General features: G+C 55.4%; 46 protein-coding genes, 3 tRNA genes and 3 rRNA genes (2 of these 52 only partly in view). 38 read left to right on the plus strand and 14 right to left on the minus strand.

Features of this window, described 5'->3' with window-relative positions:
- From glnE to SB13_RS04595, 4 genes are all read left to right on the plus strand, one after another.
- Positions 1–2233, plus strand: the 3' portion of a protein-coding gene (glnE, locus tag SB13_RS04580) for a bifunctional [glutamate--ammonia ligase]-adenylyl-L-tyrosine phosphorylase/[glutamate--ammonia-ligase] adenylyltransferase (RefSeq protein WP_026739225.1). The gene continues 623 nt to the left of window position 1, outside the view; the window shows 2233 of its 2856 coding nt (coding positions 624–2856); the start codon falls outside the window, past its left edge; the stop codon is at positions 2231–2233.
- Positions 2234–2348: 115 nt separating this feature from the next.
- Positions 2349–3776, plus strand: a complete 1428-nt coding sequence (hldE, locus tag SB13_RS04585) for a bifunctional D-glycero-beta-D-manno-heptose-7-phosphate kinase/D-glycero-beta-D-manno-heptose 1-phosphate adenylyltransferase HldE (protein ID WP_026739226.1) — start codon at positions 2349–2351, stop codon at positions 3774–3776.
- A gap of 11 nt (positions 3777–3787) precedes the next feature.
- A complete protein-coding gene (ligA, locus tag SB13_RS04590; protein WP_036151421.1) occupies positions 3788–5836 on the plus strand; it encodes an NAD-dependent DNA ligase LigA in 2049 nt (682 codons plus the stop codon).
- A gap of 2 nt (positions 5837–5838) precedes the next feature.
- Positions 5839–6072, plus strand: coding sequence for a DUF3820 family protein (locus tag SB13_RS04595; protein WP_026739228.1), 234 nt, complete (start codon positions 5839–5841; stop codon positions 6070–6072).
- 23 nt (positions 6073–6095) lie between these two features.
- On the opposite strand, the gene SB13_RS04600 is transcribed toward SB13_RS04595, so the two are convergent.
- The 4 genes from SB13_RS04600 to barA all read right to left on the minus strand — a co-directional run bounded on the left by SB13_RS04600 (position 6096) and on the right by barA (position 11992).
- Positions 6096–6434, minus strand: a complete 339-nt coding sequence (locus tag SB13_RS04600; RefSeq protein ID WP_026739229.1) for a FlxA-like family protein — start codon at positions 6432–6434, stop codon at positions 6096–6098.
- A 303-nt stretch (positions 6435–6737) separates the two neighbouring features.
- Positions 6738–7109, minus strand: a complete 372-nt coding sequence (locus SB13_RS04605; protein WP_026739230.1) for a FlxA-like family protein — start codon at positions 7107–7109, stop codon at positions 6738–6740.
- A gap of 158 nt (positions 7110–7267) precedes the next feature.
- A complete protein-coding gene (locus SB13_RS04610) occupies positions 7268–8803 on the minus strand; it encodes a methyl-accepting chemotaxis protein (protein WP_026739231.1) in 1536 nt (511 codons plus the stop codon).
- Between the two features lie 438 nt (positions 8804–9241).
- On the minus strand, positions 9242–11992 hold the full coding sequence (gene barA / locus SB13_RS04615; RefSeq protein WP_026739232.1) for a two-component sensor histidine kinase BarA: 2751 nt from the start codon (positions 11990–11992) through the stop codon (positions 9242–9244).
- A gap of 61 nt (positions 11993–12053) precedes the next feature.
- On the opposite strand from barA, the gene rlmD reads away from it, so the two are divergent.
- The 5 genes from rlmD (at position 12054) to eno (ending at position 19731) form a co-directional block, all read left to right on the plus strand.
- A complete protein-coding gene (gene rlmD / locus SB13_RS04620) occupies positions 12054–13382 on the plus strand; it encodes a 23S rRNA (uracil(1939)-C(5))-methyltransferase RlmD (RefSeq protein WP_026739233.1) in 1329 nt (442 codons plus the stop codon).
- A 15-nt stretch (positions 13383–13397) separates the two neighbouring features.
- Positions 13398–15629: a GTP diphosphokinase gene (relA, locus tag SB13_RS04625; RefSeq protein ID WP_026739234.1), complete on the plus strand. Its 2232-nt coding sequence runs from the start codon at positions 13398–13400 to the stop codon at positions 15627–15629.
- Between the two features lie 63 nt (positions 15630–15692).
- Positions 15693–16487: a nucleoside triphosphate pyrophosphohydrolase gene (mazG, locus tag SB13_RS04630; protein ID WP_026739235.1), complete on the plus strand. Its 795-nt coding sequence runs from the start codon at positions 15693–15695 to the stop codon at positions 16485–16487.
- Positions 16488–16711: 224 nt separating this feature from the next.
- Positions 16712–18349 carry a glutamine hydrolyzing CTP synthase gene (pyrG, locus tag SB13_RS04635; protein WP_026739236.1) on the plus strand — a complete coding sequence of 546 codons (1638 nt, stop codon included), beginning with the start codon at positions 16712–16714 and terminating at the stop codon, positions 18347–18349.
- Positions 18350–18429: 80 nt separating this feature from the next.
- The gene (eno, locus tag SB13_RS04640) at positions 18430–19731 is read left to right on the plus strand and encodes a phosphopyruvate hydratase (RefSeq protein WP_026739237.1); all 1302 of its coding nucleotides are present in this window, start codon (positions 18430–18432) and stop codon (positions 19729–19731) included.
- A gap of 299 nt (positions 19732–20030) precedes the next feature.
- Here the strand turns inward: eno and SB13_RS04645 are convergent, their stop codons facing one another.
- The gene (locus SB13_RS04645; protein WP_026739238.1) at positions 20031–21017 is read right to left on the minus strand and encodes an MBL fold metallo-hydrolase; all 987 of its coding nucleotides are present in this window, start codon (positions 21015–21017) and stop codon (positions 20031–20033) included.
- Between the two features lie 181 nt (positions 21018–21198).
- On the opposite strand from SB13_RS04645, the gene queE reads away from it, so the two are divergent.
- The gene (queE, locus tag SB13_RS04650) at positions 21199–21870 is read left to right on the plus strand and encodes a 7-carboxy-7-deazaguanine synthase QueE (protein ID WP_026739239.1); all 672 of its coding nucleotides are present in this window, start codon (positions 21199–21201) and stop codon (positions 21868–21870) included.
- Between the two features lie 37 nt (positions 21871–21907).
- On the opposite strand, the gene queD is transcribed toward queE, so the two are convergent.
- Entirely contained in the window at positions 21908–22276 is a 369-nt protein-coding gene (gene queD / locus SB13_RS04655; RefSeq protein ID WP_026739240.1) for a 6-carboxytetrahydropterin synthase QueD, read from the minus strand.
- Between the two features lie 350 nt (positions 22277–22626).
- Here queD and cysJ point away from each other — a divergent pair, with 350 nt between their 5' ends.
- The 16 genes from cysJ (at position 22627) to rpoS (ending at position 39080) form a co-directional block, all read left to right on the plus strand.
- Positions 22627–24444 carry an NADPH-dependent assimilatory sulfite reductase flavoprotein subunit gene (gene cysJ, locus SB13_RS04660; protein WP_026739241.1) on the plus strand — a complete coding sequence of 606 codons (1818 nt, stop codon included), beginning with the start codon at positions 22627–22629 and terminating at the stop codon, positions 24442–24444.
- A complete protein-coding gene (cysI, locus tag SB13_RS04665; protein ID WP_026739242.1) occupies positions 24444–26159 on the plus strand; it encodes an assimilatory sulfite reductase (NADPH) hemoprotein subunit in 1716 nt (571 codons plus the stop codon). The genes cysJ and cysI overlap by 1 nt, the downstream gene beginning before the upstream one ends.
- Before the next feature lie 12 nt (positions 26160–26171).
- On the plus strand, positions 26172–26906 hold the full coding sequence (locus SB13_RS04670) for a phosphoadenylyl-sulfate reductase (RefSeq protein WP_026739243.1): 735 nt from the start codon (positions 26172–26174) through the stop codon (positions 26904–26906).
- Positions 26907–27140: 234 nt separating this feature from the next.
- Entirely contained in the window at positions 27141–28166 is a 1026-nt protein-coding gene (locus SB13_RS04675; protein ID WP_036150845.1) for a hypothetical protein, read from the plus strand.
- A gap of 160 nt (positions 28167–28326) precedes the next feature.
- Positions 28327–29748, plus strand: coding sequence for a siroheme synthase CysG (gene cysG, locus SB13_RS04680; RefSeq protein WP_026739245.1), 1422 nt, complete (start codon positions 28327–28329; stop codon positions 29746–29748).
- Between the two features lie 11 nt (positions 29749–29759).
- A complete protein-coding gene (gene cysD / locus SB13_RS04685; protein ID WP_026739246.1) occupies positions 29760–30668 on the plus strand; it encodes a sulfate adenylyltransferase subunit CysD in 909 nt (302 codons plus the stop codon).
- A gap of 11 nt (positions 30669–30679) precedes the next feature.
- Entirely contained in the window at positions 30680–32107 is a 1428-nt protein-coding gene (gene cysN, locus SB13_RS04690; RefSeq protein WP_026739247.1) for a sulfate adenylyltransferase subunit CysN, read from the plus strand.
- Positions 32073–32732, plus strand: a complete 660-nt coding sequence (cysC, locus tag SB13_RS04695) for an adenylyl-sulfate kinase (RefSeq protein WP_072000205.1) — start codon at positions 32073–32075, stop codon at positions 32730–32732. The genes cysN and cysC overlap by 35 nt, the downstream gene beginning before the upstream one ends.
- A gap of 50 nt (positions 32733–32782) precedes the next feature.
- Complete coding sequence (locus tag SB13_RS04700; RefSeq protein ID WP_026739249.1) at positions 32783–33124, plus strand: DUF3561 family protein; 342 nt, start codon at positions 32783–32785, stop codon at positions 33122–33124.
- A gap of 182 nt (positions 33125–33306) precedes the next feature.
- Entirely contained in the window at positions 33307–33645 is a 339-nt protein-coding gene (gene ftsB, locus SB13_RS04705) for a cell division protein FtsB (protein ID WP_026739250.1), read from the plus strand.
- Between the two features lie 2 nt (positions 33646–33647).
- Positions 33648–34367 (plus strand): 2-C-methyl-D-erythritol 4-phosphate cytidylyltransferase, encoded by a 720-nt coding sequence (gene ispD, locus SB13_RS04710; protein ID WP_026739251.1) that lies wholly within the window; start codon positions 33648–33650, stop codon positions 34365–34367.
- Positions 34368–34384: 17 nt separating this feature from the next.
- The gene (gene ispF / locus SB13_RS04715; RefSeq protein ID WP_026739252.1) at positions 34385–34882 is read left to right on the plus strand and encodes a 2-C-methyl-D-erythritol 2,4-cyclodiphosphate synthase; all 498 of its coding nucleotides are present in this window, start codon (positions 34385–34387) and stop codon (positions 34880–34882) included.
- A complete protein-coding gene (gene truD, locus SB13_RS04720) occupies positions 34882–35931 on the plus strand; it encodes a tRNA pseudouridine(13) synthase TruD (protein ID WP_026739253.1) in 1050 nt (349 codons plus the stop codon). The genes ispF and truD overlap by 1 nt, the downstream gene beginning before the upstream one ends.
- Positions 35932–36039: 108 nt before the next feature.
- A complete protein-coding gene (locus tag SB13_RS04725; protein ID WP_026739254.1) occupies positions 36040–36666 on the plus strand; it encodes a protein-L-isoaspartate(D-aspartate) O-methyltransferase in 627 nt (208 codons plus the stop codon).
- A 255-nt stretch (positions 36667–36921) separates the two neighbouring features.
- Complete coding sequence (nlpD, locus tag SB13_RS04730) at positions 36922–38034, plus strand: murein hydrolase activator NlpD (RefSeq protein WP_026739255.1); 1113 nt, start codon at positions 36922–36924, stop codon at positions 38032–38034.
- A gap of 53 nt (positions 38035–38087) precedes the next feature.
- On the plus strand, positions 38088–39080 hold the full coding sequence (gene rpoS, locus SB13_RS04735) for an RNA polymerase sigma factor RpoS (protein WP_026739256.1): 993 nt from the start codon (positions 38088–38090) through the stop codon (positions 39078–39080).
- A gap of 75 nt (positions 39081–39155) precedes the next feature.
- Here rpoS and proS read toward each other — a convergent pair whose 3' ends face one another.
- The 6 genes from proS to metN all read right to left on the minus strand — a co-directional run bounded on the left by proS (position 39156) and on the right by metN (position 44775).
- A complete protein-coding gene (gene proS, locus SB13_RS04740) occupies positions 39156–40874 on the minus strand; it encodes a proline--tRNA ligase (protein ID WP_026739257.1) in 1719 nt (572 codons plus the stop codon).
- A 115-nt stretch (positions 40875–40989) separates the two neighbouring features.
- On the minus strand, positions 40990–41697 hold the full coding sequence (gene tsaA, locus SB13_RS04745; protein WP_026739258.1) for a tRNA (N6-threonylcarbamoyladenosine(37)-N6)-methyltransferase TrmO: 708 nt from the start codon (positions 41695–41697) through the stop codon (positions 40990–40992).
- Positions 41694–42104: an Rcs stress response system protein RcsF gene (gene rcsF / locus SB13_RS04750; RefSeq protein ID WP_026739259.1), complete on the minus strand. Its 411-nt coding sequence runs from the start codon at positions 42102–42104 to the stop codon at positions 41694–41696. Before rcsF ends, tsaA begins: the two co-directional genes overlap by 4 nt.
- Positions 42105–42217: 113 nt before the next feature.
- Positions 42218–43033, minus strand: a complete 816-nt coding sequence (locus SB13_RS04755) for a MetQ/NlpA family lipoprotein (RefSeq protein ID WP_026739260.1) — start codon at positions 43031–43033, stop codon at positions 42218–42220.
- 64 nt (positions 43034–43097) lie between these two features.
- Positions 43098–43751: a methionine ABC transporter permease MetI gene (locus tag SB13_RS04760; RefSeq protein WP_026739261.1), complete on the minus strand. Its 654-nt coding sequence runs from the start codon at positions 43749–43751 to the stop codon at positions 43098–43100.
- On the minus strand, positions 43744–44775 hold the full coding sequence (metN, locus tag SB13_RS04765; RefSeq protein WP_026739262.1) for a methionine ABC transporter ATP-binding protein MetN: 1032 nt from the start codon (positions 44773–44775) through the stop codon (positions 43744–43746). The genes SB13_RS04760 and metN overlap by 8 nt, the downstream gene beginning before the upstream one ends.
- 182 nt (positions 44776–44957) lie before the next feature.
- Between metN and gmhB the strand changes: the two genes are divergently transcribed.
- The 7 genes from gmhB (at position 44958) to SB13_RS04800 (ending at position 51228) form a co-directional block, all read left to right on the plus strand.
- Positions 44958–45530, plus strand: a complete 573-nt coding sequence (gene gmhB, locus SB13_RS04770; protein WP_026739263.1) for a D-glycero-beta-D-manno-heptose 1,7-bisphosphate 7-phosphatase — start codon at positions 44958–44960, stop codon at positions 45528–45530.
- A 362-nt stretch (positions 45531–45892) separates the two neighbouring features.
- Positions 45893–47434 (plus strand): 16S ribosomal RNA (locus SB13_RS04775).
- 137 nt (positions 47435–47571) lie between these two features.
- Positions 47572–47647 (plus strand) — tRNA-Glu (locus SB13_RS04780).
- A gap of 224 nt (positions 47648–47871) precedes the next feature.
- Positions 47872–50780 (plus strand): 23S ribosomal RNA (locus SB13_RS04785).
- Positions 50781–50886: 106 nt separating this feature from the next.
- Positions 50887–51002 (plus strand): 5S ribosomal RNA (rrf, locus tag SB13_RS04790).
- The 16S, 23S and 5S rRNA genes sit together here with 3 tRNA genes alongside, the layout of an rRNA operon.
- Before the next feature lie 65 nt (positions 51003–51067).
- Positions 51068–51144 (plus strand) — tRNA-Asp (locus SB13_RS04795).
- Between the two features lie 8 nt (positions 51145–51152).
- Positions 51153–51228 (plus strand) — tRNA-Trp (locus SB13_RS04800).
- A 181-nt stretch (positions 51229–51409) separates the two neighbouring features.
- On the opposite strand, the gene hdfR is transcribed toward SB13_RS04800, so the two are convergent.
- A complete protein-coding gene (hdfR, locus tag SB13_RS04805) occupies positions 51410–52252 on the minus strand; it encodes an HTH-type transcriptional regulator HdfR (RefSeq protein WP_026739264.1) in 843 nt (280 codons plus the stop codon).
- Between the two features lie 119 nt (positions 52253–52371).
- Between hdfR and SB13_RS04810 the strand changes: the two genes are divergently transcribed.
- Complete coding sequence (locus SB13_RS04810) at positions 52372–52710, plus strand: MaoP family protein (protein ID WP_026739265.1); 339 nt, start codon at positions 52372–52374, stop codon at positions 52708–52710.
- 52 nt (positions 52711–52762) lie between these two features.
- On the opposite strand, the gene SB13_RS04815 is transcribed toward SB13_RS04810, so the two are convergent.
- The gene (locus SB13_RS04815; RefSeq protein WP_026739266.1) at positions 52763–54289 is read right to left on the minus strand and encodes a YifB family Mg chelatase-like AAA ATPase; all 1527 of its coding nucleotides are present in this window, start codon (positions 54287–54289) and stop codon (positions 52763–52765) included.
- A gap of 331 nt (positions 54290–54620) precedes the next feature.
- Between SB13_RS04815 and ilvL the strand changes: the two genes are divergently transcribed.
- The 4 genes from ilvL to ilvE form a co-directional block, all read left to right on the plus strand.
- The gene (ilvL, locus tag SB13_RS17190; protein ID WP_071999801.1) at positions 54621–54719 is read left to right on the plus strand and encodes an ilv operon leader peptide; all 99 of its coding nucleotides are present in this window, start codon (positions 54621–54623) and stop codon (positions 54717–54719) included.
- 142 nt (positions 54720–54861) lie between these two features.
- Positions 54862–56511, plus strand: a complete 1650-nt coding sequence (gene ilvG, locus SB13_RS04820; protein WP_026739267.1) for an acetolactate synthase 2 catalytic subunit — start codon at positions 54862–54864, stop codon at positions 56509–56511.
- On the plus strand, positions 56508–56750 hold the full coding sequence (gene ilvM, locus SB13_RS04825) for an acetolactate synthase 2 small subunit (RefSeq protein WP_026739268.1): 243 nt from the start codon (positions 56508–56510) through the stop codon (positions 56748–56750). The genes ilvG and ilvM overlap by 4 nt, the downstream gene beginning before the upstream one ends.
- Before the next feature lie 37 nt (positions 56751–56787).
- On the plus strand, positions 56788–57671 hold the 5' portion of the coding sequence (ilvE, locus tag SB13_RS04830; RefSeq protein ID WP_026739269.1) for a branched-chain-amino-acid transaminase. It continues 43 nt past the right edge of the window; 884 of the gene's 927 nt are visible here — the first part of the coding sequence; the start codon lies at positions 56788–56790; its stop codon lies beyond the right edge, outside the window.

The following is a 57671-nucleotide window of genomic DNA, read 5'->3' on the forward strand; positions in this document are numbered from 1 at the left end:
GCTGGGTCAGCGGCTCATCAAAGCGCTCGACCAAATGACCGAAGACGGTTTTGTGTACCGGGTGGATATGCGCCTGAGGCCGTTCGGAGACAGCGGTCCGCTGGTGCTGAGCTTCACCGCGCTGGAAGATTACTACCAAGAGCAGGGGCGCGACTGGGAACGTTACGCAATGGTGAAAGCGCGGCCACTCGGCGAAGCGGATGCGGCGTATCGTCAGGAGCTGAATCAGCTGCTGCGTCCGTTCGTGTTCCGGCGCTACATGGACTTCAGCGTGATCCAGTCCCTGCGCAACATGAAGAACATGATCGCGCGCGAAGTGCGTCGTCGCGACCTGCGCAATAACATCAAACTCGGTCCCGGCGGCATTCGGGAAGTGGAATTTATCACCCAGGTCTTCCAGCTGATTCGCGGAGGACGCGAGCCGCAGCTGCAATCGCGTTCGCTGTTGCCGACGTTGCAACAGTTGGGCGAACTGGGCGTGTTGCCTGCGGAACAAACGTCGCGGCTGCGGGAAGCCTATCTGTTCCTGCGTCGGCTGGAAAATCTGCTGCAGGCCATCGCCGACGAACAGACTCAGACCCTGCCGGAGGACACGCTCAATCAGTCCCGCTTGGCCTGGGGCATGGCCTACGACAGCTGGCCGTCGCTGTGCGAGGCGTTGACGCGTCACACGCAGGCGGTGCGCGACGTCTTCAACGAACTGATAGGCGACGATGCGCCCGACGGCAGCGATGATCCGGCCCACGAACACTTTCGCAGCCTGTGGCAGGACGGGTTGGATGAGGCCGAGCTGGCGTCGCTGACCCCGCATCTGCCGGAAGAGAACCGGACGAACCTGTTGCATCAGCTACAGGACTTCCGTTCCGAGCTGTCTCGCCGCACCATCGGTCCGCGTGGCCGGGACGTGCTGGACCAATTGATGCCCGCGCTGCTGGCGGAAGCCTGTCAGCAGGAGCAGGCCGATGTCATCGTCTCGCGCATCACGCCGCTGCTCATCGGCATTGTCACACGAACGACCTATCTGGAGCTGCTGCTCGAATCACGTCCGGCCTTGAAACACCTCATCCGCCTGTGCGCGGCCTCTCCCATGCTCGCCAGTCAGCTGGCGCGTTATCCGCTGCTGCTGGATGAGTTGCTCGACCCTGCTACGCTTTATCAACCGACGGCGCAACATGCCTATGCGGACGAACTGCGTCAGTATCTGATGCGGGTGCCAGAAGATGACGAAGAGCAACTGCTGGAGGCGCTGCGCCAGTTCAAGCTGACGCAGCAGCTGAGAATTGCCGCCGGAGATATCGCGGGCGCGCTGCCCGTCATGAAAGTCAGCGACCATTTGACCTATCTGGCCGAGGCGATTATCGCCGCTGTAGTGCAACAGGCCTGGCAGAGTATGGTGACGCGTTATGGACAGCCATCGCACCTGCAACAGCGGGAAGGGCGCGGGTTCGCCGTGATCGGCTACGGCAAGCTGGGCGGCTGGGAGCTGGGTTATGGCTCCGATCTCGATCTGGTCTTTTTGCACGACTGTCCGGCGAACGTGATGACCGACGGCGAGCGCAGCATCGACGGTTATCAGTTCTATCTGCGGTTGGCCCAGCGTGTCATGCATCTGTTCAGCACGCGCACCTCTTCCGGGATCCTTTACGAGGTGGACGCGCGGCTGCGGCCGTCCGGCGCGGCGGGCATGTTGGTCAGTACCGTCGGAGCGTTCGACGACTATCAGCGTCACGATGCCTGGACCTGGGAACATCAGGCGCTGGTTCGCGCCCGAATGGTGTACGGCGAAACCGACGTCCAGCAACAGTTCGAGGCGATACGCCGACATGTTCTTTGCCGGGAGCGCGACGGCGAAGCGTTGCGTGCCGAAGTGCGTGAGATGCGGGAGAAGATGCGGCGTCACCAGACCTATCGAGATACGAATGCTTTCAATCTGAAGACGGACGCCGGCGGCATCATCGACATTGAGTTTATCGTGCAGTATCTGGTCCTGCGCTATGCGCACTCACAGCCGGCATTAACGCGCTGGTCCGACAATGTGCGGATTCTGGAGATGATGGCTCAGCACGGCGTGATGGAGGAAGACGAGGCCAATGCGTTGACGCGGGCTTACATCACGCTGCGCGACGAACTGCATCGTCTGGCTTTGCAGGAGCGCTCCGGGCGCGTGAGCCGCGCGCACTTCAGCGTTGAGCGCGAGCAGGTGGAACGCAGCTGGAAAAACTGGCTGGGCTGAGAGATTGTGCGCAAAATCGCCGCCGCCTCCGCGGATTTCCCCCGTGGGGGCCGTCCCGTCGGGCGAGCTGTGGTAGTATAGCGCGCGTTAAAATGAACCCTTTTTGGAGCAGGGAATGAAAGTTACGCTACCTGATTTTCGTCAAGCCGGTGTCCTGGTGGTGGGCGATGTCATGCTCGACCGTTATTGGTATGGTCCGACCAGCCGTATTTCGCCGGAAGCGCCGGTACCGGTGGTCAAGGTCGACACCATCGAGGAGCGTCCGGGCGGCGCGGCGAACGTGGCGATGAATATCGCGGCGCTGGGCGCCGGTTCGCGCCTGGTCGGCCTGACCGGGATCGATGATGCGGCCCGGGCGCTGAATGCCAAACTGAGCGAAGTCAATGTGCAGTGTGATTTCGTCTCCGTCGCGACGCATCCCACGATTACTAAGCTGCGGGTGCTGTCCCGTAACCAGCAGCTGATCCGTCTGGACTTCGAGGAAGGGTTCGACAACGTTGACCCGGAGCCGATGATTGAACGCATTCAGCAGGCGCTGCCGAAAATTGGCGCGCTGGTGCTGTCGGACTACGCCAAAGGCGCGCTGGTCCACGTGCAAAGCATGATCCAGACAGCCAAGGCGGCCGGCGTGCCGGTGCTGATCGACCCGAAAGGCACGGACTTCGCCCGCTATCGCGGCGCCACGCTATTGACGCCGAACCTGTCGGAATTCGAAGCTGTTGCAGGCCGTTGCCGCGACGAAGACGATCTGGTCGCGCGCGGTATGAAGCTGATGGCGGAATTGGATTTGTCCGCGCTGCTGGTGACGCGTTCAGAGCAGGGTATGACGCTGCTGCAGCCGGGTCAGACGCCGCTGCATCTGCCGACGCAGGCGCAGGAAGTGTATGACGTGACCGGCGCTGGCGATACGGTCATCGGCGTACTGGCCGCCGCTCTGGCCGCCGGTAATCCGCTGGAAGAAGCCTGCTTCCTGGCCAATGCCGCCGCGGGCGTCGTGGTCGGCAAGCTGGGAACCTCCACCGTCACGCCGATCGAGCTGGAAAATGCGGTTCGCGGTCGTGCGGAAACCGGGTTCGGCGCGATGGACGAAGCGCAGCTGAAAGCGGCGGTCGCACAGGCGCGTCAGCGCGGCGAGCGTATCGTGATGACCAACGGCTGCTTCGATATTCTGCATGCCGGCCATGTTTCCTATCTGGCGAACGCCCGCAAGCTGGGCGACCGTCTGATTGTCGCCGTGAACAGCGATGCATCGACTCAACGTCTTAAAGGCCCCACTCGTCCGGTCAATCCGCTGATGCAGCGTATGATCGTGCTGGGCGCGCTGGAAGCCGTCGACTGGGTAGTGCCGTTTGAAGAGGACACTCCGCAGCGTCTGATTGCCGAAATCCTGCCGGATATTCTGGTGAAAGGCGGCGATTACAAGCCGGAAGAGATCGCGGGCAGCAAAGAAGTCTGGGACAACGGCGGCGAAGTCAAAGTGCTGAACTTTGAGGACGGCTGTTCGACCACCAATATCATCAATATCATCAAGGCCAGCCGCTGATCGATGTCGTTATGTCAGAGAAAGGGTTTACTCCATTGAATTCACAGTCTGTTGAAGCACGTCTTGAAACGCTGCGCACCCAGCTTCGTTATCACGAGCACAAGTATCATGTGGAGGATGCGCCAGAAATTCCCGATGCGGAATATGACCGTCTGATGCGTGAGCTGAAAGCGCTTGAGCAAGAACATCCGGCGCTGATCACGCCGGACTCGCCGACGCAGCGAGTGGGCGCGGAGCCGCTGGCGGCGTTCGAGTCGGTACGGCACGAAGTGCCGATGTTGTCGCTGGATAACGTTTTCGACGAAGAAAGTTTTCAGGCGTTCTGCAAGCGAATCAACGATCGCCTGAAACACGAGGACGATCTCTCGTTCTGCTGTGAACTGAAATTGGATGGACTGGCGGTCAGCCTGCTATATGAAGAGGGTGTGCTGGTGCGTGCCGCCACCCGCGGCGACGGGACGACGGGGGAGAACATCACCTCGAACATTCGCACCATCGGCGCGATCCCGCTGCGGCTGAGCGGCGACGACATTCCGCGTCGGGTGGAAGTGCGCGGCGAAGTCTTTATGACGCATGGCGGCTTCGAGGCGCTGAACGAGGAAGCGCGTCGCACGGGCGGCAAGGTGTTTGCCAACCCGCGCAACGCCGCCGCCGGTTCGCTGCGTCAGTTGGACCCGCGCATTACGGCTAAACGTCCGCTGACCTTTTTCTGCTACGGCGTCGGACTGGTGGAGGACGGCACGCTGCCGGACTCCCACTGGGAGCGACTGCAACGCTTTAAGTCCTGGGGACTTCCGGTCAGCGATCGCATTCGGCGATGCTGCGGCAGCGACGCGGTGCTGGACTTCTACCGCCAGGTGGAAGAAACGCGCAGCGGTCTGGGATTCGATATCGACGGCGTGGTGATCAAAGTCGACGATCTCGCGCTGCAAGAGCGTCTTGGCTTCGTGGCCCGCGCGCCTCGCTGGGCGGTCGCCTACAAGTTTCCGGCGCAGGAGCAGCTGACTTGGCTGCGCGACGTGGAGTTTCAGGTTGGCCGCACCGGGGCGATTACGCCGGTCGCGCGGCTGGAGCCGGTGGCTGTCGCCGGGGTGGTGGTCAGCAACGCCACGCTGCACAACGCCGATGAAATTGAACGTCTCGGCATTCGTATCGGCGACCGCGTGACGGTGCGCCGCGCCGGAGACGTCATCCCACAGATCGTCAGCGTTGTGTTGACGGAACGTCCGCAGGAAACGCAGCCTATCGTTTTCCCTGACCAGTGTCCGGTCTGCGGCTCCGACGTCGAGCGGGTGGAAGGCGAGGCGGTGACCCGCTGCACCGGCGGTTTGTTCTGCGGCGCCCAGCGTAAAGAAGCGCTGAAGCACTTTGTTTCCCGCCGGGCGATGGACGTCGATGGAATGGGCGACAAGATCATCGACCAACTGGTGGAAAAGGAGTACGTGCACACGCCCGCAGACCTGTTCCGCCTGACGGCGGGCATTCTCACCGGGCTGGATCGCATGGGGCCGAAGTCGGCGCAGAATTTGGTCAACTCGCTGGAGAAAGCGAAGTCGACCACCTTTGCCCGTTTCCTGTATGCGTTGGGCATCCGGGACGTCGGCGAGGCGACCGCGGCGAGTCTGGCCGCGCATTTCCTGACGCCGCAGGCTCTGTCTGACGCGGATCTGGACGCATTGCAGCAGGTACAGGACGTCGGGATTGTCGTGGCGACACGCGTGCGCAATTTCCTGGATGAAGAGCATAACCAGCAGGTGATCCGGGAGCTTGTCGACGAGATTGGCATCCACTGGCCCGAGCCTGTTGTGGTCGACGTCGACGCCTCATCCAGTCCGTTTGCAGGCAAAACGCTCGTGCTGACGGGGTCGTTGAGCGTTCTGTCCCGCGACGAAGCCAAAGATCGCCTGACGGCGCTCGGCGCGAAGGTCAGCGGCAGCGTATCGAAAAAGACCGATATGGTGATCGCGGGCGAAGCGGCGGGGTCGAAACTGACTAAGGCGCAGTCGTTGGGCATTCCGGTCATTGACGAGGCGGAAATGATACGCTTGCTGGAGCAATAGCGATGGAAAAAGCCGACCTGCTGGCGATAGCCAACACGACGATGCCGTTTGGTAAATACAAAGGCCGGGCGCTGATCGATCTGCCGGAAGAGTATCTGCTGTGGTTCGCACGTAAAGAGGTGTTTCCCGAAGGGCGTTTAGGCGAGCTGCTGCAACTGACGATGGTGATCAAAATGGAAGGTTTGCAGGGGTTGATCAAACCCCTGAAAGACGCCTCAAACGGCCGGTCTGACTGACCGGCTCGTTCCTTTTCTTACCCTTACACGTAGACGTTAATCTGGTTGTTGGCGGTAGGGCGATTAATGCCGTCCGCCAACGTCGAGAAACTGCTGGTCTGCGTGCTGCTATTGGTGGCATAGCTTTGCGTCTGAGAAGATTGCAGCTGGGAAATCTGGGCAGCGAGCGCCTGAATCTGCGCTTCAATCATCTGAATCTCCATCTGCGCGCTGGGATCTTCACCGCTGCTGGACGTGACCTGACTCAATTGTTGGGTCAGATGCTGTATCTGCTGTTGCAACCGGGCAATCCTTTGTGTGTTATCACGGTTGCTGGACGAATCGCTGAATGATGTCGACGATATTGCGCTGATTGCGGCCATGATGTCTTCCTCCATTGTCAGCCTTGGTAGGCTATGGAGTGATTATAAAACAAGTGAGTTAGGCGAATATTTAGCACTTTGTCTGAAAAAACACAGAAATTTGCGGCAAAGCGTGGGGAAAGCGTAAAGAGGCGGTTTACGCCATGACGGTGCGGGGTTCAGGCAGGCGAAGCGTGACGACGATGTTCAAGGGGCTTTTGTGGGATCGCCGGCTATAGAGTAGAAAACGCGGTCGGGCGTCAAGGCCCGACCGTGGGTCACTCTCCAGGATGACGCCAAAAGCGCCAAACTGGCAGAGGACCGTCAGATATAGATATCAATCTGATTGGTGTCGGTTGGCTGATTGACGCCTTCCTTTTTGCTGCTGGAACTCGACGCATTGCTGCTTTCAGCGACGCTCTGCTGTTGCTGACTTTGCTGGGCCTGCGCCATTTGCTCCTGAGCCTGCTGGGTTTGGAGCTGCTCAATCTGAGCTTCAATCATCTCAATCTGTGCCTGCAACATCTGCGTTTGAGTGGCTTTCGTCTCTTCATCCGCATTTGAAGTGGACACATCCTTCAACTGCTCGGTGGTTTTTTCCAGTTTCTGATTGAGCTGGTTGATTTTCTGCGTGTAGTTGGTCGAACCGCCAGATGAACTGCTGCTGACGGAAGACACTGAGCTGATACTTGTCATTTTCGCTCCTTAATCATTGTGTCATGCCATGATACTCATCCCTTACCCTGCGCCAATGTACGCGGAGGGTAAGATCTCATTGTCGGCGAATTGTTATAATCTTTTAATGCTAGTTCAGTATAAAACATTCACTGTTATGCTCGCCGGTTTCCTTTGCGTTAGCGTCCGTAGACGTTAACCGCTTCCGTCAGGCGGATAGCCTGCTGTTTCAATCCTGTCGCCACGCCGGACGATTGGGTGACCATCTCGCTGTTACTTTGCGTCATTTGCTCGATCTGGGCGATGGAGTCGTTGATCAACGCCAGCGCCGACGTCTGTTCCCGTGTGGCGAGACCGATCTCGTGGATGAGGCCGCTGACCTGTCCGACATGTTCCACGATGCTTGAAATATGCTGGTCGGCCTTTTCTACCAGATGGCTGCCGTTTTGAACGCTGGCGACGTTATCGTCAATCAAGGCCTTGATCTCTTTGGCGGCGGAAGCGGAATTTTGCGCCAGCTGCCGGACTTCGGCGGCGACGACCGCGAATCCTTTACCTTGTTCGCCCGCGCGGGCTGCTTCCACGGCGGCGTTAAGAGCCAGAATGTTGGTCTGGAACGCGATGCTGTCGATGACGGCAATGATGTCCACCACCTTTGCACTTGCCGCGTTAATCGCGCTCATCATCTCGACGGTCTGCCGCATGATGTCGCCGCCTTGCTGTGCCGCCTGAGTGGCGTCGTCGGTCAGTTGAATTGCGTTCGCCGCCGTTTCGGCGCTTTGGTGGACAGCTGAGGTGATCTCTTCGATCGCCGCCGCCGTTTGCTGCAGGTTGCCCGCCGTCTCTTCCGTGCGTTGGCTCAGGTCGACGTTGCCTGCCGCCAGCTGCTCGCTGACGCTTTTCATGCCCGCCACCTGAGTGCTGACGTCGTCGACCAGCGAGTTCAGATTGAGCGAGAATTGATTGACCACCCGCAGCAGCATGCCGATTTCATCCACGCGGTTGAACCGCAGAGCATCGACTTTTCTGCCCGAAACGACGCGCTGCGCCTGACGGAGTAGGGTTTGCAGAGGGCGGGCGATTTGCTGCTGTAAAAAGATGTCCAGCAACAGCATGGTCAGCAGCGAAGCGAAGGCTTGCGGGAGAATGCCGGCGCCGGACAGGGACAAAAGAAAAGGTATCATACCGCCAGCCAAGACGGCGCAGCGCAGACGCCAGCGTACCGGCATTTTTTGGAATAGGGAGAGAATGGATAACAGGCCCGTTCTGACCACCAATCCTTTATAGAATTTGCGACGACCAGCCTGCTGTTTGATGACCGCGTCATAGAGCGCCGCGGCGGCTTTGACTTCTTCTGCTTCCGGCGTGTTACGTACGGAAATATAACCAGAAAGTTTATCGTTATGATAAACCGGCGTGACGTTAGCGCGGACCCAATAATAATCACCGTTTCTGCGGCGATTTTTTACCATGCCAGTCCAGCTGTCTCCCTGTTGCAGGGTATACCACATGTCTGCAAAGGCTGCGGGGGGCATATCCGGATGACGGACAATATTATGGGGTTGGCCCATAAGTTCTTCGGCGTCAAATCCGCTGACCCGAATAAAGGCCGAATTGGCATAGGTAATATGGCTTTTGATGTCAGTCGTTGACATTAACGTGGTATCCGCGCTTAGCGAATATTCTTGTTGGCTGACAGGTGTATTAACCCTCATAACAAAACCCCGAGTGTGTGTCGTCGTAAAAGAAATAAATGAAAAATAAATAACCGATTGAATAAGAAAATTTATTAAAAGAGTGGCGCTTTATTATTATCGATGGTGGTTTGGGAATAGGACTTATTTATATAAGGCAATCGCCGTCTATTCGGGGGTGTTTCCACCAGGCTGGGGATTATCCGGTAAAGGGTGATATTGTCAATTTATTCGTGATTTCAGGATGTAGATAATACTCATTCTCGTGATAATGAGTATTTAAACGATAAAGTCATTTGATGAATTTAAATAATCACAAAATAAAAATTAGATTTTGTTTGAGTTGTTAAAAATATAACGAATTATGTATTTATCCCGCTCAACAAGGTGTTTACAAAGCAGATAAAATAAAATGACATTAATTCCCCCCTTGAAGAGGGAATTAATGAGAGCGTTTTGTTAATCGGCAAGATATTGTCTCGCCGCTTTCTCAACATGGGCCATTTCATCCAGCAGTTCTAGCCACTCCGGCTCTAAGGCTTCTGCCGTTACGCCGCGACGCAGCTGCTGTTCCAGATAGGCGCAATGTTGTTTGAGACGAGGCACGCCGCTATAACTACAGCTGCCGTGCAGTTTGTGGATGGTTTCCAACAGCGATGCCTGATGCTGCCCATTCAATTGCGCTTCAATCTGCGGGCGCACCTGGTCCAGGAAGTCCAACAGCATTTTGAGCAAATCACGAGCCAGTTCCGGCTTGTTGGCGGCCTGCTGTTGTGCCAGCGCCCAGTCCAGCGACGGCGTTTCCTCGGCGGCGTCGACCGGGGTGGCTTCCGGCTCCGGCACGTGCCTACGCAGCACGCTGTACAGCATCTTTTCATCAATGGGTTTAGACAGATAGTCGTCCATGCCGGACTGGAGAAACTGCTCCCGCTCGCCGTGCATGACCTGTGCCGTGACGGCAATGATTGGCGTGTCTTTATGGTTGGGCAACTGGCGGATCAGCTCGCTGGCATGCAGACCATCCATTCCCGGCATCTGAATATCCATCAGTATCACGTTCAAGTCGTTTTGTTTGGCCTGTTCCACCGACTCCGCGCCGCTTTCGCACAGAATGATGTCGTCCACCAGCTCTTTCAACAGCGTGCCGATCAATTTCAGGTTCGCCAGATTGTCGTCGACCGCCATCACCCGCAGCGGCAGTCGCGGGGTTTCCTGCTGACGATGAAGTTCCAGCCCAGTCGTGTTCGCATAGTTGCACTGGAACAGATTGGTGTCCTGCAACAGCGGCAGAAGGCGCGCTGAGGTGATCGGTTTGCTCAGGCAGGCATGAACGCCCAATGATTTCAGCTGTTCCGCATCCATCTGCGCCAGGCTGGGCAGGGCGAGGATCACGCAGGGCGCGCGACGGCAGAGACTGTGGATCTTGGGGGTGAAATCCAGCAGCGTATTGCGGTAATGGACGGGAATGCCGACCAGCAAAATATCGAATTTTTGCGCCGGCAGTTGTTCGGTTGTGGGGCTGTAGCTGACGGTCAGCGGCGTTCGCCTCAGCACATCCAGCGTCGCCTGCGCGGCTGCCGGGTTGGCTTCGACATAGGCCAGATTTTTCCCTTGCAGCATATCGAAGTAGTTATTAAGCACGGCGGGGTGCGGGTTCAACTGCAGATTCAGCGTACACCAGAAGGTCGACCCCTTATCGGGCACGCTGTGGAAGCGGATATTGCCGCCCATTTCCTGCACGAGCCGCTGGGTGATCACCAGACCCAGTCCGGTTCCGCCATGCCGACGGGAGATGCTGGTATCGGCTTGTCGGAAAGCCTGAAACAGCTGGGTTTGCTGCGTTTCATCAATCCCAATGCCGGTATCTTTGATTTGAATTTCCAGCTGCGCCTGCTGATGCTGTTGGGAACGTTTTTCCACGCGGATATCAATGTTGCCGTGCTCGGTGAACTTAATCGCGTTGCCCAGCAGGTTAGTGACGATTTGCTGGATGCGTAATGGGTCGCCGATAAACTGTTCCGGGACATCGCGCTTGATGTTTAGCGTCAGCTCCAGCCCTTTCTCGTGCGCGGTATGGGCCAGCAGTATCACCATTTCATCCAGCGTGTTGTGCAGAGAGAAAGGGATGTGCTCGAGCACTAGCTTGCCAGCTTCCAGTTTGGAGAAGTCCAACACGTCATTGATGATGTTCAGCAGGTTGTTGGCTGAACGTTCAATCGTGTGCAGGTAATCTTGCTGCGTGGGCGTCAGCTGCGTTTTCAGCGTTTGTCGGGTGAAGCCGATCACGCCGTTGAGCGGCGTGCGCAGCTCATGCGACATATTGGCGAGAAACTCGGACTTGATGCGGGCGGCTTCCTGAGCGCGCTTCTTGGCTAAATCCAGCTCAACGTTCTGAATTTCCATCTGCTCCAGCGTTTCTCTCAGGTCGTAAGTTGCCTGATCGATATTCTGCTGCATCTCTTCGTGGTAGGCGGTCAATGACATCGCCATCGAATTGATGCCGTTTTTCAGCATGTGCAGCTCGCCAAGCATCTTGCCTTCGACGCGGCTGTCTAGCTGGCCCCGGCGAATGCGGTCGACGGTATCCACCATATTGCGGATGGGCGTGGTGACGTCCCGCATCAGGCGATAGGCGAACAGCAGCGCGCACCCCATACTCATCAGCAACAGCAGACCGGCCAGACCGATTTCCCGATACTGCTGCAGTTCGATGTTATCCAGATTCAGGGCGATGGCGACATACCCCACCGGCGCTATGCGGGCATTGCTGGTGGGGAGCGACGGGGACAGCGCCTCCTCCGTCAGCAGCGGCATACGCATGATGAGGTGATTGTCCCGTTCGAAAATCTGGAGCGAATCCGGCACCGGCGCTCCTTCCGGCAGCGCCAGGATATTGTTGATATCGCGAGAGTAGGTGCTCACTAAGGGACGATGATGCGTATCGAAAACGCTGATGGCGCGAACCACATCGGCGTGGCGGCGATGCAGCCGGTGTACCAGCTGGCGCAGCGTTTCCGGCTGGTGCTGGGCGATGGCGAATGCGCTGTTGATCGCCAGAGGTTCAATAATGCTGCTGCCGGCTTCCGTCAGCTGATCCTGCAACTGATTATAACGATGAATGATGAAGAAGCCGCTGAGCAGGAGTCCCACCAGCAGCGTGGGCGCCAGAATCAGAATCATCATTCGTGCACGCAGACTGTATTTGGTCATGGGGGTCCAATGTGGGAGAATTGAGGCTGATTAATCCGTTAATACATGACATCACACTTATATGGCGCAATTCTACTCCCCAAAACGGCGTGTGACGACCCGTCAACGCATCACCGTGTCGGTCAATGACCTCGACCCGTTCGGTCAGGGCGTGGCGCGTCATCAGGGGAAAACGATTTTCATCGCTGGCGCGTTGCCGGGGGAACAGGCCGAAGTTCAGGTGACTGAGGATAAGAAACAGTTTTCCCGGGCGAGCCTGAAACAGCTGTTGAGCAAGAGCGAAGATCGTGTCGACCCTCGCTGCCCGCATTTCAACGTCTGCGGGGGCTGTCAGCAGCAGCATGCCAGTCAGGCGCTTCAGGAACGGAGTAAATCCAGCGCCCTAATGCGGTTGATGGCGAGGGAGATCGGAGTCACCGTGCCTTCGCCGGATGTGATTAGCGGCCCGGCCTACGCCTACCGACGCCGTGCCCGGCTTGGGTTATACTTTCAGGCTAAATCACAGCGATTGCAGATGGGGTATCGCCAGGCGGCCTCGCACGATTTGGTGGAGGTGCGTCACTGCCCGATACTATGTTCCGAGCTGGAAGCGCTGCTGGTACCTTTGCACGAATGCCTCAGCAGCCTTCAGGCGAAAAGGCGTCTCGGTCATGTCGAGCTGGTGCTCGCCGATCAAGGGCCGCTGGTGATTCTGCGCCATCTCGATCCGCTCTGCGCCGCAGACCGTCAGGCGCTTATCGCACTGGCGCGCGCGCGGTCGATATCGCTGTTTCTCGCCGGTGAGACAGACGCCCTTGAGTGTCTGCACGGCGAAATGCCGACGTATCACATTGACGATCTTTCCCTGGCGTTCAGTCCGCGGGACTTCATTCAGGTGAACGACGTCATCAATCGGCAAATGGTTAGTCAGGCCTTGTCCTGGCTCGATGTGCAGCCGCAGGACCGTGTGCTTGACCTGTTTTGCGGTATGGGCAATTTTACGCTGCCGCTGGCCCGGCGGGCCGCCGAAGTCGNCGGCGTGGAAGGCGTGCCGGCGTTGGTGGCCAAGGGACAGGAAAATGCCCGACGCAACGGTTTATCCAACGCGGTATTCTTTCATCATAACCTGGAAGAGGACGTCACCCGGCAGCCGTGGGCGTCGCAGGGGTTCAACAAAATAGTGCTCGATCCGGCCCGCGCCGGCGCGCCGGGCGTTATGTCTCACATCGTGAAACTGGCGCCTGAGCGCGTGGTCTACATATCCTGTAACCCGACCACGCTGGCGCGAGACAGCAAAGTGCTATTGGAGGCCGGCTATCAGCTGGCGCGGATAGCGATGCTGGATATGTTTCCACACACCGGGCATCTTGAATCCATGGCGTTGTTTCTGCCCGGCGCCGGTGGTCGGTAAAGAAAGGGAGAATTTATGGTTGCGGTAAGAAGTGCACATTTAAATACCGAAGGCGAATTCGAACCCGATGTGTGGATCGCGTCTTTGGGGATCGCCAACCAGCAGTCATGCGAGCGCCTGAAAGACACCTGGCGCTATTGTGAACAGCACACGAAAGATCATCCGGATGCGTTGTTGTTGTTGTGGCGCGGCATCGAAATGGTCGAGATCCTCTCCACGCTGAGTATGGATAACGACAGCCTGCGGGCGGCCATGCTGTTCCCGCTGGTCAATGCGGATGTCGTCGACGAAGAGACGCTAAAAGAAGCGTTCGGTCAGAATATCGCTAATCTGGTGCACGGCGTCAGGGATATGGATGCGATACGTCAGCTCAAGGCCACGCAGCACGACTCCGTCGCGTCGGAGCAGGTGGATAATATCCGGCGGATGCTGCTGGCGATGGTGGAAGATTTCCGCTGTGTCGTCATCAAGTTGGCGGAGCGTATCGCCCACCTGCGCGAAGTCAAGGACGCCCCGGAAGAAGAGCGGGTGCTGGCGGCGAAAGAGTGCACCAACATCTATGCGCCCCTGGCGAACCGGCTGGGCATCGGTCAACTGAAGTGGGAGCTGGAAGATTTCTGCTTCCGCTATCTGCACCCCGAAGAGTACAAACGCATTGCCAGTCTGTTGCATGAACGGCGCATCGATCGCGAGCAGTATATCGACGACTTCGTGACCAACCTGCGTCAGGCGATGGAGAAGGACGGGCTGAAAGCCGAAGTGTACGGCCGTCCGAAACATATCTACAGCATCTGGCGCAAGATGCAGAAAAAATCGCTGTCCTTCGACGAGCTGTTCGACGTCCGCGCCGTGCGGATCGTCGTCGAGCGTTTACAGGACTGCTACGGGGCGCTCGGGATCGTACATACCCACTATCGTCATCTGCCGGATGAGTTCGACGACTATGTCGCGAACCCGAAGCCGAACGGCTATCAGTCTATCCACACCGTGGTGCTGGGGCCGCGCGGTAAAACGCTGGAGATCCAGATCCGTACTCGCGAAATGCATGAGAACTCGGAACTGGGCGTCGCCGCGCACTGGAAGTATAAAGAAGGCGCGTCGACCACCAGCCGCTCCGGCTACGAAGGGCGTATCGCCTGGCTGCGTAAGCTGCTGGCCTGGCAGGAGGAGATGGCGGATTCGGACGAAATGCTGGACGAGGTGCGCAGCCAGGTCTTCGACGACCGCGTCTACGTGTTTACGCCGAAAGGCGATGTCATTGATTTGCCGACCGGTTCGACGCCGCTGGACTTCGCTTATCATATTCATAGCGACATCGGGCATCGCTGCATCGGCGCCAAGGTCGGCGGCCGCATCGTACCATTTACCTATCAGCTGCAGATGGGCGACCAGATCGAAGTCATTACTCAGAAGCAGCCGAACCCCAGCCGGGATTGGCTGAATCCTAATCTGGGCTATGTCACCACCAGCCGCGGGCGGTCCAAGATCCACAACTGGTTCCGGAAACAGGATCGCGATAAAAATATCCTGGCGGGCAAGCAGATCCTCGACAACGAGCTGGAAAACCTGGGCCTCAGCCATAAGATGGCCGAAAAACTGCTGTTGCCGCGTTACAACATCAATTCGATGGATGAGTTTCTGGCCGGGATCGGCGGCGGCGATATTCGCCTGAATCAGGTCGTCAACTTCCTGCAGTCCAAGGTTAATCAGCCGAGCGCCGAAGAACAGGATCGTGAGGCGCTGCGTCAACTGACCCAGAAGACCCCGGCGCCGACGCGCGCGAGCAAAGACAACGGGCGCGTCGTGGTGGAAGGCGTCGGCAACCTGATGCACCACATCGCACGCTGCTGTCAGCCGATCCCGGGCGACGATATCGTCGGCTTCATCACCAAAGGGCGTGGGATCTCGATCCATCGGGCCGACTGCGAACAGCTGGACGAACTGCGCGGCCATGCGCCGGAACGCGTGGTGGATGCGGTTTGGGGGGAAAGCTACTCCAGCGGATACTCGCTGGTGGTGCGCGTGACCGCCAACGACCGTAGCGGTCTGCTGCGCGACATCACGACCATCCTCGCCAACGAGAAGGTCAACGTGCTCGGCGTTTCCAGCCGCAGCGACGTCAAACAGCAGCTCGCGACGATCGACATGGAAATCGAGATCTACAACCTGCAGGTGCTGGGCCGGGTACTGGCCAAGCTGAATCAGCTTCCTGACGTCATTGACGCGCGTCGTCAGCAGGGCAGCTGAGCCGCAGTCCAATCATCTGGGCGGGCCCGTTGCCCGCCCATTCAGCCTCAACCAGGAAACGTTATGTCCTCATCCATCTCCCGACTGCTCACTATCATGACGCGGCTGCGTGACCCGCAAAGCGGCTGCCCGTGGGATAGCAAACAAACCTTCGATTCGATAGTTCCTTACACGCTGGAAGAAACCTATGAAGTGCTGGACGCCATCCGGCGTAAGGATTTCGACGATTTGCGCAGCGAGCTCGGCGATCTGCTGTATCAGGTCGTGTTTTACGCCCAGATGGCTCAGGAGCAGGGACTGTTCGACTTTTCCGACGTCTGCGACGCCATCAGCGACAAGCTGGAGCGGCGTCATCCGCATATTTTCGCCGGGGCCGATGCGCCGAACGCCGCCGACGCGCTGAAAACTTGGGAGCAGACCAAGTCCAAGGAGAGAGCCGAAAAGGCACTCCACTCGCAGGTCGATGATATCCCGGAAGCGTTGCCAGCGCTGATGCAGGCGCAAAAAATTCAGCAGCGCTGCTCGGCGGTGGGGTTTGACTGGAAAACGCTGGGACCTGTCGTGGACAAGCTGTACGAAGAAATCGACGAGGTCATGTTCGAGGCGAAGCAGGCGGTGGTGGATCAGGAACGCCTGGGCGAAGAGCTGGGCGATATGTTCTTCGCCGCCGTCAATCTTTCACGACATTTGGGCCATAAGGCGGAAATCACGCTGCAGGACGCAAATCGTAAATTCTGTCGCCGTTTTCGTCAGGTAGAGCAAATCATTAGCGAAAAAGGGAAAACNCTTCCCGAAGCCAGCCTTGAGGAAATGGAGGCTGCCTGGCAGCAGGTAAAATGTGAAGAAAAAGGGCATTAAGGGATTTTAGGTCTGAAATGGCTGATAATTCACATATTTTGTTTTATCAGTATGATTTTTCAGGAAGATGTTTTGCCGCGACTTCGCAAGGTCGCGGCGACCACGGACAGGATGACTATCCGATATTAGGCAAAACGAACATTTGTGGCGCCCATCAGGTTCCGGTATACTACTTTCCCGTCTTGGTCTTCCATCATCCTTAAACCTAAACTCTCAGGTTCAGCATGACAACTAATTATATTTTTGTGACCGGCGGGGTCGTATCCTCTCTGGGTAAAGGCATTGCCGCAGCCTCTCTGGCGGCTATTCTCGAAGCCCGCGGCCTCAACGTGACCATCATGAAACTGGACCCGTATATCAATGTGGATCCGGGGACAATGAGCCCTACGCAGCACGGTGAAGTGTTTGTCACCGAAGATGGCGCCGAAACCGATCTCGACCTGGGCCACTATGAGCGTTTTATTCGCACTAAAATGACGCGCCGCAATAACTTCACCACCGGACGGATCTATTCTGACGTCCTGCGCAAAGAGCGCCGTGGTGATTATCTGGGTGCGACCATTCAGGTTATCCCCCATATCACCAACGCGATCAAAGAGCGCATCATCGAAGGCGGCGAAGGCCACGATGTGGTGCTGGTCGAAATCGGCGGTACGGTGGGCGATATCGAATCGCTGCCGTTCCTTGAAGCGATTCGTCAGATGGCCGTGGAAGTGGGGCGTGAACACACCCTGTTTATGCACCTGACGCTGGTGCCTTATCTGGCGGCCGCAGGCGAGGTGAAAACCAAGCCCACGCAGCACTCCGTGAAGGAACTGTTGTCCATCGGGATTCAGCCGGATGTGCTGATTTGTCGTTCCGATCGCACAGTACCCGCGAACGAGCGCGCGAAAATTGCATTATTCTGCAATGTGCCGGAAAAAGCGGTGATATCTCTTAAAGATATTGATTCTATTTATAAAATTCCGTCGCTATTGAAATCGCAGGGCCTGGACGATTATATTTGTAAACGATTCAGCCTGGAGTGCCCGGAAGCGAACCTGTCAGAATGGGAACAGGTCGTTTACGAAGAAGCCAACCCGGGCGGCGAAGTGACTATCGGCATGATCGGCAAGTACGTTGAACTGCCGGATGCCTATAAGTCCGTTGTCGAAGCGCTGAAGCACGGCGGTTTGAAAAATCGTCTGACCGTGAACATCAAGTTCATCGACTCGCAGGATGTAGAAAGCCGCGGCGTCGAAGTTCTGAAAGATTTAGACGCTATCCTGGTGCCGGGTGGTTTCGGCTACCGCGGCGTGGAAGGCAAGATCATGGCAGCGCGATATGCTCGCGAGAACAAGATCCCTTACCTAGGCATTTGTCTCGGCATGCAGGTCGCGCTGATGGAGTTCTCCCGCAACGTCGTGGGTATGGAAGGCGCGAACTCCACCGAGTTTGTCCCTGACTGCAAATACCCCGTTGTGGCGCTGATCACCGAATGGCGCGATGCCGAAGGCAACCTGGAAGTGCGTAGCGAAGAGAGCGACCTCGGCGGTACAATGCGCGTCGGCGGGCAGGAATGCCATCTGACCGAAGGCAGCCTGGTTCGCGGCCTGTATGGCGAGCCGACGATCATCGAGCGCCATCGTCATCGTTATGAAGTCAACAACATGTTGTTGAAACAGATTGAAGCGGCGGGATTACGTGTTGCTGGTTATTCCGCCGACCGCCGACTGGTAGAGATTGTTGAGATCCCTGATCATCCGTGGTTCGTAGCTTGTCAGTTCCATCCGGAATTTACGTCCACGCCGCGTGATGGGCATCCGCTGTTCGCTGGCTTTGTGAAAGCCGCGGGAGCGTACCAGAAACGTCAGGAAAAATAGGGTTTTGTCAGCAACGCGCGTCCAGAGGTCGCGCGTTGTTCGTCTGAGGTTTTAGTTTAACTTGTACTGAGGAAAATCTAATGTCCAAAATTGTTAAAGTCATTGGCCGTGAAATCATCGACTCACGCGGAAATCCGACCGTTGAGGCTGAAGTTCACCTGGAAGGTGGTTTCGTAGGTCTGGCTGCTGCACCGTCAGGTGCTTCCACTGGTTCCCGCGAAGCGCTGGAACTGCGTGATGGCGACAAATCTCGTTTCCTGGGTAAAGGCGTGACCAAAGCTGTTGCAGCTGTTAACGGCCCGATCGCACAGGCTGTTCTGGGCAAAGATGCCAAAGATCAGGCTAACATCGACCAGATCATGATCGACCTGGACGGCACTGAAAACAAATCCAAATTCGGCGCTAACGCAATCCTGGCCGTTTCTCTGGCTTCTGCTAAAGCTGCTGCCGCTTCCAAAGGCCTGCCGCTGTACGCACACATCGCTGAACTGAACGGCACCCCGGGTCAGTACTCCATGCCGCTGCCGATGATGAACATCATCAATGGTGGTGAGCACGCTGACAACAACGTCGACATCCAGGAATTCATGATTCAGCCTGTTGGCGCGAAAACCGTTAAAGAAGCCATCCGTATGGGTTCAGAAGTGTTCCACAACCTGGCTAAAGTTCTGAAAGCTAAAGGTATGAACACTGCAGTCGGCGACGAAGGTGGTTATGCACCGAACCTGGAATCCAACGCTGCTGCGCTGGCTGCCATCAAAGAAGCCGTAGAAAAAGCAGGTTACGTTCTGGGTAAAGACGTGACTCTGGCTATGGACTGTGCCGCTTCCGAGTTCTACAACAACGAAACTGGCAACTACGAACTGAAAGGCGAAGGCAAAACCTTCACCTCTCAGGAATTCACTCACTACCTGGAAGAACTGACCAAACAGTATCCGATCGTGTCCATCGAAGATGGCCTGAACGAATCTGACTGGGAAGGTTTTGCATACCAGACTAAAGTCCTGGGCGACAAAATCCAGCTGGTGGGCGACGACCTGTTCGTCACCAACACCAAGATCCTGAAAGAAGGTATCGACAAAGGCATCGCTAACTCCATCCTGATCAAATTCAACCAGATCGGTTCTCTGACCGAAACGCTGGCTGCAATCAAGATGGCGAAAGACGCTGGCTACACTGCCGTTATCTCTCACCGTTCTGGTGAAACTGAAGATGCGACCATCGCTGACCTGGCGGTAGGTACTGCAGCTGGCCAGATCAAAACTGGTTCCATGAGCCGTTCTGACCGTGTAGCGAAATACAACCAGCTGATTCGTATCGAAGAAGCACTGGGTGCCAAAGCGCCGTTCAACGGTCTGAAAGAAGTGAAAGGCCAGGCTTAATCGCCTCCTTTTCTTCTCTGGAGTCTGATGCGAAATAGCGTTCAGACTCCGGTGGGATTGAATACAAATCCGGAAGCGCGTCCTGCGCCTCCGGATTTTTTTTGCCTGTCGTTTAAAACTGACTCAGCAGGCGACTTTTCTCGGTTCTTATCTCCAAAACCAAGACTTTATCGGGTAGACAGCTCTGAACGCATCGCGTGCCATGGTTGCGGTGGCGTCAGCCATGGAGAAAGAGGCAAAATGAAAGGATAAAGCGGAGGAGGGGGCAGGGAGAACGTTCCCCCTGCCGTAGACCTTATTTACTGCGCAGCCAGCCCTGACAGGCTGTAGTTGGCCGGAACCCAGCGATAGCCGTTTGGCTGGCCGTCACTGTCTTTTAGCACCTTAACGTGGCCGAGACCGGGGAAGCTGATGTGCGCGCCCGCGACCCAGTAGCCCTTGTCAGCCGCATCCGCCAAAATGGACGCGCGGTTTTTCGCTGCGGTATCCATATCCGAGTCGAAGTTGATCGTGGTGGCTGGCAACGAGAACTGAACGGCAGCGGCATGGATGATGTCGCCCCATACCAAGAGCTTGGCGCCATCGCTATCGACCCACATCCCCGAGTGACCCGGCGTGTGACCTGACAGCGGCAGGGCGGTGATCCCCGGTACGATCCGATCGTTGCCGCTATACACCTTCATTTTCTTCGCGGCATTAATCACTTGGAACGTATTCTGAGCCAGCTGGAAATTCGCTTTGCCGTCGGCTGGCGCTTTTTGCAGGTTCGCTTCACTCAGCCAGTAATCTCTGTCGGCTTTGCTGATGTAGACCGCCGCGTTAGGGAAAGTCGGTTTACCGTTAGTCAGCAGACCGCCGATGTGATCGCCGTGCAAATGGGTCAGGATCACAGTATCGACCTGATCCGGTCGATAACCCGCGGCTTTCAAATTACTCAGAAGACGGCCTACCGGCGCGCCCGGTTTTTCGCCGTTACCGGTATCGATCAGAACCAGATTTTTGCCGGTGTTGATCAGGAAGGTATTAATGGAGGTTTCGACGGCGGACGGGTCCAGTTCGTCATCCGCCAGACGCTGTTTGATGATGTCTGCCGGCGTGCGCGCCAGCAGCGTTCCCATCGGCATCGTAAATGTGCCATCTGAAAGCGCGGTCACCTCAAATTGCCCGAGCATCAGTCGGTAGTAGCCCGGCTGGGTTTTTACCTGCGGGACGGCCTGAGCGTTCACCACCACGGGAACGGCGAACAGCGTCATTAAACACAACGTCAGAGATTTCAGCGAACTCATGTCTTTCGTTCCTTGTCGTTTTCGGGTTTTGATGGATTAAGCCTAGCACTAAATAGCGATTATTAACCGGTCGTGAGTCATGACTCAATCAAAACCTATCAGGCTAATGATGACGGTTGTTTGGCGACTCATCGGCGATCTGCGATAATGATTTTTTACGCAACCGCTACAGTGGAAAAACATGCAGTACCCGATTAACGAAATGTTCCAGACCTTACAGGGAGAGGGCTATTTTACCGGCGTTCCCGCGGTGTTTATCCGTTTACAGGGATGCCCGGTAGGGTGCAGCTGGTGTGACACCAAACACACCTGGGAAAAGCGTCCGGAGCGGGAAATTCCGCTCAAGCAGATCGTCGATAAAACGACGGAGAGCGATGCCTGGGGACTGGCCAGCGTGGACGACATCGTGGGCCATATGACGCAGCTGGGCTATACCGCCCGGCATGTGGTGATTACCGGCGGCGAGCCCTGCATCCACGATCTGACGACGTTGACTCAGCGACTGGAAGCGCTGGGCTTCAGCACCCAAATCGAAACCAGCGGGACGCACGAAATCCGCTGCTCAACCGATTGCTGGGTCACGGTCTCGCCAAAGGTGAATATGCGCGGCGGCATGGTCGTTATCGATCAGGCGCTGCAGCGGTCGGATGAAATTAAACATCCGGTGGCGCGGGAGCGTGATATTGAAACGTTGGATGCGCTGTTGAACCGGTTGGATGATGATAAGGCGCGGGTCATTGCGTTACAGCCTATCAGCCAGAAAGAAGAAGCGACTCGGTTATGCATTGCCACCTGCATAGCGCGTAACTGGCGTTTATCCATGCAGACCCACAAATACCTGAACATAGCCTGACGACAACCTGACCGGTGCGTCCGTGCTGGTCAGGCGACTACTTTTCCTCTCCCCGATACACACAACCTGCTGTGCAGGTTTCTTTGACCCGGACGGCGGTTAAGAGCGGCAGTATCGGTTTCAGTCTTTGCCAAATCCACTGAGCCAGAATTTCACTGGTGGGATTTTCCAACCCAGGAATTTCGTTCAGATAGTGGTGGTCCAACTGCTCCCAGATCGGACGAGAGATGGCTTTCAGTTCGGCAAAATCCATCACCCAGCCGGTATAGGCATCGACTTCGCCGGTAATTTCCAGTCGAACCATAAATGAGTGGCCATGCAGGCGGCCACATTTGTGTCCGTCTGGAACATGGGGAAGCCGATGAGCGGCTTCAAACTGAAAATCTTTAAACAGCATGGTTGGCATGACGGTGAATCTCATATGACCTGAAAAAACCGACGCATACTACCGGAAAGTGCGCCTTTGCGCTATTTTCCGCCGCAAAGAAGCGTAAATGGTAATTTTTATCATTTGATTTCTGATGCCTATTTGCTAATTTTATTTTTATAAAACAATCGTTTAATTCAATTTTCGGCCTATATCGTTTTTTGTGGTAAAGGGTATATAAAAAACCCTTTAGTCATTTTGGTTATTTGATATTTCCATCATTTCTTTAATTGTTAAGATGGGGGTCGCTACCTTAATAGCCCATTCATTTTTTTACCGCAGTAGATCGGCATTGGCTTCAGCGACCTGAACAAGGAAAAAGTATCACAATGACAAATCCGGTTTCTCCGACTTCGCTGCTCCCTCTGAGCGCGGAGCAACTTGCGCGCCTGCAGGCGGCAACCGGTGATTTCTCACCCACCCAGCTCGCCTGGCTATCCGGTTATTTCTGGGGGATTTCTCAACAGCCTGCCGGCGTTTCAACCGGCGCCGTCGCGGCGGCCAGCGCCCCCCCTGCCGCGCCTTCAGCCATCACGCTGATCTCTGCGTCTCAGACCGGGAATGCGCGGCGGGTCGCCGAACAGGCGCGTGACGATCTGCTGGCGGCCGGATTGCCGGTCACGCTCGTCAACGCGGGCGACTACAAATTTAAGCACATCGCGCAGGAAAAACTGCTGGTCATTGTGACATCGACGCAGGGCGAGGGAGAACCGCCGGAAGAAGCCGTGGCGTTATACAAATATCTGTTCTCCAAGAAAGCGCCAACCTTGAACGATGCGGCTTTTGCGGTCTTTGGCCTCGGAGACTCGTCATACGAATTCTTCTGCAAAGCTGGCAGGGATTTCGACAGCCGCCTGGCGGAACTGGGCGCGGAACGCCTGTTGGACCGGGTAGATGCCGATGTGGCGTTCCAGCCCGACGCGGAGCAGTGGCGGCAACGGCTGACGGAAACGCTGAAATCTCGCCATCAGGCGCAGGATGCGGCTGCCGTTCAGACGGCGGCGGCGGGCGCGGTGGATGAGATAACGGCGAGCCCTTACGGCAAAGAAANGCCTTATACCGCGGCGCTTTCGGTCAATCAAAAGATCACCGGCCGCGGCTCGGACAAAGACGTGCGTCACCTGGAAATTGATCTGGGCGAGTCGGGTCTGCGCTATCGTCCCGGCGATGCGCTGGGCGTGTGGTATGAGAATGACCCGGCGCTGGTCGAAGAACTGCTGGGACTCCTGAAGTTAAAAGGGGATGAAACGGTGACGGTGTCCGGTAAGACTCTGCCGCTCACCGAGGCCCTGCAACGGCATTTGGAGCTGACTCAAAACACGGCGCCGCTGGTGGAGAAATATGCCGGGCTGTCGGGGGATGAAGCACTCCAGGGGCGGGTCGGAGACAAATCCGCTCTGCAGCAGTACGCGCAGCAGACGCCGTTGGTAGAGATGGTGCGCTCGGCGCCCGCCGAACTGACCCCGGAACAGCTGGTCGGCTGGTTGCGTCCGCTGACGCCGCGGCTGTACTCCATCGCCTCATCGCAGGAAGAGGTCGACAATGAGGTGCATATCACCGTCGGCGTCGTGCGCTACACCCACGAAGGGCGCGAGCGCACCGGTGGTGCCTCGGGCTTCCTGGCAGACCGGCTGGAAGAAGACGGCGAAGTGCGGGTTTTTATCGAGCACAACGACAATTTTCGCCTGCCTGCGGACGCGAATACGCCGGTCATTATGATCGGACCGGGGACGGGCATTGCACCGTTCCGAGCATTTATGCAGCAGCGTGAAGCGGAAGGCGCTGAGGGTAAAAACTGGCTGTTCTTCGGCAATCCGCACTTTGTGGAAGATTTCCTGTATCAGGTGGAGTGGCAGCGTTACGTTAAAGACGGGCTGCTGACACACATCGATCTGGCCTGGTCGCGCGATCAGGAGCACAAAATTTACGTTCAGGATCGCATCCGTGAGAAGAGCGCGGAAGTCTGGCGCTGGATCCAGGATGGCGCGCATATTTACGTATGCGGCGACGCCAACCGCATGGCGAAAGATGTCGAGCAGGCCCTGCTGACGGTGATTGCCGAGCAGGGCGGAATGGATGCCGAACAGGCGGATGAATTTTTAAGCGAGCTGCGGCTTGAGCGGCGCTATCAGAGAGACGTGTACTAATGAGCGAGAGATATTCTGGCCCGCTGGTGGTGGAAGGCAAACTCACCGATGCGGAACGTCTGAAAAAGCAGAGCAATTTTCTGCGCGGCACGATCGCAGACGATCTGAAAGATGGCTTGACCGGTGGCTTTACCGGCGACAACTTTCTGCTGATCCGTTTTCACGGCATGTATCAGCAGGACGACCGCGATATTCGCGCTGAACGTGTCGCGCAGAAGCTGGAGCCGCGTCATGCGATGATGCTGCGCTGTCGCCTGCCGGGCGGCGTCATGACCCCGAAGCAGTGGTTGGCGATCGACGATTTTGCCAAGGCCAAGACGATCTACGGCAGTATCCGTATCACTAACCGCCAGACGTTTCAGTTTCACGGCATTCTGAAATCCGACCTGAAATCGGCGCATCAGCTGTTGCACGACGTGGGGCTGGATTCACTCGCGACGGCGAACGACGTGAACCGCAACGTGATGTGTACGTCTAATCCCGCCGAGTCTGAGTTGCATCAGCAGGCGTACGACTGGGCGAAGAAGATCTCCGAACATCTGCTGCCGCGTACCCGCGCCTATGCCGAGATCTGGCTCGATCGGGAAAAGATAGCGACGACGGATGAAGAGCCGATCCTGGGATCGNCCTACCTGCCGCGTAAGTTCAAAACCACGGTGGTGATCCCGCCGCAAAACGACGTGGATCTGCATGCGAATGACCTGAACTTTGTCGCCATCGCCGAGAACGGCCGCCTGGTCGGCTTCAACGTGCTGGTGGGTGGCGGTTTGTCCATCGCCCACGGCGACAAGGCGACCTATGCGCGCACCGCCAGCGAGTTCGGCTACATCCCCGTCGAGAAGACGTTGGCCGTGGCGGAAGCGGTAGTCACCACCCAGCGTGACTGGGGCAACCGCACCAACCGTAAGAACGCCAAGACTAAATATACGCTGGAGCGCGTTGGCGTCGACACGTTCAAACAGGAAGTGGAACGTCGGTCCGGCGTGACGTTCGAAGAGATCCGTCCGTATGAATTTACCGGCCGCGGCGACCGTATCGGCTGGGTCAAAGGCATCGATAACAAGTGGCACCTGACGCTGTTTATCGAAAATGGCCGCATCCTCGACTATCCAGGCCGTCCTTTGAAAACGGGGCTTAACGAAATCGCCAAAATTCACAAAGGGGATTTCCGCCTGACCGCCAATCAAAACCTGATTGTGGCGGGCGTGGCCACGCGCGATAAAGCGAAAATCGAAGCGCTGGCGCGCGAACATGGGCTGATTGACGATGCGGTCAGCGAGCAGCGTAAAAATTCGATGGCCTGCGTTTCGCTGCCGACCTGTCCGCTGGCGATGGCGGAAGCTGAACGTTTTCTGCCGCAGTTTGTCACAAAAGTAGAAGGCATCATGCAGCAGCACGGCGTTGGCGATGAGCACATCGTGTTACGTGTGACCGGCTGTCCTAACGGCTGCGGCCGCTCGCTGCTGGCGGAAATCGGTCTGGTGGGTAAAGCCATCGGCCGGTACAACCTGCATCTTGGCGGCAACCGGGAAGGAACGCGCATTCCGCGTATGTACCGGGAAAATATCACCGAAGCTGACATCCTCAGCGAAATCGACCAGTTGGTAGGACGTTGGGCGCAGGAGCGCGAAGCGGGCGAAGGATTTGGCGATTTCGCCATTCGTGCTCACATCATCAAACCGGTGCTCGACCCCGCTGTCGATTTCTATGACTAAGAGGAGAGCCTGATGTCTGCACTCATTCTGGATGCGCTCAACGCGTTACCGAAGCCGGAACAAGAGGCTGAGCTTGCGGAAATCAACGCCGAGCTGGAAAGCCTTTCCGCCGAAAACCGAATCGCCTGGGCCCTGGAAAACCTACCGGGCGAGTTCGTCCTTACCTCGAGCTTTGGTATTCAGGCGGCGATTTCTCTGCATCTGGTGACTCAGCAGTGTCCGCAGATTCCGGTGATCCTGACGGATACCGGCTACCTGTTCCCGGAAACCTATCAGTTCATCGACAGCCTCACCGACCAGTTGAAGCTGAACCTGAAGGTGTTTCGCGCCGTGTTGTCGCCAGCGTGGCAGGAAGCGCGCTACGGCAAGCTGTGGGAGCAAGGCGTCGAAGGTATCGAACGCTATAACCAGATGAACAAGGTTGAGCCGTTGAACCGGGCGTTGCAGGAACTTGGCGCGGGGACCTGGTTCGCCGGGCTGCGCCGCGAGCAGTCGAGCAGCCGTGAATCGTTGCCGGTGCTGTCTGTGCAGCGCGGCGTATTCAAATTCCTGCCGATCATCGACTGGGACAACCGACAGGTCTATCAGTACCTGAAGGCCAATGGTCTGAGCTACCACCCGCTGTGGGATCAGGGCTACCTGTCGGTGGGCGATACTCATACCACCCGCAAGTGGGAGCCGGGCATGAGCGAAGAAGAGACGCGCTTCTTCGGTCTGAAGCGCGAGTGCGGCTTGCACGAAGGTTGACCCGCAGCCCCTCTCCCGAGGGGCTTTCTTTTGCGACGACGAGATTTCAACCGCCTTCTGTTTTTAGGTTTGACCAACCACCTTCAACCTGATGTGTCGCTCCCTAAGTGAGGCCAGCGGCTTAGATGCGATGAGATAAATTCATCGGGTATCGCCGTGATACCCTTGGCGCGGCATGATATTTTTACCGCTGTTGGCTGAATGGAGTGGTATAGGGTGTCTGAGAGGAAGAAAATGTGGTGGCGAGACATCGACGATCGAGAGGGCGTCTGGCAGGGGTTGGCGCTGGAAAGTCCTCCCAGCCAGCGTCCGGCCGGAGCACTGCAATTACGCGTAGGCGCACAGGGAAGGGCACAGGCGGTCTGCGGAGATGAAACCTTATTCTGGGCGGTGATAGCGACGAATGGCGCCGAGGCCAGCGTGCTTTGTCCTCGCAGAGACATCCGCCAGCGATCGTTGCTCCTCCCGATTCGCTCCGCCGACGTCATGCGGGCTGAAGCCGAGCAGACGCCCGCCGCGCGTCAGGCATTTTGGTGCCGCTTCTTTGCCGAACGACTGCTTTCTTCTCCCCCAGCGCTGCTGAACAGCGGCCAGTGGCTGTTGCGGCCTATGCCGTATGTGATGCCCGCCGCGCCGCGCGTGATCCAGCCGCAGCCGATAAACGCCTGGCGGTTTATCTCTCCTCAGGCGGCGGGCGACTATTGTCCTCATTGGGATCTGTTCGGCGAAGATATCCCGGACCTGACTGCGTCAGACGCGGTGTTTCTTATTGATCGCTGGTGGGAAAGCACGCGGTTACTGCCGCTGTCTGTGGTCGACCCGACCTCGTCGCGGGTGAAGTGGTGGCGGAAGAAGGCACGGGAAGGGGCGTTGCCTCCCATTCTGCTGTGGTTTGTCTCCGGGCTGGGCGCCTATGTGATTTTAGATGGGCATTCGCGGTTGCAAGCCGCGCGAGATGAAGGTGTCCCGCCGCTGTTTATCGTGTTGAGCGGCTTATATCATCAACGCTGGAAACCGGATGCAGAACAGCGACAACGGGTGGTTGATGCGCTGGCGCGTCAGCAGCGGTCGAATCCTGCGCTGAATCAGGATGCGATCAACCAGACGTTGATTAATGCTTATGATGACCGTGGCGCGCTGGCCGGAGTGACTTATAGTCGAGTGGCGTCGCTGGGTGATGCTTGGCAACGGGAGGTGAAGGCGTATCTGCTTCAGCATCAGCTGGCGGAACATTTGGGCAGTTTCGGTATAACCGATTGAGTCCAAATCCCCCATTTAGGGGCGTGGATACGCTTTTTACCGCTCATCGAGTGCTTCTTTATTCCATTACGGAACTTATCATGCGAATTCGGCATTTCATTACGCTTACCCCCTCGTTTTATAGTCCCATTATCACTTTTTTATCTTAGTAAAGGCATCTGTGAACTATCTCCCTGTATTCGCCGATCTACGGCAGCGCCCCGTGCTGGTGGTGGGCGGCGGCGAAGTGGCCATGCGTAAAATCACGCTATTGCTGCGGGCGGGCGCAGAGGTCCGGGTGGCGGCGCGCGAACTGTGCGCCCCGCTTAATGCTTTGCATCAGGCCGGAAAGGTGGTCTGGATTGCCCGTGAGTTCAGCCCTGAACAGCTGGACCCGGTGTTCCTGGTCATTGCCGCCACCGATGATGCTAAGCTCAATGAAACGGTCTCAGCGTCCGCGGATCGTCGGCAAAAGCTGGTCAACGTGGTCGACGATCAGCCGAAATGCTCCTTTATTTTTCCGTCGTTGATTGATAGATCCCCGCTGATGGTGGCGATCTCGTCCAGCGGCACGGCGCCGGTATTGGCGCGACTGCTGCGTGAAAAGCTGGAGGCGCTACTGCCCTCTCGTTTAGGACAGATGGCCGAGCTGGCGGGCCACTGGCGTACCCGCGTGAAACGGCAACTGCCGACGATGACAGGCCGACGCCGGTTTTGGGAGCGCCTGTTCGAGAGTCGTTTTGCCTCATTGGTGACGTCGGGAAAACTGACGGAAGCCGAGGACGCGCTGGAAAAACAGCTGATGGAGCCGCAGAGCCTGCAAGGCGAGGTGTCTTTGGTGGGCGCGGGACCAGGCGATGCCGGCTTGCTGACGCTACGCGGTTTACAGGTGATCCAGCAGGCGGACGTCGTACTCTACGACTATCTGGTGAGCGCGGACGTGCTGGAACTGGTTCGACGCGACGCCGAGATGATTTGCGTGGGCAAACGCGCCAGCGCGCATCTGATGCCGCAGGACGAGATTAACCGGCGGCTGGTGACGTTGGCGCAGCAAGGCAAACGGGTCGTTCGCCTGAAGGGCGGCGATCCTTTTATTTTTGGTCGAGGCGGCGAGGAGCTGCAGCACGTGGCCAAGGCGGGCATTCCCTTCCAGGTGGTGCCGGGCGTGACGGCGGCGGCGGGCGTGACCGCGTACGCGGGTATCCCGCTGACCCATCGCGACTATGCGCAAAGCGTGGCCTTTATTACCGGACATCACCGCGTAGACGGCAAAGCGCCGGACTGGTCTACGCTGGCGCGCGAGCGGCAAACGTTGGTGATTTATATGGGGACGATGAAAGCCGCGGACATCAGCCGTCAGCTGATAGAAAACGGGCGATCCGCTGAAACGCCGGTCGCCGTGATCAGCCGCGGCACATGCCGGGATCAGCAGGTGCTGACCGGCACATTGCAACAGTTGGAACCGCTGGCGCAGCAGGCGGCTACACCGGCATTGCTGGTGATTGGCGAGGTGGTGAATTTGCATGAGCAAATCGCCTGGTTTGGAGATCATTCGCGGGTGTCGGCCTCAGAACGTCGGCCAACAGTGGTGAATTTGGCTTAAGGTACGATTTTATGGACGAGAAAAGACTGACGCATCTGCAACAGCTTGAAGCAGAAAGTATTCATATCATTCGCGAAGTCGCGGCGGAGTTCAGTAATCCGGTGATGATGTATTCCATCGGTAAAGACTCCTCGGTCATGCTGCATCTGGCGCGCAAGGCTTTCTATCCCGGCACGCTGCCGTTCCCGCTGCTGCACGTCGATACCGGCTGGAAGTTTCGCGAAATGTACGAGTTTCGTGACCGGACGGCTAAGGCTTACGGCTGCGAACTGCTGGTACACCGCAACCCGGAAGGCGTCGCGATGGGGATCAACCCGTTTGTGCACGGCAGCGCGAAGCATACCGACATCATGAAGACCGAAGGGCTGAAACAGGCGCTGAACAAGTATGGCTTCGATGCCGCTTTCGGCGGGGCGCGGCGCGACGAAGAAAAATCGCGCGCCAAAGAGCGTATCTACTCGTTCCGCGACCGCTTCCATCGCTGGGATCCGAAAAACCAGCGACCCGAGCTATGGCGCAATTACAACGGTCAGATCAACAAGGGTGAAAGCATTCGCGTGTTTCCCCTGTCTAACTGGACGGAGCTGGATATCTGGCAGTATATCTTCCTCGAAAAAATCGACATCGTACCGCTGTATCTGGCCGCAGAGCGCCCGGTGGTCGAGCGTGACGGTATGCTGATGATGGTCGATGACGACCGCTTCGAGCCGCAGCCGGGTGAAACCATCACCCAGCGCATGGTGCGTTTCCGCACGCTGGGATGTTGGCCGTTGACAGGCGCGGTCGAGTCGCAGGCGCAGACTCTGCCGGAGATCATCGAAGAAATGTTGGTCTCCACCACCAGTGAGCGTCAGGGACGGATGATCGACCGCGATCAGGCCGGGTCGATGGAGCTGAAAAAGCGTCAGGGATATTTCTGAGGAGTGGCAGCATGAATCACGATATAGCAAAACAGATCGCCGAGCAGGGCGGCGTCGAGGCCTATCTGCTTGCACAACAGGATAAAAGCCTGCTGCGCTTCCTGACCTGCGGCAGCGTCGACGACGGTAAAAGCACCTTGATTGGTCGCCTGCTGCATGATACCCGCCAGATCTACGAAGATCAGCTTTCCACGCTGCACAATGACAGCAAAAGGCTGGGAACACAGGGTGAAAAGCTGGATTTGGCTTTGCTGGTCGACGGCCTGCAGGCTGAGCGCGAGCAGGGGATCACCATTGACGTCGCTTACCGCTATTTCTCTACCGAGAAGCGTAAATTCATCATTGCCGACACCCCAGGGCATGAGCAATACACGCGTAACATGGCGACTGGCGCATCCACCTGTGAACTGGCAATTCTGCTGATCGATGCCCGAAAAGGCGTGTTGGATCAGACGCGCCGTCACAGCTTCATCGCCACCCTACTGGGCATCCGTCATCTGGTCGTGGCGGTCAACAAAATGGATCTGGTCGACTATCAGCAGTCGGTCTTCGAACAGTTTAAGCAGGACTATTTGGACTTTGCGCAGCAGCTGCCGGCGGATCTCAACGTCACCTTCGTACCGCTCTCCGCGCTGGAAGGGGATAACGTGGCGACGCCCAGCACTCAGATGAGCTGGTATAACGGCCCCACGTTGCTGGAGGTGCTGGAGACGGTTGATGTTGCGCCGCACAGCCTTTCCCAGCCGCTGCGTTTCCCGGTGCAGTATGTCAACCGACCCAACCTGGATTTTCGCGGCTACGCGGGGACGGTGGCGTCCGGCGTGGTCCACGTCGGCCAGCGCGTCAAGGTGCTGCCTTCCGGCGTTGAGTCGGCCATCGCCCGCATCGTGACGTTTGACGGCGATCTGCCGCAGGCGCAGGTTGGCGAAGCGGTGACGCTGGTGCTGGAAAAGGAGATTGATATCAGCCGCGGCGATCTGATCGTCGATCATGCGGAAACGCTGGAAGCGGTGCAGAGTGCGCAGGTGGACGTGGTATGGATGGCGGAACAGCCGCTGATCGCGGGGCAAAGCTACGACATCAAAATTGCGGGCAAGAAAACGCGGGCGCGAGTGGAAAACATTCAGTATCAGGTCGACATCAATACGCTGACCCAGCGGGTGACCGAATCGTTACCGTTGAACGGCATCGGGCTGGTGGAGCTGACCTTCGACGAACCACTGGTGCTGGACCGCTATCCGCAGAACCACGTCACCGGCGGGATGATCTTTATAGACCGTCTGAGTAACGTCACGGTGGGCGCGGGTCTGGTGCGAGAAGGCATCGAACAGACCTATGAAGAGCCCGGCGCGTACAGTGCGTTTGAACTGGAGCTGAACGCGCTGGTGCGTCGTCACTTCCCGCATTGGGGNGCGCGCGATCTGCTGGGGGGGAAATAAGGTGTCCGAGCCACAATCCCTGTCCCCAGCCAATGAAAACGTAGTATGGCATTCTCACGCGGTGACGCGTGCGGATCGTGAACGTCGCCACGGCCACCGTGGCGCGGTCATCTGGTTTACCGGGCTGTCCGGCTCGGGGAAATCGACGCTGGCTGGGGCGCTGGAGCAGGCGCTGCACGCTGCTGGCGTCAGCACCTATTTGCTGGACGGCGACAACGTTCGGCATGCCCTGTGTCGCGACCTGGGATTTACGGACGACGATCGGCGCGAAAATATTCGCCGCGTCGGGGAGGTGGCTAAGCTGATGGTGGACGCCGGTTTGGTTGTTCTCACCGCGTTCATCTCGCCGCATCGCGCCGAACGGCAGATGGNGCGCGACTTGCTGGAAGAGCGTCAATTTATCGAAGTGTTCGTGGACACGCCGCTGGCGGTGTGCGAGGCGCGCGATCCTAAAGGTCTCTATAAGAAAGCGCGCGCTGGCGAACTGCGCAATTTCACGGGAATTGACTCGATCTATGAAGCGCCTGAACATCCGGAAGCGCATCTAAATGGAGAACAATTAGTAACAGATTTGATCGCGCAACTGTTAGCGATGCTGCGCCGTCTGGCTATCATAGACGCTTAACATTCTTGTCAAGCGTTGCCAAAACGCGTTGTGCCGGGAACACGAGCCGAATGGGAAAAACTGTCCAGCGTGTTACGCTATTGCCGCATCGCCAGATCCATCCTCCTTCACAGGACACGCCGGTGTCATACCCCAGCCTGGGGGCGATAGCCGGCTTCTGTTTTTACTGGTTGGCGTTTGCTCTCACTTTCTTGCTGTATGGTCTTGATGCCACGCGCCTGCTGATGCTCTATACCTGGCCGCTATTTCTGGCGTTGCTGCTTCTCTGCGTCATGGTGGGAATGCTGTTCGGCCTGCTATGGCAGCGGCGGGTGTTNCCCATGATCCTGTGCTGCGGCGGTTCCGTTCTGTTCAGCTTCTGGCTAGTCTTCTCGGTAATTTCAGGCTGGTAGGCTATTATTCATAGCCGGACGGCCTCTGCGCCGGACTTCCGGCACAGAAACCTTTCTTCCTTCTGACGCGTAGAGTCCGGTGTTCTGTAGTGCCTGTGCCGAATTGTCTTCAGCAATTGCATCCGCACAGTGGAGTCCTGATAAAAGTTATGGGATGATTAGGCGGCTTTTCAGGGGGCGGGATGGGAAAACTTACGCTGTTATTATTGGTCATTCTAGGCTGGCTGCAGTATTCGCTTTGGCTGGGAAAAAACGGTATTCACGACTTGGTGCAGGTGAAGGACGGCGTTGCCGTTCAACAGGCCAGCAATGCCAAGTTGAAATCCCGTAATGAACTGCTTTTCGCCGAAATCGACGATCTCAATGGCGGGCAGGAAGCTATCGAAGAGCGCGCTCGTAACGAACTAACTATGATCAAACCCGGCGAATCATTCTATCGTCTGGTGCCAAACCAGTCGGGCCATCAGACCAACTCGACCTCTACGTCCCCTCAATCTTCCTCTTATCCGACCCCACGCTAGGTATGCTGACTCTGAAGGATGACCCATCTGAGGTGATTGCCGTGCTGCCTGCCGCCGGAAACGGCAGCAGAATGCAGATCGATCGCCCGAAACAATATTTGAAGATCGGTAACAAAACGATTCTGGAACATACGGTGGACGCGCTGTTTCAGCATCCGCGTATCCGTAAGGCCATAATCGCTATCAGCCCTGATGACGACTACTTTCACACGCTGCCGCTGGCGTCCAATCCCCGCATTCAAATCGTGCAGGGCGGACGGCAGAGGGCGGACTCCGTGCTGGCCGGTCTGCAGCAGGTTCAGGGCGTGGAATGGGTGCTGGTGCATGATGCGGCCCGCCCATGCTTGCATCCAAACGATTTGGCTCGCTTGCTGGAACTGACGTCGCGAAGCGACGTCGGAGGCATTCTGGCTGCGCCGGTGCGTGATACCATGAAGCGTAGCAACGCGCAGGGCGCTATCGAACATACGGTCGAGCGCAATGCGCTCTGGCACGCCCTGACGCCACAGTTGTTTCCCTTAATGCTGCTGAAAAACAGCCTGGAACGCGCCCTGTCCGAAGGGGCGGAGATTACCGATGAAGCGTCGGCGTTGGAGTTTTGCGGTTACCATCCCCAGATTGTCAGCGGACGAGCGGATAATATCAAAGTCACCCGCCCGGAAGATTTGGCGCTGGCGGAGTTTTATCTGACTCGTAACCTTGAAAATCAAACTATTGTATAAATAAAGGAGCGTGTGCGATGCGTATCGGTCACGGTTTTGATGTCCATAAATTCGGTGGCGAAGGCCCGCTTGTGCTCGGTGGAGTAAGAGTTCCTTACACGCAAGGTTTGCTCGCGCATTCCGATGGCGACGTGGTGCTGCATGCTGTCACCGACGCGCTGTTGGGCGCCGCCGCGCTGGGCGATATCGGCAAACTGTTTCCGGATACCGACCCGGCCTTTAAGGGCGCGGATAGTCGTGAACTCTTGCGGGAAGCCTGGCGCCGTATTTCCGAGATGGGGTATAGCCTGGGCAATGTGGACGTGACCATTATCGCTCAGGCGCCGAAAATGGCGCCGCACATCCCGCAAATGAGAGTCAATCTGGCGGAAGATCTTCAGTGCCACATGGACGACGTCAACGTTAAAGCGACCACGACCGAACAACTGGGATTTACCGGCCGCGGCGAGGGGATCGCCTGTGAGGCCGTGGCTTTGTTGGTGAAAAGCGATGCGTCGGGAGTGGTGGCATGGTGATGGAAACCTCTAATGAGCTCTACTGGATGCACGGTAAGCCTGCCGCAAGCGGCGTACTGAAAGCATCGGCAGAAGACTTTGAGGTGATAGAAGATCTCGGATTCCAGCCTGATGGCGACGGTGAACACATTTTGGTCCGGGTGCGTAAGCGCGGCTGCAATACGTCTTTTGTCGCCGAAGCGCTGGCGAAGTTCGCCCGTCTGCCGGCCCGCGCGGTTAGCTATGCGGGTCTGAAAGACCGTCATGCCGTCACTGAACAATGGTTCGGTCTGCATATGCCGGGCAAAGCCGATCCGGACTGGCGGACGTTCGAGCTGGAAGGATGCGAAATTTTGGAAACCGCTCGTCACCGCCGGAAACTGCGCATCGGCGCCCTGAAGGGAAATGCGTTCACGCTGGTGCTTCGTCACATCAGCGACCGAGCGGAAATCGAGACGCGATTACAACATATCTCCGAACAGGGCGTGCCCAACTATTTCGGTAGCCAGCGTTTCGGCCGTAACGGCAATAATCTTGAGCAGGCTCGACGCTGGGCGAATAATGAGATTCGCGTTAAAGAACGCAGTAAACGCAGTTTTTATCTGTCGGCCAGCCGCAGTGAACTGTTCAACCGCGTCGCCAGCGCCCGTCTGACGCAAAAGCTGGAAAAAACAGTGTTGAACGGGGATGCGCTGCAATTGACCGGTCGCGGCAGTTGGTTCGTCGCGCAGTCAGAAGAGCTTGAGACGTTGCAACAGCGTTTGGATGCGGGAGAGCTTCAGGTGACGGCCCCGATGCCGGGCGATGGCGAACCGGGTACGCAGGCCGATGCGCTGGTATTCGAGTCGTCCTGTCTGGAAGAGAACGAACTGCTGCTGTCGCTGCTGCGCCGGGAGCGTCTGGAGCCGGCGCGGAGAGCGATCTTGGTCACTCCGCAACACATGGAGTGGTCGTGGCAGAATGATGACGTCGTCACCGTGCGTTTCTGGTTGCCATCGGGCTGTTATGCCACCAGCGTCGTGCGTGAGCTGATGCAGGTCGAAGAGCAGGAATTCGACAGCGGGATGTAGCGGTATTTCGGGCGCGACGGAGAGCACAACGCTGCGGCAGGGGCATGCCTTTGTCCAAGCAGCATAAACAACGTTGATGAGGTTAGCCAAAGCTGGGGTTTGCGGGGAATGGTGAACAAACGCGTGCAGACATTACTGGAACAGTTGAGTCGGCAGGGAATTAAGGATGAACGCCTGTTACAGGCGATGGCCGCCGTACCGCGAGAACGCTTCGTTGATGAAGCCTTTGAACACAAAGCCTATGAAAATACGGCATTGCCTATTGGTTCAGGACAGACGATTTCTCAACCTTACATGGTCGCCAGAATGACCGAATTGCTGCGCCTGACGCCCGTATCCCGCGTTCTGGAGATTGGTACTGGCTCGGGCTATCAAACCGCCGTGCTGGCGCATCTGGTGCAGCACGTTTGTTCTGTGGAGCGGATTAAAGGACTCCAGTGGCAGGCTAAGCGTCGTCTCAAACAGCTCGACTTGCATAATGTGTCCACGCGGCATGGCGACGGCTGGTTGGGATGGGCCTCAAAAGGACCTTTCGATGCGATTATTGTCACGGCGGCGCCGCCTGAAATTCCCGTTGCGCTGATGGATCAGCTGGATGAAGGCGGCATCATGGTTCTGCCGGTCGGTGAAGAGCAGCAAACGCTCAAGGTGGTTCAACGCAACAACGGAGAGTTGATTATTCAAACCGTTGAGGGAGTGCGCTTTGTGCCGCTAGTCAAAGGCGAACTGGCCTGACTCTTTATGATGAGCGCCTGCCGTCTTAAAATTTCAATACAACTATCTTATGGTACTAATTTGTTGATATTGCTAGCATCAACGAATGGTGCTGTCTCTATGGCCCGTCGATACCCGTTTTATTAAGAAACGAGGGGGCGCGTTGTTGAGTTTATTTGGGAATGACAGATTCCCACTCTCGGCAATTGAGCTAATTTTTTGAGACAGCTGGCGACAATTAACGAGTCAATTTTGGGTCATAGGGGGATTCGGCGCATGGGGAGCCAAATGATGAACTGGCGTCAGCTCGCGGTATGTACGGCAATTGCTCTGGGGTTGGCGGGCTGCGCCGACGGTAACGATCAGCCTGCCTCTATAAGCAGCGTGGGCGATGGTGGCAATGCCTCTGGCCGTAGCGGCGCGATCGCTTCACCGCCACGCCTCTCTTCATCGGCGAATTCACGACCCGCCGCTGTTGTCAGCACGCCGGTCACTTCTGCTCCAGTTAACTCGCAAGGCGGAAAAATCGTTTATAACCGCAGCTACGACGCGATTCCTAAAGGTAGCTATACCGGGAATACCTATACCGTAAAACGCGGCGATACGCTGTTCTACATCGCCTGGATTACGGGCAACGATTATCGCGAGCTGGCGCAGCGCAATAATATCCCGGAACCCTACAGTCTGAATGTCGGGCAGAGTCTGGCGCTGGGAAATAATATGAATACGAGCGCAGGGCAGGGCATGGCGGTTGCCAGCGTGCCTTCAGGCGCAGTCGTGAGCCCTTCCAATTCTCGCAGCGGTCACATGCTTCCAGCCAATGCGGCGGCAGGGGGAGTTTCTCAGGCGCCGAGCAGTACGCAAATACAAACTTCACAGGTTGATTCCACCTCAACTAATGCGTATTCTGCAAATTCGGGTAAACAGAATGTGGGTAAGATGTTACCTGCTACAGGAGCCGCAGTTTCCGCTCCTGCTACCGAACCAACGCCGGTACCTAGCAGCAGTAATGCCGCTATTACTGGTTGGCGTTGGCCTACAGATGGGAAAGTCATTGATAATTTCTCAGCCTCTGAGGGGGGAAATAAAGGGATTGATATCGCTGGCTCACGTGGGCAGACCGTGGTTGCTACCGCCGGAGGGCGCGTGGTGTACGCGGGCAACGCTTTGCGCGGTTACGGGAATCTGATAATCATCAAGCATAATGATGACTACCTGAGCGCCTATGCCCATAACGAAACCATGCTGGTCCGGGAACAACAAGAGGTTAAGGCGGGACAACAAATAGCTACCATGGGTAGCACCGGAACCAGTTCAGTACGCTTGCATTTTGAAATTCGTTACAAGGGGAAATCCGTAAACCCGCTGCGTTTTATTCCGCAGCGATAAATCGGGCAGAGTGCTTCGGTATTCTGCCAAGGGATCACGGGTAGGAGCCGCTTATGAGCCAAAGTACGCTGAAAGTTAACGAGTTACATGAAGATACTGATTTCGACGAGAATGGGCTTGACGTATTTGACGATAAAGCGCTGGCAGAGGAAGAAACCAGTGACAATGACTCTTTAGACGATGAGTTATTGTCACAAGTTAGCACCCAGCGTGTTTTAGATGCTACTCAACTCTATCTGGGAGAAATTGGCTATTCGCCTCTTTTAACCGCCGAAGAAGAGGTCTATTTCGCCCGGCGAGCGTTGCGTGGTGACGTATCATCACGCAAACGTATGATCGAGAGTAACCTGCGGTTGGTGGTGAAAATCGCCCGTCGCTATAACAATCGGGGGCTAGCTTTGCTGGACCTGATTGAAGAAGGAAACCTTGGTCTGATCCGAGCCGTTGAGAAGTTTGACCCGGAAAGAGGGTTTCGCTTTTCAACGTATGCGACCTGGTGGATCAGGCAGACCATAGAGCGGGCGATAATGAATCAAACCCGCACCATCCGTTTACCGATTCACATTGTCAAAGAACTTAATGTTTACCTGCGCACAGCACGCGAGTTATCCCATAAGCTAGATCATGAGCCCAGTGCGGAAGAAATTGCCGAACAGCTCGATAAACCAGTTGATGACGTGAACCGTATGTTGCGTCTGAACGAACGTATTACTTCCGTTGACACGCCGCTGGGCGGAGATTCTGAAAAGGCGTTACTGGATATTCTGGCCGATGAGAAAGACAACGGTCCTGAGGACACTACGCAGGATAACGATATGAAGCAAAATATCGTTAAGTGGTTGTTCGAACTGAATGCAAAACAGCGAGAAGTTCTGGCTCGTCGCTTCGGCCTTCTGGGTTATGAAGCGGCCACGCTGGAAGATGTTGGTCGTGAAATTGGTCTGACTCGCGAACGCGTGCGTCAGATTCAGGTTGAAGGACTGCGTCGTCTGCGTGAAATCCTGCAAATGCAGGGGCTTGATATTGAAGAGCTGTTCCGTGCATAGTCACCATTAACGGTGACGAGAATAAAAAAATGGTGGGGTAACCCACCATTTTTTATGACTGAAACCGGAACGCGATTAACGCACGACCTGCGAGAGCAGGAAGTCCACCACCTCACCCGTTTTAATCATCTGTTTCTCACCCTGACGACGGTTTTTGTACTCGATATCATCGTTGTCCAGGTTACGATCGCCAATGACGATGGTGTGAGGAATGCCAATCAGCTCCATGTCCGCAAACATCACGCCTGGGCGTTCTTTACGGTCGTCCATCAACACTTCTACGCCATTGTCGCGCAGCTGCTGATAAATACGTTCCGCCACTTCTTTAACGCGGAAGGATTTATGCATGTTCATCGGCAGAATGGCCACCTGGAACGGTGCAAGCACGTCTGGCCAGATAATACCGCGATCGTCATGGTTCTGTTCGATCGCTGCGGCTATCACACGGGAGATACCAATACCATAGCATCCCATCGTCAGCGTCTGGTTACGGCCATCTTCGCCCTGTACCGTTGCCTTCATGGCTTCAGAATATTTGGTGCCGAGCTGGAAGATGTGGCCGACTTCGATACCGCGCTTGATCTGTAACGTGCCTTTACCGTCCGGGCTTTGATCGCCTTCTACCACATTACGCAGATCAGCAACCTGCGGCAGCGCAACGTCACGCTCCCAGTTGATGCCGAAGTAGTGCTTGCCGTCGATGTTGGCGCCCGCGCTGAAATCGCTCATTACCGCAACGGTTCTGTCGATGATGACAGGCAAGGACAGATTGACCGGACCCAGAGAGCCTGGACCTGCATTCACCAACGCGCGAATTTCTTCTTCCGTGGCGAAGGTCAGCGGACTTGCAACCAGATCCAGCTTCTCGGCCTTCACTTCATTCAGCTCGTGATCGCCGCGAACCAGCAGGGCAACCAGCGGGTGCGCGCTTTCTTCCGTCGCTTTCACCAGCAGCGTTTTAACCGTTTTTTCCACCGGCACGTCGAACTGTTCAACCAGCTCAGCGATGGTTTTAGCGTTGGGCGTTTCGACCAGGGTCATGTCCTGCGTCGGCGCGGCGCGTTCAACGTTCGGAGCAACCGCTTCGGCAAGCTCGATATTAGCGGCGAAGTCTGATTCGGTGGAAAAGGCGATGTCGTCTTCGCCGCATGCGGCCAGTACCTGGAATTCGTGAGACGCGCTACCGCCGATAGAGCCAGTATCCGCCTGCACGGCGCGGAAGTTCAGGCCCATACGGCTGAAGATTTTTGTGTATGCCGCATACAACGCATCGTAAGTCGCCTGCAGTGACTCTTGAGAGGTATGGAAGGAGTAGGCGTCTTTCATCAGGAACTCGCGCGCGCGCATGATGCCGAAGCGCGGACGGACTTCGTCACGGAACTTGGTCTGGATCTGATAGAAGGTCAGCGGTAGCTGTTTGTAGGAGCTGATTTCATTACGCACCAGATCGGTGATGACTTCTTCATGCGTCGGGCCCAACACGAATGGACGTTCGCCGCGGTCGGCGAAGCGCAGCAGCTCGGGACCATACTGTTCCCAACGACCGCTCTCCTGCCACAGGTCCGCAGGCTGAACGACAGGCATCGAAATTTCGATGGCGCCGGCGCTATTCATTTCTTCGCGCACGATACTTTCGACTTTTTTCAAAACGCGCAAACCCGTCGGCAACCAGGTATAGAGACCCGAGGCGAGTTTACGAATCATTCCTGCGCGCAGCATCAGCTGATGACTGATAACCTCGGCGTCGGCGGGCGTCTCCTTTTGAGTGGAGAGCAAATATTGACTTGTACGCATGGTGTTGTAGTTCCGTAAGAACGATAAATGGCGTGGGCCGAAGGGCCTGAGCATAAATAAAAAGTGGCTTAGTTTACCAGCGAGGAACGTTCCCCAAAAGAGATGCAGACGTTTTTTAACGGGTATCCAGGCATATTACTTCTGTTTGCCCGTTGGTCACTCTCCAACGCACGTTGAATTCCAGTAATAGCGCAGCATACTCCTTCTCATCATGGCTGGTTTTACGGTAGGCCGGACGTGGATCTTGTGCCAATACCTGGGTGATGAAACGGCGCAACTGTGGATGACGATCGTGCCAGGCGAGCAGCTGTTGTTCCGCCAGTGGAGAAAACATCACCGGCATGTCTGCGTCCGGTGCGCAGGGCGCGAAGCCTGCTTGTGCCTGTGGCTGGCTTTCGGCGAAGGGAAGATAGGGCTTAATGTCGATCACGGGCGTGCCATCCACCAGATCCAGACTGCCGAGTTCCAGCACCAGCTCGTGCTTGTCGGCACGAACGCCTTTGAGCTCGACCAGCGACATCCCGATAGGATTGGGACGAAACGTTGAACGGGTAGCGAAAACGCCCATCCGCGCATTGCCTCCCAGACGAGGAGGACGTACCGTGGGACGCCAGCCTGCAGACGCCGTCTGATGAAAAACGAACAGTACCCATAGATGGCTGAAGTCGGAAAGCCCGCGCACAGCTTCCGGTTGGTTGTAGGGCGGCAGCAGGTGTAGTTCACCTCCACCATCTTCAATCAGACCCGGTTGTCGAGGGACGGCAAACTTCTCTTTATAAGGGGAGCGGATAACACCGACCTGATCGAAGGAGAACTCGCTCATTGAGAGGAGACTTTCAGCGCAGTGCCTTCACAGATAGCCTGGCGATAGCAGCTGTCGACATCGCTCACGATCTGGCNCTCATGCAGCAGCACCGCATTCGCCTTCAGGCTTGTCGCCCGGCTTTGTAATCTTTTTCTTGCTGTGGCGATGCTCGGCTGAGGATCCTGCGCTGTTGCCTGGCATGAGGAACCGGAGACTTCGCCCATATCGTGGAAAGGCTTCCCTACCAGCTCTTCGGCGCTTTTGTACAGTACGGCAGGCGTAGCCGGAGGGGAGGGTTTAGTTTTAGGCGTCGTTTCAACGGCTGACGGTGTCTCGGGCTGGGATGTGGTAGGCGTAGTCGATTTGTGTAGCAGAGAACATCCTGTCAGCGACAGCGATAACATTACAATGGGCAAGGCACGCATAGCTTTTCCTCTGGCTTTCATAAGTGCGCTTATTGAAGCAAGCTATGCGAAAAATAACAAGACGGGCCGAGNCCCGTCAGTAGGATATTTTATCGTTTCATGCAATGGGAAACTTACCAACCTTTGACGGCACCGCCATTAAAAGTTTTCAACGCGGCCTGATTCACTTCATCAGACTGGTAAGCACTGACGAACTTCTTCACATTTTCCGCATCTTTATTGTCTTCACGGGCGACCAGCAGATTGACGTACGGAGAGTCTTTATCTTCGACAAACAGTCCGTCTTTGGTCGGCGTCAGATTGATCTGGCTGGCGTAAGTGGTATTGATAACGGCCAGGGCAATCTGGTCATCATCCAGCGAACGTGGCAACTGAGGCGCTTCCAGTTCTACCAGCTTCACATGTTTCGGGTTTTCGACGATGTCCAGAGAGGTCGGCAACAGCCCAACGTTGTCTTTCAATTTGATCAGCCCCTGTTTTTGAAGCAGCAACAGGGAACGGCCCAGGTTGGTCGGGTCGTTAGGAATGGCGATTTGCGCGCCGTCCTGCAGTTCGCTCAGAGATTTAATCTTTTTCGAATACCCTGCGATGGGATAAACGAAGGTGTTGCCGACGGACACCAGTTTGTAGCCGCGATCTTTGATCTGCTGATCCAGATAGGGTTTGTGCTGGAACGCGTTCAGATCGATGTCGCCCTTGCTCAACGCTTCGTTAGGCAGAACATAATCGTTGAAGGTGACCAGCTCAACGTCCAGACCGTATTTTTCCTTGGCCACTTTCTGGGCTACTTCCGCGACCTGCTGCTCGGCACCTACGATGACGCCGACCTTGATATGGTTAGGATCCTTTTCTTCCTGTCCGCATCCTGCCAGCGCCAGAGCACCAACCAATGCGCCTACTGCGGCGATAGATTTCAATTTAATAGCCATATTCCTTACCTCTGCTTAACAGTCTTGTTATCACGCACTTTCAAGGTGCATGGCAATGGAACAATTACTTGCGGGTGACAGCCCGAACTGCGCGATCGCCGCAGAATTGAATGATAAAAACCAACACAACCAACAGTACTAATACCGTATTCATCACAGTCGAGTTATAGCCGACATAACCATACTGATAACCGATTTGTCCCAGGCCGCCGGCGCCTACGGCACCCCCCATTGCAGAATAGCCCACCAGAGTAATCAACGTGATGGTCGCGGCGTTGATCAGGCCGGGCAGCGCTTCAGGCAGCAAGATTTTTTTGATGATTTGCATCGGCGTGGCTCCCATCGCCCGTGCGGCCTCAATCAACCCGCCGGGGATTTCCAACAACGCATTTTCCACCATACGGGCGATAAACGGCGCGGCGCCTACGGTCAGCGGTACGATCGCGGCCTGAAGGCCAATAGAAGTGCCGACAATCATGCGGGTAAAAGGAATCATCCACACCAGCAATATAATGAAGGGGATGGAACGAAAGATATTCACGATGGCCGAAAGCGCGCGGTAAAGTTTGGGATTGGCGATAATCTGTCCCGGACGCGTTATATAAAGAAGCACACCGACAGGCAGTCCCAGTACGAAACCGAAAAAGCCTGAAACCAGGGTCATCACAATTGTTTCCCACACGCCGCGGGCCATTAACCACATCATGGCTTCAGACATAACCGAGTACCTCTATATTTGCGTGGTTGTCTTGCAGGAATTTGATAGCTGCAGTGGTATCCGCTTCCGTGCCGGCCATTTCCGCCAGCATGATGCCGAACTTAACCCCGCCCGCGTAATCCATCTGCGCACTGATAATATTGTTGTTTACGTTGAAGCGCCGTGCGATTTCAGACAGCAGCGGAGCATCAACAGACTGACCGGTAAATTCCATGCGCAGCAGAGGAATACTGCCCTCATGAGGCGTTGGCGTCAGACGAGCGATATAGTCGTCCGGAATATCCAGATGTAATGTTGAATGAATGAACTTCTGAGCCAGCGGCGTTTTGGGATGAGAAAACATCTGTCCGACGGTGTCTTGCTCAATCAGACGCCCTTCACTAATGACGGCGACCTGATCGCAGATGCGTTTCACGACATCCATTTCGTGGGTGATCAACAGAATGGTCAACCCCAAGCGCCGATTGATATCTTTCAGCAACTCCAAAATCGCGCGAGTCGTAGCCGGGTCCAACGCGCTGGTGGCTTCATCGCACAATAGAACCTTGGGGTTGCTGGCCAACGCGCGGGCGATTGCAACACGCTGTTTCTGGCCACCAGACAGGTTGGCGGGATACACATCGTGCTTATCCGACAATCCAACCAGCTCCAGCAATTCATCGACGCGCTGTTTGATCTTGGCGGACGGCAGATTATCCAGCTCCAGCGGCAAAGCAACGTTACCGAATACGGTACGTGACGAGAGCAGATTGAAATGCTGGAAAATCATGCCGATTTGGCGGCGTGCGCGCGTTAACTGGCTATTTGATAACGCCATTAAATCCTGTTCGGCGACCAGAACGGTCCCTGATGTGGGACGCTCTAGTAGGTTAATGCAGCGGATCAAGGTGCTTTTACCCGCGCCAGAAGAGCCGATGACGCCATAGATTTGGCCCGCCGGAACGTGCAGCGTCACGTCGTCAAGCGCTGTGATGGCTCGACCGTTTTGCTGGAAAATCTTTGTAATATGAGAAAGTTTTATCATGAGTTCTATCAATAGGGGCCGCGGGCCGATGAATAACACTTACTTATACTGACCATTTGTTGTCGGGATGCTAAGGCGTCTAGACGTCCAAGTCAATCGAGATTGTAACTCTGCTATCATTCTATCCAGCAGCGAAAACTGCGATACTACGGCGCAATTTTCTCTATCGGGAGCAAAGTAAAGTGGCAACCAGCGTTCCAGCAATTTTTCTCGACCGCGACGGCACGATTAATGTCGATCACGGTTATGTACACGAAATCGATCAGTTTCAGTTCATCGACGGCGTTATCGATGCGCTGCGCGAGCTGAAGTCCATGGGATTTGCCTTGGTGCTGATTACCAATCAGTCGGGTATCGCGCGCGGCAAATTCACGGAAGACCAGTTCATGCAATTGACCGAATGGATGGATTGGTCATTGGCCGATCGCGGGGTAGACCTGGACGGCATCTATTTCTGTCCGCATCATCCGGAAGGTTCTGAAGAAGAGTATCGCCAGAAGTGCGACTGCCGGAAACCACAGCCGGGTATGCTGAAATCTGCCCAAGAGCATCTGCACATCGATATGGCTTCTTCTTATATGGTTGGCGACAAAGTCGAAGATATGCAGGCTGCCGCCGCTGCAGGGGTAGGAACTAAAGTCCTCGTACGTACGGGTAAACCGGTGACGGAAGAGGGCGAACAACTGGCTGATTGTGTAATAGAGAGTCTGGCAGACCTGCCAAAAGCCATAAAAAGCATAAAAAACAAGCGTTGAGACTGAAAAACGAGCGTATAGCAAAAAAGATTAAAAAAGGGGTTGTGCAACCCGGAGAGATCCCTATAATGCGCTCCCACTGACACGGCACAGCGGACAACGCGACGCGGTGACAGTCGGAGAAAAACGAAGAAAGTCGTTGACTCTGAATGAGGTAAGCGTAATATACGCGGCCTCACGTTAGTCGCCACGGCGGCAACGAAACGCTCTTTAACAATTTAATCAGACAATCTGTGTGGGCACTCACAAGACACTATCGCAACTAGATACGAAAAAGTCTTGAAGAGTGAACAACAGTTAATTCATTACGAATAAACAGTAAATTCTTTGAGCATCGCTATTAACTTAGCAAATCAAGCTTTTAATTGAAGAGTTTGATCATGGCTCAGATTGAACGCTGGCGGCAGGCCTAACACATGCAAGTCGAGCGGCAGCGGAAGGAAGCTTGCTTCCTTGCCGGCGAGCGGCGGACGGGTGAGTAATGTCTGGGGATCTGCCCGATGGAGGGGGATAACTACTGGAAACGGTAGCTAATACCGCATAACGTCGCAAGACCAAAGTGGGGGACCTTCGGGCCTCACACCATCGGATGAACCCAGATGGGATTAGCTAGTAGGCGGGGTAAAGGCCCACCTAGGCGACGATCTCTAGCTGGTCTGAGAGGATGACCAGCCACACTGGAACTGAGACACGGTCCAGACTCCTACGGGAGGCAGCAGTGGGGAATATTGCACAATGGGGGAAACCCTGATGCAGCCATGCCGCGTGTATGAAGAAGGCCTTCGGGTTGTAAAGTACTTTCAGCGGGGAGGAAGGCAGTGAACTTAATACGTTCACTGATTGACGTTACCCGCAGAAGAAGCACCGGCTAACTCCGTGCCAGCAGCCGCGGTAATACGGAGGGTGCAAGCGTTAATCGGAATGACTGGGCGTAAAGCGCACGCAGGCGGTTTGTTAAGTCAGATGTGAAATCCCCGAGCTTAACTTGGGAACTGCATTTGAAACTGGCAAGCTAGAGTCTTGTAGAGGGGGGTAGAATTCCAGGTGTAGCGGTGAAATGCGTAGAGATCTGGAGGAATACCGGTGGCGAAGGCGGCCCCCTGGACAAAGACTGACGCTCAGGTGCGAAAGCGTGGGGAGCAAACAGGATTAGATACCCTGGTAGTCCACGCTGTAAACGATGTCGACTTGGAGGTTGCGGTCTTGAACTGTGGCTTCCGGAGCTAACGCGTTAAGTCGACCGCCTGGGGAGTACGGCCGCAAGGTTAAAACTCAAATGAATTGACGGGGGCCCGCACAAGCGGTGGAGCATGTGGTTTAATTCGATGCAACGCGAAGAACCTTACCTACTCTTGACATCCAGAGAATTTAGCAGAGATGCTTTAGTGCCTTCGGGAACTCTGAGACAGGTGCTGCATGGCTGTCGTCAGCTCGTGTTGTGAAATGTTGGGTTAAGTCCCGCAACGAGCGCAACCCTTATCCTTTGTTGCCAGCGATTCGGTCGGGAACTCAAAGGAGACTGCCGGTGATAAACCGGAGGAAGGTGGGGATGACGTCAAGTCATCATGGCCCTTACGAGTAGGGCTACACACGTGCTACAATGGCGCATACAAAGAGAAGCGAACTTGCGAGAGTAAGCGGACCTCATAAAGTGCGTCGTAGTCCGGATTGGAGTCTGCAACTCGACTCCATGAAGTCGGAATCGCTAGTAATCGTAGATCAGAATGCTACGGTGAATACGTTCCCGGGCCTTGTACACACCGCCCGTCACACCATGGGAGTGGGTTGCAAAAGAAGTAGGTAGCTTAACCTTCGGGAGGGCGCTTACCACTTTGTGATTCATGACTGGGGTGAAGTCGTAACAAGGTAACCGTAGGGGAACCTGCGGTTGGATCACCTCCTTACCAAAGTGAAGTGCTAGTGAAGTGCTCACACAGATTGTCTGATGAAAAAGCAAGAGCAAAAGCGCACCTGTTGATGATGAGTCTCTGACTCATGCTGATGCGGAACGATTGAGCCGGAAGGCTGAGTCGGATTTCGTGTCCCCATCGTCTAGAGGCCTAGGACACCGCCCTTTCACGGCGGTAACAGGGGTTCGAATCCCCTTGGGGACGCCATACCGATAATGAGTGAAAGGCATTATCACCTGAATATCTTAAAGATGACTTTAACGAGTCGTGTTTAAGATATTGCTCTTTAACAATCTGGAACAAGCTGAAATTTGAAACGATGCAGCTGAACATGTCTCTCCGTGCAGTATTGAGATGTGATTTGGTTGTGTCAGAGTCTCTCAAATAATCGCAGCGTGAAGCGTGTCTTACGAGACACCTTCGGGTTGTGAGGTTAAGTGACTAAGCGTACACGGTGGATGCCTAGGCAGTCAGAGGCGATGAAGGGCGTGCTAATCTGCGAAAAGCGTCGGCAAGGTGATATGAACCGTTATACCCGACGATACCCGAATGGGGAAACCCAGTGCAATCCGTTGCACTATCGCAACATGAATACATAGTGTTGCGAGGCGAACCGGGGGAACTGAAACATCTCAGTACCCCGAGGAAAAGAAATCAACCGAGATTCCCCTAGTAGCGGCGAGCGAACGGGGAGGAGCCCAGAACCTGAATCAGTTTGTGTCTTAGTGGAAGCGTCTGGAAAGTCGCACGACAGAGGGTGATAGTCCCGTACACGAAGAGGCATGGATTGTGAGTTCGATGAGTAGGGCGGGACACGTGTTATCCTGTCTGAATATGGGGGGACCATCCTCCAAGGCTAAATACTCCTGACTGACCGATAGTGAACCAGTACCGTGAGGGAAAGGCGAAAAGAACCCCGGCGAGGGGAGTGAAATAGAACCTGAAACCGTGTACGTACAAGCAGTGGGAGCCTTGATTTATCAGGGTGACTGCGTACCTTTTGTATAATGGGTCAGCGACTTATATTCTGTAGCAAGGTTAACCGAATAGGGGAGCCGCAGGGAAACCGAGTCTTAACTGGGCGTTAAGTTGCAGGGTATAGACCCGAAACCCGGTGATCTAGCCATGGGCAGGTTGAAGGTTGGGTAACACTAACTGGAGGACCGAACCGACTAATGTTGAAAAATTAGCGGATGACTTGTGGCTGGGGGTGAAAGGCCAATCAAACCGGGAGATAGCTGGTTCTCCCCGAAAGCTATTTAGGTAGCGCCTCGTGAACTCATCTTCGGGGGTAGAGCACTGTTTCGACTAGGGGGCCATCCCGGCTTACCAACTCGATGCAAACTGCGAATACCGAAGAATGTTATCACGGGAGACACACGGCGGGTGCTAACGTCCGTCGTGAAGAGGGAAACAACCCAGACCGCCAGCTAAGGTCCCAAAGTCATGGTTAAGTGGGAAACGATGTGGGAAGGCCCAGACAGCCAGGATGTTGGCTTAGAAGCAGCCATCATTTAAAGAAAGCGTAATAGCTCACTGGTCGAGTCGGCCTGCGCGGAAGATGTAACGGGGCTAAACCATGCACCGAAGCTGCGGCAGCGACACTCAGGTGTTGTTGGGTAGGGGAGCGTTCTGTAAGCCTGCGAAGGTGACCTGTGAGGGTTGCTGGAGGTATCAGAAGTGCGAATGCTGACATAAGTAACGATAATGCGGGTGAAAACCCCGCACGCCGGAAGACCAAGGGTTCCTGTCCAACGTTAATCGGGGCAGGGTGAGTCGACCCCTAAGGCGAGGCCGAAAGGCGTAGTCGATGGGAAACAGGTTAATATTCCTGTACTTGGTGTTACTGCGAAGGGGGGACGGAGAAGGCTAGGTTATCCGGGCGACGGTTGTCCCGGTTTAAGCGTGTAGGNGGATGTTTTTGGTAAATCCGGAACATCATTAACACTGAGGCGTGATGACGAGTCACTACGGTGATGAAGTGACCGATGCCAAGCTTCCAGGAAAAGCCTCTAAGCTCCAGGTAACACGAAATCGTACCCCAAACCGACACAGGTGGTCAGGTAGAGAATACCAAGGCGCTTGAGAGAACTCGGGTGAAGGAACTAGGCAAAATGGTGCCGTAACTTCGGGAGAAGGCACGCTGGCGTTGGTGAAGGGACTTGCTCCCGGAGCTGATACCAGTCGCAGATACCAGCTGGCTGCAACTGTTTAATAAAAACACAGCACTGTGCAAACACGAAAGTGGACGTATACGGTGTGACGCCTGCCCGGTGCCGGAAGGTTAATTGATGGGGTCAGCCGCAAGGCGAAGCTCTTGATCGAAGCCCCGGTAAACGGCGGCCGTAACTATAACGGTCCTAAGGTAGCGAAATTCCTTGTCGGGTAAGTTCCGACCTGCACGAATGGCGTAATGATGGCCAGGCTGTCTCCACCCGAGACTCAGTGAAATTGAACTCGCTGTGAAGATGCAGTGTACCCGCGGCAAGACGGAAAGACCCCGTGAACCTTTACTATAGCTTGACACTGAACCTTGAGCCTTGATGTGTAGGATAGGTGGGAGGCTTTGAAGTGTGGACGCCAGTCTGCATGGAGCCAACCTTGAAATACCACCCTTTAATGTTTGATGTTCTAACGTGGGCCCCTAATCGGGGTTGCGGACAGTGTCTGGTGGGTAGTTTGACTGGGGCGGTCTCCTCCCAAAGAGTAACGGAGGAGCACGAAGGTTAGCTAATCCTGGTCGGACATCAGGAGGTTAGTGCAAAGGCATAAGCTAGCTTGACTGCGAGAGTGACGGCTCGAGCAGGTGCGAAAGCAGGTCTTAGTGATCCGGTGGTTCTGAATGGAAGGGCCATCGCTCAACGGATAAAAGGTACTCCGGGGATAACAGGCTGATACCGCCCAAGAGTTCATATCGACGGCGGTGTTTGGCACCTCGATGTCGGCTCATCACATCCTGGGGCTGAAGTAGGTCCCAAGGGTACGGCTGTTCGCCGTTTAAAGTGGTACGCGAGCTGGGTTTAGAACGTCGTGAGACAGTTCGGTCCCTATCTGCCGTGGGCGTTGGAAGATTGAGGGGGGTTGCTCCTAGTACGAGAGGACCGGAGTGAACGCACCACTGGTGTTCGGGTTGTGATGCCAATCGCATTGCCCGGTAGCTAAGTGCGGAAGAGATAACCGCTGAAAGNATCTAAGCGGGAAACTTGCCCCGAGATGAGTCTTCCCTGGGACTTCGAGTCCCCTGAAGGGCCGTTGAAGACGACGACGTAGATAGGCTGGGTGTGTAAGCGTAGCGATACGTTGAGCTAACCAGTACTAATGACCCGAGAGGCTTAACCTTACAACACCGAAGGTGTTTTTAGAGAGACGGAATTCAGCTTGTTCAAAGATTGGTTCTGGTGGTTGCACGGAGAGAGTGTGTAACGGCTGGAATGAAACAGAATTTGCCTGGCGGCGATAGCGCGGTGGTCCCACCTGACCCCATGCCGAACTCAGCAGTGAAACGCCGTAGCGCCGATGGTAGNGTGGGGNCTCCCCATGTGAGAGTAGGGAACTGCCAGGCATTAATTTAAGGTGCATAGCACCGGTTACTGGAAGCAGGTTATCCGGTAACGATACAGAATCGGTGGAGCGGTAGTTCAGTTGGTTAGAATACCTGCCTGTCACGCAGGGGGTCGCGGGTTCGAGTCCCGTCCGTTCCGCCACCCTATTTAGGGGCGTAGTTCAATTGGTAGAGCACCGGTCTCCAAAACCGGGTGTTGGGAGTTCGAGTCTCTCCGCCCCTGCCAAGAAATAACCCTTCACATCATGTGAAGGGTTTTTTTTGTCTTTTTTATATCCTATCCAAAGGATGAATCACACCCTCAGGCACACTTCCCTCTCTATTTTGAATAGAATTCTATCTTTCTAATCCCGAGCGGTTGGGGAATCACAAAAAACGTATTTTCTCACTGCATTTTTTCTTCTAAGTCACGGAGTAGTGATGGTATCTAGCAACGAAATAGGGACTTTCAGCAATTGCCGAATCAACGCTTGTTGGTCGCTATTTTGCAGCCATACGGCATAAAAAGAACGGCTAACCACAGGGGCGGTCTCGACGACTTGAAGTTCTTCATATTGCCGTTGCCAATGATTAGGCAAGAATGCACATCCTCTCAATGTAGATATCAACTGACGCGTTAGCTGGGCGGATGTGGTTGTCAGCACGGGCATATGGTCGCTCGGGAATAATCGGTTTTCCTGTTGATGAAAATCGGCTCCCCATTCGAGCTTGATATAGGGAATATTTTCTTCTGATTGTTGCCCCTTGACCGTAAAAAGCGATAACGAGAAATTTCCCAGTAATTGGCTGGCAAGTTCTTCCATTTTCGGGGGCTCAGTCGTGATAAGGAGATCCAACTGTCTATCAAGCAACTGGTGCACCAGAGACTGGCGTAGCGCGATTCTAGCCTCCAGTTGGAGCATTGGTCGTTGCTGATAGAGTTCATTGAGCCATGACGTCAAATAAGCCTCCCACAGAGAAGCCGTAGCGCCGATGGAAAGAAGGTTATGTTGCTGTGAGCGAGCAACCTCTTTCTTCGCGATAGACCAGGTGCCAATCAGGTTCTCGGCATAGGGCAACAGCCTTTCTCCTGCTGGCGTCAGTCGGATATTATTACGGTGTCGAGTGAACAGATTAGCGCCAAGTTGGTTCTCGAGTTGGCGGATACGAAAGCTAACTGCCGATTGTGTTAGATAGAGTGATTCCGCAGCACGACCGAAGTGCCTGGTTCTGCTCACTTCCAGGAAGGTTTTCAATAAGTCGGTGTCCATGCTGTTCTCCAAAAAAAATTTGTCGTGATGATTTAAATGTTTTGTTTTACAGGAAGTCAAGCCTATCTAATACTCCGCGCCATAAAGGGCACGACCATAAAGCATTAGGAGCGTGTAAAATGGCAGAAAGCTTCTCAACAACCAGTCGTTTTTTTGACAACAAATTCTATCCGCGTGGTTTCTCCCGACACGGTGACTTTACGATTAAAGAAGCCCAACTGCTGGAGCGTCATGGCCATGCATTGAACGAGCTTGATATCGGTAAACGTCAGCCGATCACGGACGAAGAAATCCAGTTTTTGGCCGTTTGCCACGGTGAACGTAAACCTGAAACGGAGTTGGAAAAGATCTGGATCAAATATACGACACGTGTTCGCCGTCCCAAACGTTTCCACACTTTATCGGGTGGAAAACCGCAGATGGACACGGTTGAAGAATTTACTGAAAGTGAAGATTGATCGAATGGGGACTCGGTCCCCATTTTTCTTTTTGACTGAAGGCTACTTCTCTTCAAGCCAAATTTTTATGTAATTGAATCAATAATCGATCCATACAGCGGTAGCTCAGGGCTTCTGCAAGATGTTTTCGGTTAATACTCACTTCCTCTGATAGGTCTGCAATGGTGCGGGCAACTTTCAAAATTCGATGCCAGGCGCGTACCGAAAGCCCAAGCTTGCTCATAACTTCTTCGAGATATTGCGCATCTTCAGATCTCAGATGACAGAACGTTTCAATTTCCCTGGGGCTTAGGTAGGCGTTGATCTTGTCCGCGCGTTCTAATTGCCGTTGTCGGGCAGCCAACACACGTGCCCGTACTGTGGCGCTATCTTCCCCCTGACTACGCTGTTTGCGCAGAATTCCCGGCGGCAACAGCGGCACTTCGATAGAGATATCAAACCTATCTAGAAAGGGGCCTGAGAGGCGGTTGAGATAGCGTAAAATTTGCTGCGCTGGCATGCGGTTATGAATGCCCTGATAGTGTCCTGATGGGCTCGGGTTCATCGCTGCGACCAATTGGAATCGTGCCGGATAGCAGACCTTGGCACGGGCGCGTGAGATGACGATCTCTCCCGACTCAAGCGGTTCGCGAAGCGAATCGAGAACGCGCCGCTCAAATTCCGGCAGTTCATCCAGAAAGAGAATCCCATTATGAGCGAGGGAAATTTCTCCGGGCTTAGGCAGAGAGCCGCCGCCAACCAAAGCTGCGATTGACGACGTATGATGAGGCGCCCGAAACGGCCTGCTACGCCACTTATCCGGTCCGCTATAACAGCTCACCAAGCTATTTATCGCCGCGCTTTCCAACGCCTCAGAGTCATTGAGTGGCGGCATCAATCCTGCCAACCGGCTCGCAAGCATGGTTTTCCCTGTACCAGGAGGGCCGAGAAACAGCAGATTGTGACCCCCCGCGGCGGCAATTTCCAGCGCACGCTTGGCTTGCTCTTGGCCGACGATATCCTGCAAATCAAGGTCGGACTCCGTTTGATGTTGCTCTGGTGGCAACAGGCGATTGCTCGACAGCGTGACCTTGCCATGTAAAAAAGCGCATACCTGCAGCAAATGATTCGCCAGCACCGCTTCACCCTCTGGAATCAGCGCCATCTCCCGTTGATTATCTTCGGGGACGATCAACTGCCTACCCGATTTCTGCGCTTCCAATGCTGCCGAGATAGTGCCGTTAACGCCTCGTAGTGCTCCTGAGAGACCCAATTCACCCAGGAATTCATACTCACTCAGTTTATTGCCAGGAACCTGTTCAGACGCCGCTAAAATCGCTAAAGCGATAGGCAGATCGTAACGCCCACCTTCTTTGGGAAGATCCGCAGGAGCCAAATTGACGGTAATTCGTTTGGCGGGAAAGGTGAAACCGCAGTTAAGCAGGGCGCTTCGTACCCGATCGCGTGCTTCCTTCACCGTGGTTTCCGGCAGGCCAACCAGCGTGAGTGCCGGCAGCCCATTGCTGATGTGTACCTCGATCGAGACCTCTGGAGCCTGCATTCCGATCGTTGCCCGCGTAAAGGCTATGGCGAGTGTCATCGTGTTTCCTCCCTTTGCGGGGAATTATGACCGCCGTTTTTTGTGGCAAAAGAATGTCAGAGTGATTTTGCGAAGCGGTGCGAGGAAATAATTAGGGCGCGCATTTCAGGTATGGAGAATTTCACCATACGGTATTCGGCCTGTGCCAAGTGAAAAAATGGAATTGGCTATTGAAGTCATTTATTAAATTTAATAACTGAATAATAAGAATTTTATTTTTCTTAAGACCGAAGTGGCCAAATAATCACGGAAAAAAAATGTTGTCAGCCCTCGTCTGACTATGGTAACTCTGTAGTCATTCGTTCGACACTGATTAATGAATAAACCGAAAATGAAAGCGTTTGCCCTCGTGATTAGCCTAGTCGTCATTAGCGTGGTGGTGATTATTAACCTACCGTGCGGGGCAGCACTTGGACGAAGAATGGCTTAAAAATCAAGGCCGAATTCAAGAAAAACCCCCGCACCAACTGGTCGGGGGTTTTTTTTATGGGGTCGAAATTCGTAACAAGGGAGCAGAGAATGTTCAACAGCATAAAATCCTGCCATACCCGAAAGAAGTTGAGGAAATAACTATGAATGGGGCTCAGTGGGTGGTACAAGCGTTGCGAGCGCAGGGAGTGGATAGTGTATTTGGCTATCCTGGTGGCGCAATCATGCCAGTTTATGATGCATTGTATGACGGAGGCGTCGATCACCTGCTATGCCGCCATGAACAAGGCGCTGCAATGGCCGCTATCGGCTATGCTCGAGCGACAGGTAAAGTTGGCGTGTGCATCGCCACTTCCGGACCGGGAGCAACCAATCTGATCACCGGTCTGGCGGATGCGCTGTTAGATTCTGTACCGATTGTGGCGATCACCGGTCAGGTCGGATCTTCACTGATTGGGACCGACGCCTTCCAGGAAATCGATGTTCTTGGCCTCTCGCTGGCGTGCACTAAACACAGTTTTCTTGTCGACTCCCTCGAATCCTTACCGGAAATCATGGCGGAAGCCTTTGCTATCGCCCAAAGTGGACGTCCGGGACCGGTACTGGTCGATATCCCCAAAGATATCCAGCTGGCCGAAGGCGGCGAATTTACCCCTTACGTTCCCTCTCCGGCAGAAACCGACAGCCTGCCGACGCAGGCGCTGACCGATGCCAATACATTGCTGGCTCATGCCAAACAGCCCGTGCTGTATATCGGCGGCGGCGTGGGAATGGCGCGTGCGGTTCCCGCTTTGCGCGAGTTTTTGGATACAACGCAGATCCCCTGTGTCGTGACCTTGAAAGGGCTTGGCGTCGTCGAGACGGATTACCCTTTCTACCTCGGCATGATCGGGATGCACGGAACCAAAGCAGCGAATCTCATGGTACAGCAATGTGACCTGCTCATTGCCGTGGGCGCGCGCTTTGACGATCGCGTGACCGGTAAACTCAACACGTTTGCTCCGAATGCCAGTGTGATTCACATGGATATCGACCCGGCAGAACTGAACAAGCTGCGTCAGGCTCACGTGGCGTTGCAAGGGGATTTAAACCAACTGTTGCCCGCATTAAAACAGCCGCTGCGTATTGATGCCTGGCGTCAGCAGGCGACGTTGATGAAAGCCGAGTATCCGTCACGCTACGATCATCCGGGTGAAGCCATCTATGCGCCGGCCCTGCTGAAAACGTTGTCCGAACGGATGCCGGCTAACACCGTCATCACCACCGACGTGGGACAGCATCAGATGTGGGCTGCCCAACATATGCGGGTCAATCGTCCGGAAAATTTCATTACGTCCAGCGGCCTCGGCACGATGGGGTTTGGGGTGCCTGCCGCAGTGGGTGCTCAGGTCGCGCGGCCTGATGATACGGTTATCTGTATCTCCGGTGACGGTTCTTTCATGATGAACATCCAGGAACTGGGCACGATCAAGCGAAAGCGTCTGCCGATGAAAATCGTGCTGTTAGACAATCAACGATTAGGCATGGTGAGGCAGTGGCAGGAGTTATTCTTCGAAGAACGCTACAGCGAAACGACGCTCTCCGATAACCCTGACTTCCTGACGCTAGCGAGCGCATTTGGTATCCCCGGCCAAAGCATTACCCGTAAAGACCAGATTGATTCCGCTTTGAACGCACTGTTGAACAGCGACGGGCCGTACCTGTTGCATGTATCTATCGATTCGTATGAAAACGTCTGGCCGCTGGTGCCGCCCGGTGCCGGCAATGAAACTATGTTGGAGGAGAACGAATGAAACGCCATCAGATTTCAATTCAGGCCCGTTTTCGAGCAGAAACGCTGGAACGTGTGTTGCGCGTCACTCGCCATCGCGGGTTTCAGGTTTCCGCCATGAACATGTCGTCGGAGAACGACGGCGCCCAGTTAAATATCGAACTGACCGTTGCGAGCCAGCGGCCGGTCGATTTACTGTCAACCCAATTAAGCAAACTGCTGGACATCTCGCGCGTTGAGATCCAGTCACTGAAAGCATAATAGATACGTGCCTGAGGCACCGAGAAGGAAATTAACAATGACAAAGAAAGCTGACTATATCTGGTTCAACGGCGAAATGGTTCCTTGGGCTGATGCAAAAGTTCACGTGATGTCTCACGCCTTGCACTACGGTACTTCCGTCTTCGAAGGCGTCCGTTGCTATGACTCTCACCGTGGGCCGGTTGTGTTCCGCCACCGCGAGCATATGCAGCGTCTGCATGACTCCGCCAAGATCTACCGTATGCCGCTGTCTCAGAGCGTCGACGAACTGATGGAAGCGTGTCGCGAAACGCTGCGCAAAAACAACTTATCCAGCGCTTATATCCGTCCGTTGGTGTTCGTCGGCGATGTCGGTATGGGCGTGAACCCGCCGGATGGCTATAAAACAGATGTCATCATCGCGGCCTTCCCATGGGGAGCTTATCTGGGCGAAGAAGCCCTGGATCAGGGTATTGATGCGATGGTGTCTTCGTGGAACCGCGTGGCGGCCAACACGATCCCGACCGCGGCCAAAGCTGGCGGTAACTATCTGTCCTCGCTGCTGGTGGGTAGCGAAGCCCGTCGTCATGGCTATCAGGAAGGGATCGCGCTGGATGTTCATGGTTACGTTTCCGAAGGCGCTGGCGAAAACCTGTTCGAAGTGAAAAACGGCATCATCTTCACACCGCCGTTCACCTCTTCCGCGCTGCCGGGGATTACCCGCGACGCCATTATCACGCTGGCGAAACAAAAAGGATTCGAAGTCCGCGAACAGGTGCTGTCCCGCGAATCACTCTATCTGGCTGACGAAGTCTTCATGTCTGGTACTGCCGCGGAAATCACGCCAGTTCGCAGCGTCGATGGCATTCAGGTGGGTATCGGAAAATGTGGTCCTGTCACCAAGCAGCTTCAGCAGGCATTCTTCGGCCTGTTCACGGGTGA

This window comes from Lonsdalea quercina subsp. quercina (assembly GCF_000688695.1).
Taxonomy (GTDB): Bacteria; Pseudomonadota; Gammaproteobacteria; order Enterobacterales; family Enterobacteriaceae; genus Lonsdalea; species Lonsdalea quercina_D.

Bases quoted from the DNA above. Each gene is read 5' to 3' on its own strand.
- SB13_RS04670 (WP_026739243.1), top strand. From the start codon at position 26,172: ATGTCTGCACTCATTCTGGATGCGCTCAACGCGTTACCGAAGCCGGAA.
- ilvL (WP_071999801.1), top strand. From the start codon at position 54,621: ATGAAAGCGTTTGCCCTCGTGATTAGCCTAGTCGTCATTAGCGTGGTG.
- SB13_RS04610 (WP_026739231.1), bottom strand. From the start codon at position 8,803: ATGAGGGTTAATACACCTGTCAGCCAACAAGAATATTCGCTAAGCGCG.
- SB13_RS04645 (WP_026739238.1), bottom strand. From the start codon at position 21,017: ATGAGTTCGCTGAAATCTCTGACGTTGTGTTTAATGACGCTGTTCGCC.
- truD (WP_026739253.1), top strand. From the start codon at position 34,882: ATGGAAACCTCTAATGAGCTCTACTGGATGCACGGTAAGCCTGCCGCA.
- SB13_RS04605 (WP_026739230.1), bottom strand. From the start codon at position 7,109: ATGACAAGTATCAGCTCAGTGTCTTCCGTCAGCAGCAGTTCATCTGGC.
- tsaA (WP_026739258.1), bottom strand. From the start codon at position 41,697: ATGAGCGAGTTCTCCTTCGATCAGGTCGGTGTTATCCGCTCCCCTTAT.
- queE (WP_026739239.1), top strand. From the start codon at position 21,199: ATGCAGTACCCGATTAACGAAATGTTCCAGACCTTACAGGGAGAGGGC.
- eno (WP_026739237.1), top strand. From the start codon at position 18,430: ATGTCCAAAATTGTTAAAGTCATTGGCCGTGAAATCATCGACTCACGC.
- hldE (WP_026739226.1), top strand. From the start codon at position 2,349: ATGAAAGTTACGCTACCTGATTTTCGTCAAGCCGGTGTCCTGGTGGTG.
- proS (WP_026739257.1), bottom strand. From the start codon at position 40,874: ATGCGTACAAGTCAATATTTGCTCTCCACTCAAAAGGAGACGCCCGCC.
- barA (WP_026739232.1), bottom strand. From the start codon at position 11,992: ATGACCAAATACAGTCTGCGTGCACGAATGATGATTCTGATTCTGGCG.
- SB13_RS04760 (WP_026739261.1), bottom strand. From the start codon at position 43,751: ATGTCTGAAGCCATGATGTGGTTAATGGCCCGCGGCGTGTGGGAAACA.
- SB13_RS04595 (WP_026739228.1), top strand. From the start codon at position 5,839: ATGGAAAAAGCCGACCTGCTGGCGATAGCCAACACGACGATGCCGTTT.
- SB13_RS04810 (WP_026739265.1), top strand. From the start codon at position 52,372: ATGGCAGAAAGCTTCTCAACAACCAGTCGTTTTTTTGACAACAAATTC.
- ligA (WP_036151421.1), top strand. From the start codon at position 3,788: ATGTCAGAGAAAGGGTTTACTCCATTGAATTCACAGTCTGTTGAAGCA.
- hdfR (WP_026739264.1), bottom strand. From the start codon at position 52,252: ATGGACACCGACTTATTGAAAACCTTCCTGGAAGTGAGCAGAACCAGG.
- ilvM (WP_026739268.1), top strand. From the start codon at position 56,508: ATGAAACGCCATCAGATTTCAATTCAGGCCCGTTTTCGAGCAGAAACG.
- metN (WP_026739262.1), bottom strand. From the start codon at position 44,775: ATGATAAAACTTTCTCATATTACAAAGATTTTCCAGCAAAACGGTCGA.
- SB13_RS04600 (WP_026739229.1), bottom strand. From the start codon at position 6,434: ATGGCCGCAATCAGCGCAATATCGTCGACATCATTCAGCGATTCGTCC.
- ftsB (WP_026739250.1), top strand. From the start codon at position 33,307: ATGGGAAAACTTACGCTGTTATTATTGGTCATTCTAGGCTGGCTGCAG.
- rpoS (WP_026739256.1), top strand. From the start codon at position 38,088: ATGAGCCAAAGTACGCTGAAAGTTAACGAGTTACATGAAGATACTGAT.
- nlpD (WP_026739255.1), top strand. From the start codon at position 36,922: ATGGGGAGCCAAATGATGAACTGGCGTCAGCTCGCGGTATGTACGGCA.
- SB13_RS04815 (WP_026739266.1), bottom strand. From the start codon at position 54,289: ATGACACTCGCCATAGCCTTTACGCGGGCAACGATCGGAATGCAGGCT.
- SB13_RS04675 (WP_036150845.1), top strand. From the start codon at position 27,141: ATGTGGTGGCGAGACATCGACGATCGAGAGGGCGTCTGGCAGGGGTTG.
- ilvG (WP_026739267.1), top strand. From the start codon at position 54,862: ATGAATGGGGCTCAGTGGGTGGTACAAGCGTTGCGAGCGCAGGGAGTG.
- queD (WP_026739240.1), bottom strand. From the start codon at position 22,276: ATGCCAACCATGCTGTTTAAAGATTTTCAGTTTGAAGCCGCTCATCGG.
- SB13_RS04725 (WP_026739254.1), top strand. From the start codon at position 36,040: ATGGTGAACAAACGCGTGCAGACATTACTGGAACAGTTGAGTCGGCAG.
- ispD (WP_026739251.1), top strand. From the start codon at position 33,648: ATGCTGACTCTGAAGGATGACCCATCTGAGGTGATTGCCGTGCTGCCT.
- ispF (WP_026739252.1), top strand. From the start codon at position 34,385: ATGCGTATCGGTCACGGTTTTGATGTCCATAAATTCGGTGGCGAAGGC.
- relA (WP_026739234.1), top strand. From the start codon at position 13,398: ATGGTTGCGGTAAGAAGTGCACATTTAAATACCGAAGGCGAATTCGAA.
- cysD (WP_026739246.1), top strand. From the start codon at position 29,760: ATGGACGAGAAAAGACTGACGCATCTGCAACAGCTTGAAGCAGAAAGT.
- SB13_RS04755 (WP_026739260.1), bottom strand. From the start codon at position 43,033: ATGGCTATTAAATTGAAATCTATCGCCGCAGTAGGCGCATTGGTTGGT.
- pyrG (WP_026739236.1), top strand. From the start codon at position 16,712: ATGACAACTAATTATATTTTTGTGACCGGCGGGGTCGTATCCTCTCTG.